This window comes from Legionella sp. PC1000 (assembly GCF_014109805.1).
Classification (GTDB): Bacteria; Pseudomonadota; Gammaproteobacteria; order Legionellales; family Legionellaceae; genus Legionella; species Legionella resiliens.
The window spans coordinates 1,664,115-1,721,785 of the sequence record NZ_CP059400.1; the positions used below are offsets into that span (position 1 = coordinate 1,664,115).

The window sequence follows — 57,671 nt, forward strand, 5'->3', positions numbered from 1 at the left end:
CTGGGAGTAAGTCATACTACAGCCGCGACTTGGGCATGTTCTGTGCGATCTGATTTAAATCAACAAAAAGGCTGGGAAGCTGTATTGAATCATATTGCAGATAAATTAACTATTTGTGATACACGCAGAATAGAAGAAGGTGGGGTTTATGCTTTTGTTGGTCCAACGGGCGTCGGGAAAACGACAACATTGGCCAAAATTGCAGCCCGGTTTACCTTGAGATTTGGAGCAGATAAGTTAGGCCTGGTTACTATGGATACCTATCGAATCGCGGCGCAAGAACAACTCATGATGTATGGGAAAATTTTAGGCGTTAAGGTATGTGTTGCTCAGGATGAAGTTTCTTTGGCGCGAGTATTACGGCAATTAAATGACAAAAAATTAATTTTGATTGATACCGCCGGAATGAATCCTGCGGATGAGCGAGTTGTAAAACAAATGCATGTTTTAGGTACATATTTATTGTCGATTTCCAATGTTTTGGTTTTACCTGCAACAAGTCATTATCAAGTATTAATTGATGCAATAAAACGTTATGAAGCAACTCAAATTGATCAGTGCATTTTGACCAAGCTGGATGAGTCATTGGCTGTAGGCGGAGCGTTGAGTGCACTTATCGAGTCGGGTTTAGGTGTGAGCTATCTAACACACGGGCAACGAGTACCTGAAGACATTAAAATGGCCACACGCCATCAGCTAATTGAGTTGTTTGCAGAGCAGGAAGCACAACTGTTTCAGGCAGACAATATTAGGAAAGCACAGCAAAGTGCCTGGAGAGAATATCATGTCTAAAGTGAATCAAAATATAAGCGATCAAGCTTCTGGTTTGAGAAATCTTTCACGTGCAAAACCAATTAAAGTAATTGCTGTTTCTGCTGGAAAGGGCGGTGTGGGCAAGAGCAACGTTTCTGTCAATTTGGCGGTTGGTTTGGCACAGCTTAATAAAAGAGTCATGCTTCTTGACGCCGATTTAGGATTGGCAAATATTGATATTATGTTGGGATTGCATACCAAATATAATTTATCTCATGTAATGCAGGGAATCTGTCATTTAAGTGACATTATTCTGTCAGGGCCTCATGGTGTCCTTGTCATTCCTGCAGCCTCTGGTACAGAGTTTATGACGCAACTCTCTTCTCCAGAGCTTGCTGGAATCATCGATTCATTTAATGAGCTTACCGATGATCTGGACTACATGATTATTGATACTGCTGCTGGAATTTCTGACACTGTTTTAAGTTTTACTCGTTCGTCGCAAGAATTAATTGTTGTTGTATGTGATGAACCTACCTCATTAACAGATGCATATGCTTTAATTAAAGTAATGAGTAAGCGTTATGAATGGACGCGTTTTCACATTTTGGCAAATATGGTGCGGAATGAACGAGAGGGACGTGAATTATTTAATAAATTATTCAAAGTTTCCGAGCAATTTCTCGAGGTTCAGCTAGACTATTTAGGAGCAGTACCATTTGATGAACACATACACAAGGCAGTGAAAATGCAAAAACCGGTATTGATTGCTTATCCTGATTCTGCTGCTGCTTTAGCACTGAGACAGTTAGCAGATGAAGTATCTGAGTGGCCTCCCAGCGCTTTATTGGGTGGTAATACCAGTTTCTTTTTAGAGCGTTTAGTAGCAGGTGAATTTTAAGGAGATCATTGTGGATGCTTTGGCTGCCTATAGCAAAGTTAACCAGCAAATTCAGGAAACGCTGGTAAAAACTCATGCCTTATTGGTTAAACGCATAGCACATCATTTATTGGGCCGCTTGCCGCAAAGCGTACAACTGGATGACTTAATACAAGCAGGAATGCTCGGATTACTGGAAGCAACACGACATTATGATTCTTCCAAAGGTGCTTCATTTGAAACCTATGCGGGGATTCGCATTAGAGGGTATATGCTTGATGAAGTAAGGCGTAATGATTGGGTGCCTCGCTCGGTACATCGCAATTCAAGAATGATTTCGGAAGCTGTTAAAAATCTCGAACATCGGTTAGGAAGAGAAGCTAAGGACTCTGAAATCGCAGCTGAACTTGAAATATCAATTGCTGAATACCATGAAATGTTGCAGGACTCCATAAGCAGTCATTTATATGGTTTTGACGATTTGGGCGTCACTGATGATGCCTTGCAGGTTGGGGAGGGATACGCTTCTACTGAACCGCATGTCAATGTATTACATAATGATTTGATGCATCGTTTATCCGAGGTAATTCGCGGATTGCCCCAGAAAGAACGAATGGTACTTTCTTTATATTATGAACAGGATTTGAATCTAAAAGAAATCGGAGAAGTTATTGGCGTTAGCGAATCACGCATTTCACAGATTCTTAGTCAGGCAATACATCGAATTAAATCACGCTTACCGGAATAAAAAGAATGGATGCTTTAACTTTAGCAGGGATACTCACTAGTTTTTTAGCGATTACACTTGGCCAGTTTTTTGAAGGTGGAAGTATACAGGGTTTAATGAATTTGTCTGCATTGTTGATCGTGCTCGGAGGAACAATTGGCGCGGTTATGGTGCAAACACCACTAAATACCTTTAAAAGAGCATTTAAAATTTTACCTTGGGTCATTACTCCCCCCAAACTTGATTTTGAACCTTGCCGCAACAAAATGTTTGATTTGGCCCGAAAAGCGCGTCAATTGGGGTTACTTTCTCTGGAAGAACATTTAGAGGTTGAAAAAAACCCGCTTATCAATAAGGGCTTGGAATTGTTGGTGATTGGCGTAGATAAACTCACTATAAGAAAAGTTCTGGAAGACGAAATTGAAAGAGTTGAAGATCATGATATCCATGCAGCACAAGTATTTGAAAGTATGGGGGGATACAGTCCAACCATAGGAATTTTGGGAGCAGTGCTGGGATTGATTCAAGTGATGCGTCATTTATCTGAACCAAATGAATTGGGATTAGGTATTGCGGTAGCTTTCGTAGCGACTATTTACGGGGTTGGAATGGCTAATCTTATTTTTTTACCTGTAGCAAATAAATTAAAAAGTTGCATTGCTCGTCGAGTGCATTATGACGAGATGATTGTAGAAGGTATAGTCACTATTGCTTCTGGGGAAAGTCCAGGAGTTTTGATGTTAAAACTCAATAATTTTGGCCAGCAAAAGAAAGATGAAAAAAAGAAAAAAAAGAAATGAGCAGCATAATGATCATCATCGCTGGGTTGTCTCATATGCAGATTTTATTACCTTGTTATTTGCATTTTTCGTAGTAATGTATGCTATTTCTTCCGTCAATATCTCAAAGTACAAATCGCTTTCAGAGGGAATGAAATCGGCGTTTAATAAAAAAGATGAGGCTCGGGCCCTTAAATCAACAAAAAGTATAAAAGACGGACCACAAACTACACAATTTCAAGGGCCTTTTCATGATGGGCTGGATGAATTAAATCAAGCACTCATAGAGCTGCAAGATGGAAATTATAAGATCAACCGGCAGAAGGGGTGGGTGGAGTTGGATATTAAATCAGGTGCATTATTTGATTCAGGTGATGCAGATTTAAAACCAGAAGCTTTTGTTAAATTAATGCAATTAGCCGCAAAAATTAAAAAATCATCCTCTATTGTTGCAATAGAAGGATATACAGATAATGTTCCTATAGAAACGCCACAATTTCCATCAAACTGGGAGCTTTCTGCGATGCGTGCAGCAGTTGTTGGACGTACTTTGAATTCATTTGGGATAACAACAGATCGTATTTTAGTAACGGGTTATGGGGAGCAATATCCAGTTGCCGATAATGTTACAGAACTAGGGAGGGCTGCAAATCGTAGGGTGACTATTATCATTGCATTGAATCGAAATGTTCTTCGACTTTTAAACCCTGCGTTAAGCGAACAAGCTCATGGCGTAGTTATTGGGGGCAAAAATATAAAATGATAACTTTTCTTTTAAGCGTAAATGTGGTTATTTTTTTATTCATAGTGAATTATTTATTGAATCAGCGGAAAAAACTAATTAGTTTTCGAGAGGAGTTGAATACACAGCAAAAATTAATTGATCAAATCACAAAAGATCATCCTGTGTTGATTCATGCTGATTTATTATTCTCCAAGCAGTTAAAGGAAATTAATACTCAATTGATTAGTATGGATAATCAAATACAGGATTTGGAAAATAAACGAGATAATGATGGCGGATATCGTCATGCTTTGCGTATTTTGGAAATGGGGGGTAATCGCGATGAAATTGTAGAAAGTTGCCATTTATCTCTCGCCGAAGCGGAATTATTGATGAATTTGCAAGCCTATCGAACCGCAATGAAGACTTCATAGCTGTTTTTTTGCCTGCTTTCACGGTAAAATCCCATACTAATTTTTTACAAAGTCATGCTGAATCATAATATTGCTTGTGCTTAGCGCAGTCTTGCCAGAGACTCCATTATGATAAGGTATCGGACGATTATTATTTTAAGAGACACTTATGTTAGAAGTAAACCAAATTAATCTTAATCTGGTGGAGCTTGAAAAGCGAGTAGAAGCGCTTAGGGGGTATCTTTGACTTTGACGCTAAGCGTGAGCGTTTAGAAGAGGTTGTTCGAGAACTGGAATCATCAACCGTTTGGAATAATCCTGAAATTGCTCAGGCACTAGGACGTGAAAGAACGCAGCTTGAAGCAGTTGTTTCAACTATAACCCAATTAGGTCAATCCATTACTGATTTGAGTGAATTGTTTGAGATTGCACGAGAGGAAGGTGACGAGCAAACGATTAATGAAATTGGCGAAGAATTACATTCCATTGAACACAAAGTTGCCGATTTGGAATTTCGCCGCATGTTTTCCGGAAAAATGGATGACTCGAATGCTTATTTGGATATTCAGTCGGGTTCGGGCGGTACGGAGGCACAGGACTGGGCGGAAATGTTATTGCGCATGTATTTGCGTTGGGGAGAGCAGCATGGATTCGAACCTGAACTTATCGAATGTTCTCCTGGAGATGTTGCAGGTATAAAAAGCGCTACGATTTACTTTAAAGGAGAGTACGCTTTTGGATGGTTGCGTACCGAAAGCGGAGTACATCGGTTAGTGCGAAAATCCCCTTTTGATTCAGGAAATAGACGGCATACCTCTTTTGCAGCAGTATTTGTTTCACCTGAGGTTGATGATGATATTGATATAGAAATTAATCCGGCAGATTTGCGTATTGATACATATCGAGCGTCTGGAGCTGGGGGGCAGCATGTTAACCGCACTGATTCGGCAGTACGTATTACTCATGAACCAACCGGGATTGTAGTACAATGTCAGAATGATCGAAGCCAGCATCGCAATAAAGATCAGGCAATGAAACAGCTGCGTGCCAAGTTATATGAATTGGAAATGCAAAAGAAAAATGCAGAGCAGCAAGCATTAGAAGCCAGTAAATCAGATATTGGTTGGGGATCCCAAATTCGTTCATACGTATTGGATCAATCTCGTATTAAAGATCTGCGCACCAATGTTGAAACGAGCAATACACAAGCGGTATTGGACGGGGCATTGGATCAGTTTATTGAAGCCAGTTTAAAGGCAGGAGTAGGGCAGCATGAGTGAAGAGCAAATTGAACATATTGATGAGAGTGAAGTTTATAGTATTCGTAAACAAAAATTAGCTGAATTACGTACAAAAGGTTTTAATTTCCCAAATCAGTTTCGTCGTGAAAGTTTAGCTCAGGAAATCATAAAGCATTATGATTCATTAGATAAGGAGACTTTAGGACAACAGCATATTAAGGTCAGTGTAGCCGGCCGTATTGTGTTGAGACGTATCATGGGAAAGGCCAGCTTTTTTCACATTCAAGATGTTTCTGGGCGGATTCAAGTATATATCCGAGCTAACGATCTTCCTGAGCAATATGAAGAGTTTAAGCATTGGGATTTAGGCGATATTGTTGGGGTTAAAGGTGAGTTATTTAAGACAAATACAGGTGAGCTTACAGTAAATGCAGAGCAAATTGAATTATTAACTAAGTCGTTGCGGCCTTTGCCTGATAAATTTCATGGTTTAGCTGATCAAGAGGTAAAATACCGTAAACGCTATGTGGATTTAATTGCCAATGATGAGAGTCGCCATACTTTTTTAATACGTTCGCGATTAATTCAAGCGTTTAGACAGTTTATGGATCAACACTATTTTCTAGAAGTAGAAACACCGATGATGCATCCTATCCCAGGTGGTGCTCTGGCTCGTCCTTTTGTTACGCATCATCATACTCTGGATATGACTATGTATTTGCGTATCGCTCCTGAACTTTATTTGAAACGACTCGTTGTGGGTGGATTTGAGCGTGTTTATGAAATTAATCGTAATTTCCGGAATGAAGGGATATCAACACGCCATAATCCAGAATTTACTATGATTGAATTTTATCAGGCCTATGCCGATTATAAGGATTTGATGGATTTTACCGAAAAATTACTGTGCTATCTATGTGATACTGTTTTGAAAAAACGTCAGGTTGAATACCAAGGCCAAATTATTGACTTTGACAAGCCATTTGCACGTATGACAGTGAAAGAAGCAATTTTACACTATCATCCAGAAATCAATGCGAAAGAACTTGAAAGTGTAGTGAGTTGTCGTGCAATTTTGCAGAGGAAAGGATTTCCTTTCAAAGAAACTGATGGTTTAGGCAAATTACAAATCATATTGTTTGAAGAAACTGTTGAGCATCAATTATTTCAACCTACTTTTATTACAGGTTATCCTACTGAAATATCACCTTTGGCTCGCCGTAGTGATAATAACCCTGAAGTGACTGATCGTTTTGAATTTTTTATTGCTGGCCGGGAAATTGCGAATGGATTTTCTGAATTAAATGATGCTGAAGATCAGTCAGAACGTTTTCGTAAGCAAGTTGAAGAAAAGGATGCCGGTGATTTAGAAGCCATGCATTTTGATAGTGATTATATCGAAGCTCTGGAATATGGATTGCCTCCTACGGCAGGAGAAGGTATAGGCATTGATCGGTTGGTCATGCTGTTTACCAATTCTCAGTCAATCCGGGATGTTATTTTATTTCCTCATTTACGGCAATAAATAGTGACTGGCAAGCAAGAATAATTTTTTATAGATTTGGTGTTTGTTAAAGATATTCTAACTGGTTTTTTTGAGAGAATAAAAATTCCCCTGCTAGGGCTTTCTTTAACCACTGCCGTCGAGTTAAAACTACGTTTTTTGCCTATGTCCCGCGGCTTGTCCGCGGGAAGTAAGGTCAAGAACCATTAAGTTAATGTATCTCTAGAATCAGACCATGTGATTATGAGTTCTTATTGAGCACGGTTTTCAAAATATAAGAAATAAAAAATCAAGGAATAATAATAATTTAACAGGTGACTTATGTTTGTTACTCACTTCCAGAGGGCAATTACATATCTTAGAGAAGCCCAGGAAATCGCATTATTCACTACGCTGGCTGATGCAAGATTATCTGCGATATTTCGTACATCACCTTTATTTTACATCACATTGCCTTTTATAGGTCTTTTACTGACTGTAAATGCTTTAATAAATGGCTATCGTCTTGCAAAAGCCAACAATCGCAATTTTGATCGCTGGTTTCTTTTTGGTACTTCTGCAGTTTGTGCGCTTTTAGCAAGTATAGCACTCTATGGGGCAGCAATATCCATGGCTCTGGGTTATAGTTTTGCTGCAGCTCCTTGGTTTTTTACCAGCAGTTTAATTGTGGCATGGGGGCATCAGCTCGTCATGTTTGGACTCAATTTATATAGAGCTTTAGAATCTCCTCCAAATAGTATTCATCGCATGCATTACATTCAAGCAGCATTGGGTAATTTGTTTGCTATGACACTTTTAACTTTTGCCTTAGGGGCGGTTGTTTTTACTCTGCTGTTCCCTATTGCTCCTGCTGTAGGTACTCTATTTGCACTGACTGCGGTCCTATTTACTGGCCTTGACATATTATGGAGTGTGGTTCCTCATGCTTTAAAACGAACAGTCAAAGGATGGTTTCATTTGAGCAAACCCGATGTGATTCAGGATGCAATTGCAAATCAGGAGGAAAACCTAAAAGTTAAAAATTTTAAAGAAGAGGAACCAAATCATCCGAAACATCATAGGATCTTTACATGTTGTGATTACAGTGCAGTAATTCGAACGATGGCTATAGATGCGATCAAACCGTATCTGCTAGGACTTATTCAGTGGAAATTGCAGATATTAAGACAAAAAGCCGATCTAGAAGATGAAAAAATTAAAGATAAAATTTCCTTATTAACAACACTATTAAACGTAATAGAAACTTCTCAAAAAATTTCTAAAAAGGATGTATTAGTAAAATATCCTTTAGCATTTCAAAGTTTTTGGTCTGAAAAAGGCGAGGTTGAGCAAATATTTGATGCGGTAATTGTTTCTAAGAATAGGAGTCAACCCTCAGAGATAGAGAATCTATCACCCGGAATAAGTGTGTAAAAACATATCAAATATATATAAAATAATATATAATGTTACAATTATTATCTTTTTGAATAAGAAATTTGTTGGTTGACTTTTCAAATTTCGCTTTGTCTTACTTGCTATGGTCTATATTAATAGTATGTTCTATCAAATGATCGAGCAGTAAAGGGAGTGCTTTATATGCCTTTTAATTATCGATCGATTACAGCAAATTGTGGCAATGACACCCTTGGTGAAGATGCCTCTCGCACAATTATTCAGTTGCTTCAAGAAGACGATGCAGCGTTCTTCGTCATTAATTGCCAAGAAGTTCATTTTGGAAAAACTCAGGAGCAGTTACAAAAATTACTTCCGGATGGCTATGAGGTAAAATGCCTGAGTCAGATGGCAACCCATACTAAATTGGATACGCAAATCCTTCCTACGACAGGAATGGCAACCTTTGTTATTCATAAGACGGGTTTGCAGGTAAGCGTCGAAGGTGAGCCAGTAGAAGCACGGCGAAGTAGCAGGAGGCTAAGTGGTGCAGCATATAATAAAGGAGGTTTGGTCACTCATTTTACTGTAACACGAAGCGAAGACATTGAAGAAGGTATTAGTGAAGAACGTATTAAAGTACAAACAGTTACTGGGCATTTGGATGCAGGTGATGTAGTAAAGCGAAATAAAGATTGGCAGAAGCTTTATAGAGGAACTGTAAAAGAGGTGATGAGCTGGGATGAGCTTGTTGATGCGTGTCCTGATTTATTGCTTTCGGGATATGATGCAAATACCCGAAACAAATTTGATAAGAAGCATAAGACTGAGACCAAGATTTGGGATAATCCTAATGAGCATCCTGAACTCCATGCACTGCATCTTGTTTCCATGGCAGCAGCCAAGTACAGCAAAGATGAAACCTATACTCATACAAAAATAGACCAAGAAACAGGTGAAGAATTAGTCGCCGATCCAAAACGTGAAGGTGATGCAGCGCGCGGTACACTGGATTTTGTGACAATTTATGATGGCAATATAGCTCAAAATGTATCCCGGGAAAAAATCGATAAGGGACTGACAGTAGTGCAAGTTGGACTAGAGCCTGATTCTGAGCGGGACCATCATGTGATTATCAGTCCTCCTCAAACATCTCTACCGCTTGACAAGTTTGACCGTGTTAAAAATCTAATGGTTGCCCGTTTAGTTGGTGTTGCTCCAGATATAGCTGCTAAAATTTTAGCAATAACCGAGGGTGATAATGAGGATGATAAAGCATGGGCTAGGATGCAATTAGTCGATTATTATAACCAGTATTTAGGTCCTGATGGGTTCTTAGATAAGGCGCTCGGTTTACATATACAAAAACTAGAATGTGTTCAACGGCTAATGGATGACCCGCAAAATCAATATTTAGAAAAAGTACTTAAAAAAATTTTTTTTGACGAACATGAATGGTGTGCAGGTGAGCAAGGGCAATTAAAAGCAAAACAAGAGTTAATGCAGACATTCCTGGATTCATTGGCTGAGTGTAAACATGCAGCAGGAGTCGAAGCGCGTATAACGTGTTATCTTGATCTGAAAGAGAAGATTGCCAGGAATGAAAAAGTAAATGCAGTTGATGCGTTTAAGGACTCAGCAGTTAAAGTCTATCAAAATCATTATGAAATCTTTGAAACATTTGCTAAAAAAACGGATGAGGACTCTAAGCTTCGAAAGGCAATGAATAACATATTAAAGCTACTTGATGCGATTGCCGATCATAATGATGAGGCTGCATTGAAAAATCTGGATCCGAAGAAATTGGATGCGCTTACACATATAGTTGCTCAGTGTCATAACAGTTTTATGCTGTTGCAAGCAGGTGAAACACACGAAATGGAAAAAATTAATGCGGAATTAATTAGCCTATCCGATGAGGCAATGGGAAGTTCCTCTTCAGTATGGCGCGCTTTGGCCGATGCTGTGAAGTTCTTTGTGTCTTTAATTTCTAAGATCTCCCCCAACTCAACGTTGACTGAGCAAGTAGGAATTGTTCAGGATAAAAAATTATCCGATTCTATAATAAAATATAATTCTGCTCTTTATAAATCTGCTCTTAAAGAAATAATTCCTCAAGAAGAGGAAGAAAGTGAGCATCTACTTGGTAATAACATTACTGGGAGTGGTTGAGGGAAATGCAATCAGATTTGGCAAGATATCAAAAAATCATATGGGAAAATAATGCAAGAATCTGAGAGTAAAGGCCTATTTACCCTTGCCCATGATAAAATTCGACACATAAATAATTATTTGCATTGAGCACCAAGAGTTCGGTGTTTAATGGAATTACCCCATATACTATTTCAATTTTAATAAAGATTAAATGATGAAAAAATCGAATAAAAATAAAGTTTATGAAGCTTATGATGAACTCATTGATTGGTTTGATGCGCATCGCAATAAAGAACTGCTTATGGAACAATTTTATTTGCAGCAAATAAAAAAACATTTTCCCCATGGTGGGAGTGTTTTGGATATTGGTTGTGGTACTGGAGAACCTATTGCAAAATTTCTTATTGAAGCAGGTTATGAGTTAACCGGTGTTGATGCCAGCAAAAAAATGATAGAGCGTTGTAAACACAATGTTCCAAATGCTCAATGGATTTTGGAAGATATGCGAACGATGAAATTTACTGTTCAGTTCGATATTGTTATAGCATGGCATAGTTTTTTTCATTTACCACAAGCGGATCAAAGAAGTACATTGAATTTATTTTCTTCCTTGGTTAAACCAAAGGGGTTATTACTTTTTACTTCGGGACCCGAGGCAGGGGAAGTTTGGGGTGAAAATGGCGGATATGATTTATATCATGCTTCATTGGATACTAAAGAATATGAAACTATTTTAAATAAGAATAACTTGCAGGTGTTGGTGCATAAGGTTAACGATCCAAATTGCGGGGGAGCAACCGTTTGGCTTGCTCAAAAAAAATAAATTTAGATGTTGCCTGGGGTGCAGCGCAGCGGAACCCGGGTTATGATGTCTGCTATCCTGGGTTCCGCTTCACCCAGGATACAAAACATTGAATTAATTTAATCGCCAGTTCTCTGCCTTCTGAGAGGGAAAAAAGGAATAGCTATCTGGTTTAAGGCCAAAGAAGACTTGGTTTGTTGCTGTAAGCAGTTCTTGCGATTGTGCCAGCTTTAACTTCTCAGCTTCCTCATTGATGCTTGAATCTTGAGGGGCTAATTTCCTTGCCTCACTGAGGGACTGTCCTGCCTGGTCCCAATTTTTTTCAAGCCGATAACAACAGGCTATGTTTAACCATGCATCCGCTTGATCTTGTGCGTCACTCGTTCGTTCAAGAATTGTAGTAAACTTTTTTCTTGCTTCCTGGTACATTCCTTGTTTGAATGCACACATGCCTATTTGATTGAGTGCTGGAATATGATTTTGATCCCCCTCGAGAACTAAGACATATAATTCCTGCGCTTTGTTATACTCTTCATTTTGGTACAGATGATGTCCAAATTGGGCATAACACTCAGTAAGATTTTCTGTAATTATATTTTATCAACATCAGATCATCTTTCTTACAATGTGCTAATGCTTCACGATAATAGTGAATGGAACACATAAAGTTCACGCTTATGTCCTCCTGAATCCTTTTGTCTTTAGATAATTTTTTAAGTAGATCGATATACTGCTCATGCCAGCTCGCAGCCGTATGTAATAACATAGGATTATCAGCACATAGTTCTAAAGCTGAAGAGAGCGCAATATGAGCATTTTTCAGTAAAGTAAAACAATTTTCTAAATGGGACTCGAGATAATCTTGAGCCAGTCTCATATAACTTAAGCCCAAATTGTGTCGTGCTGAAACACAACTAAGGTCATTTTCTATTGCAGCAAAGTAATATGTGACGGCTTCTTCATTTTTATTGTTAGCAGCATAGCATTGCCCTAGAAGGTCAAAGGCATGAGATCTATTTTCCTGCGTTGTTACATTCCTCGTTATTTCAATAAACTGATTTAGATAAAAAATTGCTTCCTCTTTTTCATCAGATAGAAAGCAGGTCTTCCCTAAGAAAAAATAGGTTTCTGGGACTTCAGGATTTTTGCTAATTGCTTGGAGAAACAGTGTTTTAGCTTGTACATATTCACTTTTTTTAAACGCCTCTACAGCTTGTAAGTGGAACGAATTAAACATATTTGCCATCCTATAGAGTAGTTAAATGTTTTTTTACGTCCTGTATGTCAAACCAACCTAGAATTTAGAATATAATAAGCAGGGGGATTTTAATAGTCATAGACACTAATGGAGTCGCTTTATGGCAACAATACTTGGCATTAGTGGTGTATCGGGTGCTGGGAAGTCAACGCTTGCTGCAACTCTTGCAAAGGAATTAGGTGCTGTACTCATTAGCTGGGATGAGTTTGATGAGATATCAATCGCTCCAGAAGACTACGTGGATTGGTATCAACGCGGACATGATTATCGCGAGTGGAATTACGGCGAGCTTGCTAAGATACTGCAGCTACTTAAGCTCGGACATTCAACATTACATCCGATAACACAGGAGGCCTTAAAACCAACTGAGTTCATTATTTTTGATGCCCCCCTTGGACGTTTACATCAACAGACAGGACAATATATTGATTTATGCATGCATATTGAAGTTCCTTTAGACATTTCCTTATGTAGAAGGATATTGCGTGATTTTAAAGAGGAAACAAGAGAAAAAAAGGAGCTTTTGGATGAGTTGATGTTTTACTTAGATGAAGCGAGACCTTTATTCTTTGATGAGCAGCTGAAGAAAAATGCGGATTTAATTCTTAATGGTGAGTATGCAACCGACCTTCAAGTACAATTAATCCTTCAATTTTTAAATCAAGGAAACAGGGAATGCAAACAAATCCTATTATTGAGCTAAGTCTTTGGTTAGCAAGTGAGCGAGAGACTGGAGCACCTAACCCGAATCACGCAGTTTTATCATCTACTTCATTGGATGGAGCGCCACATAGCCGTGTTGTCGCTATTCGTGATATTTCAGATGAGGGGATTTTATTTTTTACTCAAAAAAGTACTCGCAAAGTAAGCGAGTTAAAAAACAATCCTCAGGTAAGTCTCGTGTTTTGGCTAGAACTGTTACAACGAGAAGTGATTATTGAAGGTAAGGCTTTATTGCTAAAGCATGCTGAGAATCAATATTATTGGAGCAGCTATCCTCAATGGGCGCAAATTCGTTTTTTAAGTTATGCTCCCACGTCAATGCAGATTATTGAGAGTAAAGAAATTCTTGAGGATAAGCGGCAAAAGATTGAGGATTCATTTCTAAATAAACTAATCCCTGTAAGCCCGGAGTATTGTGGTTTCCGTATCCAACCTGAACGCATGGTATTCTATGCATACCGACAAGATGAACTGTCCGATGTTTGGGAATATGTCTTTAAGAATAATGAATGGCATTTGCAACGGTTATCGCCCTAAAGGATAACCGCATTAAAAAAATTACCGTAATAGAGTTTTTTTAATCATACTCAATCATAATCCACCCTCGATAAAGTAATGAATGAGAAAGCGCTGAGCTGTTCTTGATCTATTAATTCTTAATAAAGGGTGCTTATGTCTAGATTAACGCAAATACATAAAAAAATATTTACTAATTTTCATGCTTATTTAGCTAATAAAAAACAAAGTCTCATTAAGTTTGGTAAAACGGAGCAGCATAAATTCACTCGGAGCGCTCCGTTTTGTTCATGAGTTTTGTACTTTCACCGGTTTACATTCCAGAATAATTTGGTCCACCGCCTCCTTCTGGAGCATGCCACACTATATTTTGTCGGGGATCTTTGATGTCGCAGGTTTTACAATGAATGCAGTTCTGGGCATTAATTTGCAATCTAGGGCCTTTTTCTTCTTCAATTATTTCATACACGCCTGCAGGACAATATCGACCTTCTGGGAATGCATAAGTTTTTAAATTGATATCTATTGCCAGATCAGGTTTTTTCAATACGAGATGGCAGGGTTGATTTTCCTCATGATAGGTATTCGATAAAAAAACAGATGAAAGTCTATCAAAAGTAAGAACTCCATCGGGTTTAGGATAATTGATTTGCTTTGCTTTATTTGCCGGAATTAAAGTATCGTGATCTGCATGATTCGTTAAGGTCCATGGGGAGTGTCCACGTGTAATGTATGTTTCAAAAGCTGCATTGATTAAGCCTGGAATTAAGCCGTATTTAAATCCGGGTCTTATATTGCGTACGGCATAAAGTTCTTTATCCAGCCAGGAATTTTTGATTTTCTCTGGATAGCCCATTAATTCAAATGGGGCAGGGTTTTCTTGTTGCAGTGCTTCAAAGCAAGCTTCTGCTGCAAGCATGCCTGACTGCATTGCCATATGTATTCCTTTAATTTTAGGGACATTAAGAAAACCTGCAGCATCACCAATCAATGCACCGCCTGGAAAAGTGAGTTTTGGTAAGGATTGCCATCCCCCTTCATTAAGGGCCCGTGCGCCATAACCGATTCGTTCGCCGCCAGTTAAAACAGGTTGAACTAGTGGGTGTGTTTTAAAGCGCTGGAACTCCGCAAAAGGATTTAACCAGGGATTTTTATAATCCAGACCGACTACAAAACCAATAGCGACGCGTTGTTTTGATAGATGATATATAAATGAACCACCGTAAGTTATGTGATCCATTGGCCAGCCTACAGTATGAATGACGAGTCCGGGTTTATGTTGTTCTGCCTTGACTTGCCATATTTCCTTTATTCCTAGTCCATAAGTTTGTGGATTTGCTTTATCCCTTAAGTGGTAACGTGCCATTACACTTTGGCTAAGTTGTCCGCGACATCCTTCTGCAAATAAAGTCTGTTTGGCAAGAAGATGCATACCAGGTTGGTAATTATTTGTTTTCTCTTTATTTTTGTCGAGGCCCACATTCCCAGTTGCAACACCAATTACCTGATTGTGATCGTCATAAAGTGTGTGAGCTGCGGCAAAGCCAGGATAGATTTCACACCCCAGGGACTCCGCCTGTTGTGCAAGAAACATACAAAGCTCACCTAGACTGATAATATAATTTCCTTCGTTATGCATGGGCTTGGGGGTGGGGAGTTTATAGGAGTTTTTTGAGGTTAGAAAATAGAAACGATCTTCGCTTACTGCGGTATCGAGAGGCGCCTCTTGCCAGGTATTAGGAAGTAATTCTTTAAGGCTTCTAGGTTCTAGAACCGCTCCAGAGAGAATATGAGCTCCAACTTGGGCTCCTTTCTCTAAAATACAAACGGATAATTCTTTTTCTGCAGCTATGGCAAGCTGTTTCAATTTAATCGCGGCAGATAACCCCGCCGGCCCTGCACCGACGATGATTACATCAAATTCCATGGTTTCGTGTTCCACACGCGCTCCTAACTGTGATGATAAAAAGATGAAATAATCGCTTTTCTATGCTTTAAGATCAAGATTTATATTGAAAATTAATATGCTTTTTAGACCGCATGTAGCATACTGAATCTGCAACAATCTAGGCTTTATTATGCTTCATTCAGGCTATATAAATCTAATAATTAAATTGAATATTGATAATCATTTTCACAACATTCCGTTGTTGCAGAAATTACTGTGGCGGCTGAGCGAGTAAATAGCGAAACAATGCTGTGTGGAAAACTAAGAACTGTTAGCAATGCTCCTGCAACAGTTCCAAGAAGGGTTAAACCTATTAGCGCAAGGCTGTTGGCGACTCCTTCCAATGCTGTATTTCGATATTCAGCACTCATCATTATAATTGACAAAAGTCCAAGTAATGTGAATCCAACAAAGTAACACGCACCAATAAGTGCAGTAAATCCCATAAATGCTGTTCCAGTTGCAGATGCAGTAGGATACCAAATCGGCGCCAATAATCCGCCTGCAAATTCCTGGCCATCTTGATACGGAGTGAAAAAACCGGGACGATCTCGATATGTGCTTACTGCTCGTTCAATAATTCCTGAAAGATAATTCTCATCTTGTGCTTCATCGTTTAAATCTAATATTTCACTTATTTCATTCCAGCCAATTAAGTTTAACATAAAATCCTCTTAATGATTCAGCTTGGTGCAGGGTATCTAATTTAATAAATAGAGTCAAACAGTTAACTTTATTCTCAAATCAATTTCCAATTATGATTTTTTACCGAATATCTTTGAATTCCTTGAATAAGAGCACGATAAAAGAAGTAACAGAATTTAACAAAATAAGCTAAACTGATTGTAGATATCCAAAAGGAGTTTGTTAATGAAAACAGTATTTGGTTTCTTACTTCTTAATTTTTCCATGATGTGCTATGCAGATGCTAATTTAACCATGAATGTTAATGTGGATAAGCCAAGTTTTGTCGTTACTTTACCTGCAAATCCCACTACAGGATTTCAATGGTCGGTTGTGCGCTTTGATAAAAATTTATTAACGCTTCGAAGTAGTACTTATGAAAGACCGAAGACTGAGCTTATCGGTGCCGGTGGGCAAATGCATTTCACCTTTGGCTTACAGAAAAGTAAAAGCTATCCAGAAAATACGATAATCGTATTTAAATACGCCCGTTCCTGGGAACCTGATACTGCGACTCTGAAAAATATTAAAGTGAATTTCGTAAAAGCGGATAACAATTAAAATTAGTGCCTGAGTGCTCAACCGGGGGAACGGCCGTATTTGGCATCTTGCGAGAAAATTCTCCTAATCAATGCTTACATACTGATTTATGCTGCGCTTGCTTAGAAAAATTTTGCTCACAACCAGTGCTCAAATCCAACCGATCAAATAAGCATTCCTGTGGGGACTATACATTCATCATGATTTTTTAAATTTAAATGGTAAATATCTAGGTTCCCAAAACATGTCTTCTATCAATTTTCCTAAATCAGCATCCTGATTTTTTTGTGCAAGTCCTGAATCAATAGCGCAACGTGCTACAGCTACTGCAATTTCCTTGGCAACTGTTTGGGCATCATCCAAAGAAGGTAATAAGGGTAAGTAACTTTCTTTTTTACTGGGTGCGAACTGGCATAAAGCATGTGCTGCAGCCAGGATCATATCTTCAGTTAATTTTGTTGCGTTAACTGCGAGGACTCCAAGCCCTATTCCAGGAAAGACCAATGCGTTATTACACTGGGCAATTTGTACCATACGATTATGATATTCAACTGCTGGAAAGGCTGTACCTGTAGCAATTAAAGCTCTTCCCTGACTCCAAGTAAGGATGTCTGCCGGTTTTGCCTCGCATTTTTCATCTGGATTAGACAAGGGGAAAATAATAGGACGTTCACAATTAACAGACATGGTTTCAATGATGTCTTGGGAGAAAGCCCCTGGTTGAGCAGAACAACCTATAAGAACAGTAGGTTTAACATGTCTTACAGTATCAGTAAGTGAAGGATGTTGTTTTTCATTGATGGTCCATTTTTCTATTTCTTTGGGATCACGTGCATAAGGTTTTTGTGCTTCAGTAAGTTCCGGGTCTGTATTAAGTAACAAGCCTTGACGATCAATCAACCAAAAACGTTGATACGCTTCGGCGGGACTAATTCCTTCACGCACCATTGCATCAATAATTTGATCGCTAATACCAGTTCCTGCAGAACCTGCACCAAAAACAACAATTCGCTGTTCATGCAGTTTTGAACCGGTTACGTCACAAGCAGCTAATAAAGCCGACAAGGTCACAGCGCCAGTACCTTGAATGTCATCATTAAAGGTACATAATTGGTCTTGGAATTTTTCCAGAATGCGTCGCGCATTGCCTCGGCCAAAATCTTCCCAGTGCAAAAATGCATTGGGGAATTGTTTGTGAATTTCATGAACGAAAGTAGAAATAAATTCGTCATAGGCCGCTGGACTAATGCGTGGATGCCGACAACCTAAGTACATAGGATCATTAAGCAATTCTTGATTATTTGTGCCTACATCAAGAAATATTGGCAGGGTACGAGTTGGTTCAATACCTCCGCATAAACAATAAACCATTAATTTGGCAACAGGAATGTCCATTCCTCCGATTCCTTGATCGCCTATGCCCAATACTCCTTCTCCATCAGTAACAACAATCACATCGATTTCTGGATTAGAACGATTTTTTAATATTTCTTCTATTTGATTTTTATCTGTATGGGAAATATATAAGCCGCGAGGTTGTCTATACTCATGACTGAAACGTTTTACTGCAGTTCCTACTATAGGAGTATATATTGTAGGCAACATTTCACCTAAATGACGGTTGATTAATTTATAGAATAAAATTTGATTTTTATCGTGTAAATTATTTAAATAAATATTTTGTTGTAAGCGTGTTGTATAACTGGAGTATTGTAAATAAGCACGTTTGACTTGTTCATCTAATGTTTCAACGCGATGGGGAAGTTTTCCTAACAGACCAAACTCTTTTCTTTCTTCGTTTGTGAATGCTGTGCCTTTGTTCAATTGGGGAGTAGTTAGGAGTGGTTTACCGCAAAGAGAAGTTTCAATATATTGTTCTCCTGTTTGAGGATCACGTAGCAATTTAAAATCAAGCATAGTTATCTCATAAGATGGCGTTAGCGTTTGTCTAATGATAATATCGGTTTTTTGTAGTTTACGATAGGTTGAGTATGAATAAATCTTTGGCAGTATTATTTATAATTTTAGGGTTAACATCTTGCTCAGCAAAAAATGAACATTATTACAAATCGCATCCTAATGAATTGCAACAAGCGCTAAAAGCTTGTCCAAACAAACAACCAGCAGGTTTGACCTGCCAACAATTGGAATCTCTTGCCAATCGTATGAATAAACTTGCCTATCAATTACAACTCAGTCCCCAAGGTTTTGGAAAAAAAATTATGGCTTTGCAAGAGACAATTGTTAAAGAACAAGCCCAATTAAAAATTGAGAATAATAATACAACCTTACAAGCCAATTTAACTCAAAACAAACATGATTTAGCGGATCATTTAGCAGTGGTTAGATGGTTTGAATCACCTATGAGTTAAAAGATGAGAGTACTTATAAGTAATGATGACGGAGTTTTCGCACCTGGAATTAACCGATTAGCCAAGGAGTTATCCACTTTTGTAGATATTGAAGTCGTTGCTCCTGATAGGAATAGAAGTGGCTCAAGCAATTCCTTGACTTTGTCACGACCGCTAAAAGCCAAAAAATTGGATAATGGTTATTATAGTGTTGAAGGCACCCCAACAGACTGTGTGCATTTGGCAGTAACGGGTTTTTTAGATACCCAATTTGACATGGTTGTTTCTGGAATTAATGATGGCGCTAATTTAGGTGATGACATTCTTTATTCGGGTACTGTAGCTGCCGCAATGGAAGGACGTTATTTAGGATTGCCTGCCCTTGCATTTTCTATGGTAGGGGATAACATCCAGCATTATGACACAGCGGCAATTATTGCCAAGCATTTGGTGATGAAATTAGGCACACACCGCCTTCCTTCTCAAACTATCTTTAATATTAATGTTCCTGATATGCCCTTAGATAAAATAAAGGGGTTGCAAGTTACTCGCTTAGGTACTCGCCATGGTGCTGAGGCTGTAGTAAAAGATAAAGATCCTAGAGGACGGCCTATTTACTGGATTGGTTTGCCTGGAGCCGAGGCTGATGCAGGTCCCGGAACAGATTTTTATGCGATAAGTGAAGGGTATGTTTCAATCACACCTCTTCATCTGGATATGACAAATTACAAAATGTTCGATCAATTAGCCAATTGGCTCGATGGGATCCACATTCAATAAAACAATTTGTTTGAGGTTTAATAAATGATAGCCACCTTTTGCAAAAGATTTGTATGCCTTCTCCTCATTATAACCTTGGTTGGTTGTGGAAATAATTTAGCTCCTGTTACGGAGTTAAAATGGAATCCTTATTCGCGCTATCAGAAAGTCTATGTGGTAAAACGTGGAGACACGCTTTTTTCTATTGCATTTCGCTATGATACAAATTACAGAACTCTAGCTCGGTTAAATCATATTAATCCGCCTTATTCTCTAAGGGTGGGGCAAGTCATCAACTTGCGAGGGATTCCAAGACATAGACAAACAGTCCGTCCTGCCCCGATGCGACATTATTATGTTACTCCCCAAGCGAGACCTTCTGTAATTTATTCGCCCACAAATAGATATGCTCGTTCTGCTTCAGGATGGTTATGGCCTGTGAGTGGGCGAGTGACTACATCATTTATTCCGGAGCAAGGTAAAAAAGGAATAAACATTGCATGTAAAAAAGGGGAGAAGGTAATTGCGTCGGCAGATGGTATGGTTGCCTATGCTGGAAGTGGGTTAGCTGGTTATGGTAACTTGATTATTATTAAGCACAATCATGAATATTTAACTGCTTACGGCAATAACGCACAGATTATGGTTTCCGAAGGACAGCATGTAAAAGCAGGACAAGTCATTGCTAGAGCAGGTATTATCGATCGCAAGTATACAGGTGTTCATTTTGAAATCAGAAAGTCGGGCGTACCAGTCAATCCTTTGAATTATCTACAAAAAGGTTGACAGATAACTTGTAGTTATAGCAACAATAACCTTTTTATGAAGTATAATGTAGTTATGGAATAAATTTCGCAATATGACTAGAGTCTGCATGCATTTCGCTAACTTGAGCCAAACTGGCCTGATTTTCGAGTACCGAAGCGCAGCATACACGTAGTATGTGCGCATTGGAACATAGGAAGCCAGGCCAGTTTGGTCAAAATAGTAGAATTGTAGACAGGCTATAACACTATAGGTGAAAAACAATGCACGAAGACGATGAGTCAAGTAAAGAACCAGAACTTAAGGATGAAGATTGGTCTGAACCAGACAATGAATCACTCTTAATTGAGGAAGACATTGATTCCCTTCTTGAAAAAGATGAAGAAGATGAAGAGCCTGATCTTCCTGATTTTTCGGATGATAATGCATTTCCCTCATTTCGTGGTAAAAATGCACTAAAAATGATGGATGCGACTCAGCTCTATTTGAGTGAAATTGGATTTTCTCCTTTGCTCAGTGCTGAAGAAGAAGTGCATTATGCAACCCTTGCTTTGAAAGGGGATGTTGCTGCCCGTAAAAAGATGATTGAATCTAATTTACGTTTGGTGGTTAAAATTTCTCGTCGTTATCTTAATCGTGGTTTACCTCTTCTCGATTTAATCGAAGAAGGAAATTTAGGTTTAATGAAATCAGTTGAGAAATTTGATCCTAAACGTGGTTTTCGCTTTTCAACTTATGCCACCTGGTGGATTAGACAAACAATTGAACGTGCTATTATGAATCAAACACGAACCATTCGTTTACCTATCCATGTGGTTAAAGAACTGAATGTCTATCTCAGGGCTGCAAGGCAACTGACCCAAAAATTAGATCATGAGCCTTCACCCGAAGAAATTGCAGAAATGGTCGATAAACCTTTGGAAGATGTACAAAAGTTATTAGGCTTGAATGATAAGGTAGCCTCTGTTGATACACCCATTGGCTTTGATGAAAATAAATCATTATTAGACACTATAGCTGATGAAAACAGCGTTAATCCTGCAGAACTTTTAACTAATGAAAATTTGCGTTTACATATAGAATCTCTATTGGATAAATTGACCGAAAATCAACAGCAGGTTATTGCGAGAAGATTTGGTTTAAGAGGATTTGAAAAAGCAACGCTTGAGGATGTGGGTAAGGAAATTGATTTGACACGAGAACGGGTTCGTCAAATCCAGGTTGAAGCATTAAAAACATTGCGTGGTTTATTAGAAAAAATGGGCTTAACACAGGAAGATTTGTTTTAGTACTTTTCGCTGTATAAAAACATTATGCTGTAGTGTAGCCTGGATGAAACGTAGGAAATTTGAGATTTTCCAAAGTCGTACGTTTCATCCAGGCTATTTTTTATTGTTAATATCAAAAAGATAAGGGGCCGTTTTAATGAAGAGAATGATTTTATCCGCTTTATTTGCTTTATCATCAGTGGTTCATGCAGAACAATTAACAACATTTACGGATATGGCCGATGCAATATCACAAGGAAAAAAAATCACTTTGGTAATGAGTATTCAAGAGTGCAGCTCACAAAAAATGCCTTCAAGTTCCCTTATTGGAACAGCACAACCAGATGCTTTCCTTATTATTGATAACAACCGTATTACTACCTCAATAAACCATTTTACTTTGGATAGTTCTATTGCTCGCGGTAATCCTACCTTCGAATTTGTTAAGTATAGTATTAATGCAGATGGAAGTGTCTCTATAAAAAATACGATAATGAATGCTATTAATTATCAACAACTAGCAAGTCATCAAATTGATTGTACTTTAAATAAAGGATTTAAGGTTTTTGCTTGAGTCCTGTAGACAGGGTGAAAGCGCATTAGAATTCGGGATCTATCAGGTAAACCCATCTTTTCGTATAAAACAAAATACCCTACGTTTAAAAAAATACCCTACGTTCCGCGCTTCATGCGCGGAATCCAGATCATGTCTTCATATAGATCGATTAGATGCTGTTCATAAAGCACGGCAAGTAGGCAAAAAAGAACTTTTGTATTAAAAATAATACTAATTTGCCTTGAAGACTTATGGCATTAATTTTTCTTGTTGCACCTTCATCAAGATTACACTATGGACTTGTAAAATTCGCTTTCAGTCCTTGCCAGCAATCCGCATAATCTTTTTGTTTCTGTGGAATACGCATAGCCTGTTCGGTAACTTTCCATACATCTTTAGTTTCAAACATGAAGGCTAAAGTATTCGAATAAAGCTCAGGTTCTAGTTTTTGCGCTACCGCTTTTTCATAACTTATTTGATCAGGCCCATGTGCTGTCATGCAATTATGAATACTTACCCCACCAGGAGAAAATCCTTCTTTTTTAGCATCGTATTCACCGCGAACAAGGCCCATAAGTTCATTCATATAATTACGGTGGTAATAAGGGGGTCTAAATGTATGTTCTGCAACCATCCATCGAGGAGGAAAAATGACGAAGTCTAAATTGGCTACCCCCGGTGTATCGCTTTCTGAAGTTAACACAGTAAAAATACATGGATCAGGGTGATCAAAACTTACTGTATTAATTGTATTAAATAAACTTAAATCATAACAATAAGGAGCATAATTACCATGCCAAGCTACTACATTAAGTGGTGAGTGATTGCATTTTGCGGTCCATAATTTATTTTGATACTTGCATATAAGGGTCACTTGGGTAATCCCTTGCTCAAATGCAGCCGTAGGGTATTGAAAATGTCGTGGGTTAGCTAAACCATTAGCTCCGATAAGTCCTAAGGGAGGTAGAGTGAGGGGACTGCCACTGTTTTCACATAGATATCCTTTCGTTTCAGAACTAATGAGTTCCATCTTAAATTTAACGCCACGAGGAATAACCGCTATCATGCCTGGACATATATTTAATTTCCCAAACTCAGTATGTAAGTTCACTTCGCCCAAGTATGGAACAAAAAGCATTTCCCCATCATTATTGGCGAAGTATTTATCTTGCATGGATCGAGTACAATGATAAATATATGCATTTACATGTTGGCTTCCTGCAAGATGAAACATGCCTTCGACAAAGTCAAAATCTTCTTCTTTAAACAGGTCCAGAGGAGACCAACGCAGGGGATTGGGGGACTGTTCTGCATGATAGGGTTTGAACAGTTCCATCTCATAAACTTGATATGGGCCTTGAACTACAGAAGGCAGAATGCGATAAAGCCAGCTTCGTAAATTATTCTGTCTTGGACGAGTGAAGGCTGTCCCGCTTAATTGTTCGGCATAAAGACCTAAGTTACAGTGTTGTGGTGAATTCTGGCTACTTGGCAAAGCGCCTGGAACTGCTTCAGTTTGATGATGATTACCAAATCCCTGCAAATACACTGTTGATCTCCTCTAGTATTATGGATTCATTGAGTTACTCTGAGTGGAGAGCGAAATTCAAGTTAGCTGCATCTATTTCAATAGCCTCACCCAGGCAAATACTATTTGCACTAAATTAAAAACTTCATTCTGGCGCTACTATAGTCTAAAAAAGTTAAAAATGTCGAGTCCAAATACAAGTTAAGTTATTCTTTTTAACAAAAGAGCATGTATAATTTATACGAAATTAAATAAGGTTTTTTGAGGTAGTAGCATGGCTGGTCATAGTAAGTGGGCAAATATTAAATTCCGTAAAGGCGTTCAAGATGCAAAACGTGGAAAAATATTTACTAAATTGATTCGAGAGATTACTGTAGCTGCTCGAATGGGAGGAGGGGATGAATCTTCTAATCCAAGATTAAGGGACGCAGTAAAAAAAGCGCTTAGTGCGAATATGAAACGCGATACAATTGAGAATGCAATTAAGCGTGGAGTGGGGGGGCTTGACGGTGAAGTAATGATTGCTATGCGCTATGAGGGGTATGGACCTGGTGGTATTGCAGTTCTTGTAGATTGTTTATCGGATAATAAAAACCGAACTGTATCTGATGTGCGCCATGCCTTCACGAAGAATGGCGGGAATTTGGGAACAGACGGTTCAGTATCATATCTCTTTACCAATCAGGGCGAGATTCTTATGGCACCAGGACAATCCGAAGAGCAGGTTATGGAGATAGCTATAGATGCTGGAGCAAATGATGTTTCTGTAGATGAAGGTCAGGTTGAAGTGATTACTCCTGTCGAAGCATATCATAGCGTATTAAATGCGCTTACAGCGGCCGGTCTTGAAATCGAACAATCTCATTTAACCATGCGCGCACAAACTTTAGTCTCTATCGATGATGACTCGGCAGAAAGCCTCTTGAAGTTAATCGATATGCTGGAGGATTTGGATGATGTACAAGAGGTATACAGTAATGCGGAATTCTCGGAAAAACAATTAGAATCAATAAATTAATGGCCATAATTCTAGGGATAGATCCCGGTTCAAGGATTACAGGATACGGTTTGATTAAAGAGTCAGATCGTAAAATTGAATACATTGATAGTGGTTGCATTCGTACTGCTCTAGATGGTGAGTTAAGCCAAAAGTTATTGCAAATATATGATGGTATTTGTCAATTAATGGACCATTATTCGCCTACAGAAGTAGCGATTGAACAAATATTTATGCATGAAAATCCAAATTCAGCTTTAAAATTAGGTCATGCACGCGGTGTTGCTATGGTTGCTGCAGCATCGCATCGTGTTAAAGTAAGTGAATATTCTGCGCGAGAAATTAAGCAAATGGTAGTTGGGTATGGCGCTGCAGAAAAGGCTCAGGTAAGTCACATGGTCGTACACCTTCTTGCCCTGAATAAGGCGCCACAAAAAGATGCTGCAGATGCCTTGGCAATAGCAATCTGTCATAGTCATATGCGTCATAATTTATCATCAGTGATTGGTAGACGAGGATTAAGGAGAAGGAAAAGATGATTGGTTGGCTGGATGGGCAAATAATTGATAAACATCAACCAGGAAAATTGGTCCTTAATGTCCATGGGGTTGGATATGATGTGGAAACCTCATTAAATACCTTTTTTCAGCTTGATAACTTAAGTGCTTCAGTAGGGTTACATATACATACTATAGTCCGTGAAGATGCGTTGTTGCTCTATGGTTTTCTGGAGAGACAGGAAAGGGAGTTATTTAGAGCTTTGATTAAAGTGAATGGTATTGGTCCAAAACTTGCTATGTCAATTCTTTCCAGTATTACTCCAAACGAGTTTATTCAATGTATTCAACAAGAAAACGCTTCTTTTTTAATGAAATTACCTGGTATAGGTAAAAAAACAGCCGAGCGTTTAGTTGTTGAAATGCGTGACAGTATGAAGCAATTCGCTGTATCTGCTTCTGGCTCCTTAAATGACAAATCAATACCCATTATGAGTGGCCAGGATGAAGCAGTTAGCGCTTTGGAAGCACTGGGATATAAGCCCCAGGAAGCACTAAAGGCAGTCAATAAAGTAAATGATAATTTTAAAGGTTGCGAGCAGTTAATTCGTGACGCATTGCAAGTTTTAGCGGCCCGATAATTAAACTAGTAATAATTTTAGTCTGAGCAATGCGAGAAATACTTGCCTGTCTCTTGTGCGCAATTCACCGAAAAGTCAGATTTGAGTGGAGGCTGGGTGAAAATGATTCTAAAAACGCAGCATAGAGGGCTATGTGAGCAGTTCTTAGAATTATTTTAATTCAAGATGTGCCAAATATGACTTTCCCCTGGACTCTTAACTTGTGACTAAGAGCAAGATGTTTGATCCCAATCTCTACTTTGTCCAACTTATGACAAATAAAATAGAGGAGGTAAACTACTTTTCTTGAATAGGCAAAAAGAATCTTACGATTAAACCCGTGCCTTCTTTGGGTGTATCCAGCATTAGTCTTCCACCATGCAGCTCGGCGATTTGCTGAACTATTGCTAAGCCAAGACCGCTTCCAGGGCTTTTGTTTCCCAGAACACGGAAAAAACGCTCGAAAACCCGCATTTGTAATTCAGCCGGAATACCTGGTCCATTGTCACTCACTTCAAGCATTATTTCATTTTGCAGTTTAGCCAGACGCACTATAATCCTTCCATGTTCATTACAGTATCGTATCGAGTTATCTACAAGATTACGAATTAGTATTCCCAATGCAGTTGAATTACCATGAATAGTCAGATTTTCTACATCGCTTTCAAATTCTAGATCAATTTGCTTTTCCACAGCAGCGGGTGCAAGCATAGCAAGTATCTCGCGAGTTAATCGACTTAGATTGACCTCATCTTTTTCCTCCATATGAGCTGCTTCGGGTACAAGTCGGCTCATAGTAAGTAACTGCTGGACAATATGAGTGCTGCGATTAACACTTGCAATAAGCTTTTGTAATGCCTGATTTTTTTCTTCTATATCATTAGAGTGTAATGCAACTTGCGCTTGGGTTTTTAGTGCAGCGAGCGGTGTGCGCAGTTCATGCGCTGCATCAGCAGCAAAACGTTTTTCTCGTTCAAATCCTTCTTTGAGTCGAAAAAACAATTTATTCAATTCATCGATTACAGGTTTAATTTCCTCCGGAACCTCGTGTAAATCAACGGGTTCAAGATGGGTGGGAGCGCGGTTAGCTACCTCTTCAGCGACTTTATCTAGACTATCTAGACCGCGCCCAATAATAATCCATATGAGCAGACCCGATAATGGGAAAGTCAGAAGCATAATATAGAGATCATCTTGAGCAATTCTATGACCCAACTCATTCCTTGTGTCGTATCGCTCTGCTAAAACGGTGCGAATCCCGGCTTTATCATTGTAAGTTGTAAAGACTCGCCAATCTTGGGTGGATACTTTTTTATCACTAAATCCATCGACTTCCGAAGTTAAAGGAATCTTTGGTGCTGAAGATGAATGTAACAATAATTTGCCGCCATTGGTCCAAACCTGAAAATTAAATTTATTTAGATAATTTTCTGGAGGCTCTTCATTCAAAAATCTCTTCTGATAGTATGTATCAATTTTTTTAGGGATTGTTTCGAGTGCTTCTTGAATTTTTGCTAAAGGGCGTTGATGAAGATCATCACCTAGTAATGCTTGATAAGAAAGAGCAGAAACGGCCATTAAACTATCTAAGTGATCTTGAATGTCTTTTTGATCAAGATAATAGTTACCTATAGCAGTTAATGTGGTCGTTATAGTAATGGCCAGCAATAAATTTATGAGAAGAAATTTTCTTATAGAAGATTTCACGATACAGAAATACCATCATTTTTTTCTGCCATATATCCAACACCTCTAATCGTGCGAATGAAATTGGCATTAAGTTTCTTACGTAGGTTATGAATATGAACTTCGAGCGCGTTACTATCTACGTCTTCTTCCCATCCATAAATACTTTGCATGAGTTGTTCACGCGATAAAACCTGACCACTGTTTTCTAGAAGTTTCTGCAATAGCGCAAACTCTCGGCGTGGAACATTAACTAGCACATCATCAACAAATACAGAGTGAGCAGCTGGATCTAGAGTAATATTTCTATATTGCAGCACAGAATCAGCACGGCCTTGTGAGCGTCTGACCAGGGCTCTGATTCGGGCGCTTAGCTCATTAAGATCGAAAGGTTTTATCAAATAATCATCTGCCCCGCTATCTAAACCTTTTACACGATCTTCAACTGACTCCCGAGCTGTTAAAATAATAACAGGAGTTGGATTACCATCATGGCGTATACTTTGTAACAATGCGAGACCAGAAAGTTTAGGTAAACCCAAATCAAGAATAATTAGCTCAAATGATTCAGATTTTAACGCGGCTCGAGCAGCTTCACCATCTCTAAGCCAATCTACGATATAACCAAATTGGGTTAAGCCGGTTTTGACAGCATCACCAAGTAATTCGTCGTCTTCAACTAGCAATAGTCTCATTCTTGCTCCTATTGTTTTTCAAGGCCAGTTTCATCCATATGTTTGGTTAGGTAAAAAGCTTGAATTAATACAAAAAGCAGAGTAAAACCAACCCCACCAAATAGCTTAAAGTTAACCCATGCATCAGTATTAAAATTATAGGCAACATAAATATTTACCGCACCCATTAAAATAAAGAACAATACCCATGCCAAGTTCAATCTATGCCAGATTTTTCCAGGAAGAGTCACATTAGCTTCCATCATTTTCTGGATCAACGGTTTGCTACCTATATAACCTGAACTAAAAAAGGCTAGAGCAGAGAGCCAATAAATACCTGTTGGTTTCCATTTAATAAACCATGGATTATGGAAAAAGAGGGTGGCTCCTCCTAAGACCATAATTATTGCAAGGCTAATTAAATGCATTTTTTCATAATGCTGAAATTTTAATCGGTAAAAAGCGACTTGGCTTAAAGAGGCAATCATAGCTACAGCCGTCGCAGTATAGATACCAAAAAATTTGTATACTATAAAAAATAGAACTATAGGAAAAAAATCAAATAGTAATTTCATATATTTTAATACAGTAAAAATAAGTTACTTTGAGTATAACACAAGTTTTTGTGCTCTCCTCCTTGCTTTATACTAGAAATGAAAAATAATTGTTAATAATAAGCCACTATGTGTTCATTAAATCGATTGGTTCGGTTCTTGGGCAGAATAGAAAGGGAACTAAAATCTCGGCAGGCTATCTCCCTAGTAATTTGAATTTCTAACAGTAGATTAAATTAACCAACAAATATTTTTTGTCCCCTATGCAATGGATCATTTCGTTTAAGTCCTGGATTTAATGTAATAATACGCTCTATTTGCGTTTTATGTTGTCGTGCTATAGCACTGAGGCTGTCGCCTTTTTTTACAATATATTGAATGGGTTGATGTACTTTTTTCCAGATCACAAGTTGCTGACCTATTTGTAACGGTTGATTGCTTGCTAATTTATTCCATATTTGAATGTCTGTAGTACTAACCCCATAAGTTCTCATCAGTGTCTGATATGTCTCATTCTCTTGCACAATATGAATAACACGATGATTTTGTGGGATAGGTATTTGATGCTCTGGTAGGGCAGGTGCCGCGGGTTCTTTTTTAACAACGGCAGGAGCATTTCTGGTACTCGGAATTAAAAGGAATTGATTGGGCTCCACGCGATTAGTTGTGAGTTGATTTAACTGTTTTATTAAATTCACCGTGGTGTGGTATCTCACAGCAATACTATCCAGATTGTCGCCGGGTTGTACTATGTGCTTTTCCCAGCTAACCCGTTTTTCAGCAGGAAGGTTAGCAAGGTTTAAATTAAATTGATGTACTTTTTCAGCAGGAATAAGTAATTTTATGGGTTTATCGGGGGCGGTAGTCCAGCGATTAAAACCAGGATTTAATTTAATTAACTCTTTATAACTGATTCCTGCCATTTTGGCAGCATGGTTTAAATCAATTGGGGTTCCTATATTTACTTCTACAAAATAAGGAAGATAGGGTATTTCAGGTAGGGTTAATTTATATTGTGAAGGACTTTTAATAAGTTCTGCTAAGGCAAGCAGGCGAGGAACATAAATTTGAGTTTCTCTTGGTACAGTTAAATCCCAAAAACTTCGAGTGCGTCCACCTGTTGCCTTGATTGCTCGATCTATAGTTCCTTCCCCAGCATCATAAGCTCCTATGGCCAGAATCCAATTGCCATTAAAAAATTTATTGAGATAAAGAAGGTAGTTGAGCGCGGCATCGGTTGAGGAGCTGATGCTGCGTCGCGCATCAAACCACCAATCTTGTTTTAATCCTAAACCGGCACCTGTTTGTGGCATTAATTGCCATAATCCAGCGGCACCAGCTACAGAATAAGCAAAGGGATCATAAGCACTTTCAATCATAGGCAACAGGGCCAACTCACCAGGGAGGTTTCTTTTTTTTACTTCGCTAATGATATGATAAAGATAGGGTTCAGACTGATGGCATACTTTATTAAGAAAGCCTGGATGAGCGATAAACCAGCGGATTTGCTCCTGAACCTCAGGGCGCGATGTTTCATGGTTTAAAGTGAATTGAGCACGTAATACTTCCCATGCATCAGTAGCTGCATATACTAAAGTCTCATTAGTAATGCCCAAAAAAATGAGTAAACAGAATAAAAAAACTTTTATTTTGAAAAACTTAAATTTCAATGGTAATTACCTATGAATATAATTAACTCCCGAGTTTACTAAAAATAGTTATAGGATTAAACCTCGTTGCGCTTAATCGATCCATAAAGGTTCAAATTGAATCTCCATGGGTAATTATTTGAATGAATTTTTTTCTTCTCTTAAAACCCGAAATATTTCTAATGAATTATTTGATGTTGCTCCATGCTTTAATGCGTATTTTTGTACTTCGGGTTGATCGGTGCGTAAAAAAGGGTTAATTGATAATTCCAGTTCCAAAGTCGATGGGAGTGTGCAGAGACCATTTTTTGTGTGATGTATTTTTTGTAAGTAGTGTTGAACAGTAGGGTTATTAGGTTCTACTGTTTGTGCAAAGCGTAAGTTTTGCTGGGTATATTCATGAGCACAAAATATTTTTGTAGTGGGAGGTAACGTTTTGAAAAGAGATAACGATTGATGGAGCTGTTCCAGTGTTCCGTCAAAAACACGTCCGCAACCCGCAGAAAAAAGAGTATCGCCGCAGAACAATAATTCATACTGGGATTCATAATAACTAATATGACTTGAAGTATGTCCTGGGTTGAATAAGATTTTGAAAACACATTTCCCAACTTGAATGGTTTGATGTTCTTGTACCATGTTATTTACATTAGGAATGCGTGGATCATCTGGACCATATACAATGCACGAGGGATAGGCTTTGAGTAATTGACTCACTCCTCCAATATGATCCTGATGATGATGTGTTAATAAAATTGAACGTAATTTTAGTTGGTTTGAATGAGCAAATTGTACTACGGGCTCTGCGTCACCAGGGTCGACGCAATCAAATGCTACTGCAATTTTATCAATAATCGCCCAAATGTAATTATCTGAAAACGCAGGAATTGGAAAAATAGTCATGTATAGGCCTCAATAATATAAGAAGAAATGCCCGGATTAAAATAAGCTTTAAGTGCATTTAATACAGTTTTCATTTCCTCAGCTAAAGTAAATGGTGGATTAATTATCCATAAACCACAACCTGACATACCCTCCATTGGTGCTACTGTCAGGTTAAATTCAATATGCAAAGCATTTTTTGCCTGGATTTCTTTCATATTTCTATTGAGTTTATCAGTTAGTCTTTTATTGACCAGTGGATACCAAAGACAAAATACTCCTGTAGCAAAACGGGAATAGGCGTGTTTGATTGAAAGCGGAATTTCTTTATATTCTTCTTTTATTTCAAACGAAGGATCAATAAAAATGAGTCCTCTTTTTTCTGGCGGCGGAAGTAATGCGTTCATCGCTACAATACCGTCGGTATTGCTGAAATGTACTTTTTTATTCAAGCGAGGAAGTTGGTTCATCGCTTCAAACTCCCTTGGGTGAAGTTCGCAAAAATACATTCTATCTTGCATTCTTAGCATGTTGATCGCTAAAAATGGTGAGCCAGGATAATATCTTAGTGTACCAGGTGGATTGAGCAGATCAATTAGCTGAAGATAGTTTTGAAAAACAGAGGGTAAGGACTTTCTGTCAAGCCAAATTGGTTGAATGCCTTGTTTGTATTCTTGGGTTTTTTCAGCTTGTTTATTTTTTAAGTCATATAAGCCTTTGCCTGAATGGGTCTCAAGATAAAACATGGGTTTATCTTTAAGTTTTAGGTAGTTCAAAAGACGGGTTAAAGCAATATGTTTGATGACATCAGCAAAATTACCTGCATGATATCCGTGTTGATAGCTGAGCATGTTATTCCTAAAGCATTTTTATAAATGTCTACTATACTCTTTTTAAGAGAGTATAAAAGGGGAAAGCTATGGATCTTCACGAAGATTATGATGACCAATCATTCTCTGATTATAATTATGATGATGATATTGAGTCTACCGTTCATCGAAAAAACATTAGACGCTTGCTGGAGGAAAAGTTGGAGCGCAAACGTTTAAAAGAGGAATTTAAAGATGATTTTGATGAGTTGAGCGGAGATTTTGATTGGGATGTTATAGATAAGTAATTTTTTATATAGACTGGCTGCAAGCAACTGGATGTTCTATACATCGCTGGAAAACCAGTCCAGATCTACTCCGACTTCCCGTGGCTTGTCCGCGGGATCCAAGGAGATATGTGCTATAATGGGTCCCGCGGACAAGCCGTGGGGCGTAGACAGAGACAGTTGCAACCAACCAGGCTAATTTTTGCATTCTATTTCCCTAAAATCGCAGCTTTTAATGTATTCTCAAGCAACGTAACTATAGTCATCGGACCTACCCCTCCGGGTACAGGTGTAATCCATGAGACTTTGTTTACCGCTTTTTTAAAATCTATATCGCCCCTTATACTGCCATCGGCCAAACGATGGATACCCACATCGATAATTATCTGTTCTTTATTAAGCCACTCACTATTAATAACATCCATTTTACCTGTTGCAATGATCACAAGGTCAGCTATCTGTACTAATTTTTCTAATTGTTGCGTGAATTTATGCGCTATGGTGACTGTTGCCCCAGCAAGAAGTAATTCTAAACTCATAGGACGACCAACAATATTCGATGCACCAATAACAAGAGCATGCTTTCTTTTAACCTCGAGCTGATAGTGTTCTAGTAAATTCATTATGCCAAGAGGCGTACATGGGCGTAATAATGGATTGCGTTGAGCGAGTCTCCCCAAATTATAAGGATGAAAACCATCTACATCTTTTTCTGGTTTGATGCGTTCAATAATGACCCGTTCATTAATATGTTTGGGTAATGGTAATTGAATGAGAATTCCATCTATTTTATCTGAGGAATTCAACTCATCAATAAGCCTGATTAATTCATCCTGGGTTGTGTCTTCGGATAAGTCATAAGAATGAGAGATAATACCCACTTCAGCACATGCTTTACGTTTATTGGCTACATACACAGTAGAAGCAGGATCGTTGCCAATGAGAACCACAGCAAGGCCAGGGGCACGATGTTTCATTTGTATATAATCATGCACATGGTGTTTTAATTCTTCTCTACGAAGAGAGGCGACCGCCTTTCCGTCAATCAATGATGCTGACATAGTTAACCAGAAGAAATCAAAGGTTGTAATTATGAATTAGAGGTTGAGGTAATGCAATAGGATTAAGAGTTTAGAATTACCCAAAATTCTCGGTCTCTAAAAGCTATGTTCCATTTCTATTATCTTGGCCGAACTGCCCAGATTTTCTGCGTTTCGATGCTCACATACTCTGTGTATGCTGTGCTTCGGTACTTGAAAATCAGACCATTTTGACTCAAGCTGGCGAAATGGAAACAGACCTAGGTTAGATACTGATTTTATTATGGTTTATCTTTATCAACTAACGCCTTGTTGTTAAGCTGTTTATCCAGAAAATTGTAAGCCAAGGCAACGAGAGAGCTAGTAACGAAGGTACTAATAAATACGCCCGTTCCGCCGAGTAAACATTGGATAAAGGAAAGATCATAGTTAAAATATATTGTACCCATGATACCACTAAACGGTTTCCCTTTATTAAAAAGCAACAACATCAATCCCATAAAAAAAGTGGATATTCCTGAGAGGGCACCAAGAGATACACCTAAAGCAATTGGATCTATTTTGCCAAATTTCATGATAGTTATCCTATTGTTTTTCTATTGATTTACTGCATTATTCATCATTACGATAATCATGTGAAGTGTCTGTTTGTGTTTCTACTCTTATGGTCAAATTGTTCTGATTTTCTGCGTTATGATCTTCGCATACCTCGAGAATGGTTCGGTGCACAAAAATCAGGCTATCCTGGATCAAGCGAGCAAAATGGAAACAGACCTAAAATACGAGCAACCGCACTTAATGGAAATGCAGAATTAAATGAGCAAATAGTTTCGCTATAAAGTATGATTGACTCATACGCTTGCTATGTCTATACTGAAAAATCTTTGATTTTATGGTAAATATCGTGGATGAACTTACTGAATTACTTAGACCATCTTGGGGTGCTGAAAAATGGATTTTAGAAGGGTGGAACAAGATTACTGCAGATGAGAAACAACTCATAAAAAATAGATTAAATGAGTTATTTTGCGATGGTTTACCTTTTGAGCTTAAATCCGATAAACTTTTTTATATTTACACTTTTTCTCTTTTAGCCCAGCTTGAAGTATTAGCAGTTCAAATTCCTCTTAAATTTGAATCAAAAATGTCAACAGTTGAATACAGAAAGCGCATGCGCCAACAATTACTTGACGAAATATTTCATGGTTTAGTTTTCACTAAAATTGTTTATATGCTCTGTGCCCCTTATGCTTCCCCCCCTCCATACAGTCCTCATATTGAAATCATTTGTAACTTTATTCGTAATGAAAGTTGCCCCAAAGTAGCGATTATGTTGCTTAATCTTATAGGTGAAGGCTGGATTGAGGAGATTTTTGAGAGTTTACATCGCTATGGGGTCGCGCCGAGAGTATTTACAACAATTCTTGAGGACGAACATCGCCATGTATGTGAAGCAGATTTATATCGTGATATTGGCATGCCAAATGTTGATGAAATCAAACCGAAAATTGCCTATCTGGAAGAGCAGTTGATAACCAATATTTTTATGCAATATAAATATATGTCTTCAGTTTGTGCTTTATTGGGTGTTGAGGGGGTTATTCATTTTAAAGAATCGCTAAATAAAAAGCATACACAGCAACTCAGTAAAGTAAATCTCGAGCCCAGTGAGAATTGGAAAAATTTCATAGAATTTGCGGACGAAGTATTACCCAGAGTGCAGAATTATACTGAGTCAAATCGGGAAGTTGAAATGACACCGATTCGAAAAGTATTTATGACTCAGTGGGATGGGCCAAGTGATCCAACCATGACGGGGCAATTTAGTATCGATATCACTTGCCTTGATTTTTTTAATAAAAAATTTGCTTCAGAGACTTTGACTACTTTGATGTTGCAAGCTGTTAGTTCCTGGATGACAATATCCGATCATCACAGAAATTACTTAAGTTTTAGAAAAATCTTTCAAACCAAAGAAGCCTATGTTGGTCTGGTAGTCATGTTACCAGGATGTGGTGATCATTTAGGCACGATTGTTCTTGAAAACTGTCATAATCTTAGTTTTTATGAATTGTCTGCAAAAATTCGGACTATTGTAAATATGATGGTTTATTGTTACAAAAAACGTGAGCTACTGGAAAAAACACATCCACGTGTCCAACAACTCATGAAAGATATGGTTTATGAATATGCTTATAACACTTATCCTTATCCACTCGCAGGAACTCCTTATATCACACTAAGTAATATTGGTGTTTTTGGTTATACCCAATCCATGGCTCCTCTTCGCAAAACTGAGGCAATGAGATTTACTATAATGGAAGTGGAGCGAAAACCTGTTTGGCAAAAAGAAACAGATTCATTTGAGCCTAAAGATATGTTGCCGGTATCCATCAGTGCCGATCATCGTATTTTTGATGGTAATTCGACAGTACCTAGAATGGTAGAAGAACGATTTCATGCCATGTTTACCAAAATGGGTAAGGAAAAACCTAAATCAAAACCAGCATTGCATCAACATGAACATTTAGAATTAATCATAGAACAATTGCTCGCAACGAATATTGAAATGGGTTACAAGACTTTAATGTTACTGCAGACTTGTTGGTTTGACTTTATTTCTATTGAAGAATGTTATGCTGCGTCTAGTTATCATGGTGTTGCAAACCACGATACCCGGGAGCCAACACTTATCTAATGTAGTCAAGTAGAAAGTTATATATCCAAGCAGCGATATAACTACTAACAAAAGTATTCATAAGTACTATAGCTGCACCAAGACCTGCATTAGCCATAGAGGGATTATAGGAAAGATATATACTTCCAACCATGGCTACTATGGGTTTTCCGGTATAAAACACAAAAGCTGCTACACCCATAAAAAATGAAGCGAGTGCTGATAAAATACTAATAGATATTGCCAGAGCAAGCGGATTAATTTTGGTAAATTCCATGATTTTTATCCTGTTTTTTCAATAAATAATTAATTCTATTATTAATCATTCTTCCTGTGATGGGAAGCTCATTTTTGTTTGAAATTTTAGGGGTTTCGGGGTGAAATTTTAGTTGGTAAAAAACTGGAGAAAGCTCTTTTATGATTTATTTGAAATACTGGATATTGCAAGTGTAGTTATCAAAATTGTGCAATCTATTTAACAATAGAACTAACTTATTCTGTTTACCTTAAATATTCTGGATAAAATGCTTATAAAAGCTCTAATTGCTTGAATAGATAGATAAATAATGTTAGTTTTTTTAAGTTAACATGTCTTCATCATCATGAGGCATGGAGGAGCTCTGATTGAAAAAAACTGCTTTGTTTTCATCTCTATTTTCACTTTTTCCACTATGTGCATATGCACTTGGCTTAGGTGAAATGAAAGTGGAATCAGCCCTGAATCAACCTTTTCTTGCTGAAATTGAATTAATTGACGCACACGAAGTTTCTTTATCCAATATAAAAGTGGGACTTGCTGATACACAAAGTTATAAAAGTTTAGGTGTTGAACGCTCTGAAGCAATAAGTATTCTTTTTTTGGACATTAAAAAAAATAAACAAGGAAAATTCGTTTTGGAAGTTCATTCCAAAGAACGAATGACTGAGCCTTACATGCAGCTTATTGTTGATTTAACGTGGCCCAAAGGACAAATTTTTAAAGTTTATACGGTATTGTTGGATCCGCCTGGTTATAAATTAGCAAATACAATTGCACAAAGCGGCCTGACTTATCAGAGAAAATTTACTAATTATCAGCAAAAAACAACAGTTGCTCCCAAAAAACATGCTGAAGTAGGGCATTCTGGACAAAAGAAAAAAGCAGTATATGGACCTACAGCATCCAATGAAAATATATGGCAAATTGCCCAACGATATAAAACTGCTGAAGCTATTTTACCGCAAATTGTGCTTGCAATTGTGGGGGCAAATCCTGATGCATTTATTGATGGAAATTTGAATGGATTAAAAGCAGACGTTCGTCTTAAAATTCCTTCGGATAAAAAGTTCTTAGAGGTGCCTGCTGATTTAGCTACGGTTGAGGTAATGGCTCATGATAAGGCCTGGAATGAAAAAACATCGATTAACCATGTATTGGCTCCACCCTATATAACAGGCCAAGCATCCCACGCAACTCCTGTTGAGTATTCACAAATACCTCCAGCTCCTAAGTTTCCGGATACCGCAACCTCTATGCCAAACCAAAAACTCCCAGGATTTATACCGAGTTCAATACCCTTATTAGAAAAGCAAGTAAGCCCAGAACAAAGCAGGACACTCAAAGCTGAAATATCTATTACCACAGCTGCTGTAGATTCTTTACGGGAGTCGAATGCGCTATTAACAGAACAATTGAGTTTGTTACAGACACAAAATAAAAAGTTACAAAAACAATTGGATGTACGAGAGAAAGAACTTCAATTAATGCGTAATCAAATTCAAACTTTGATGAAAGAGCGCATGGCAATAGCAGGGCAAAGCAGCTCAACGAACATATCTAATAAATCGGATGTTTTTTGGATTTTATTCATACTGTTGCTACTTGCTGGAGGAGGTGGTGTCGCTGCATTTTACTATTTTAAACAGCGTGATCAAAGAAAAAAACAGGCACCTACGCCAACGGGATCTTCTACTCCAATAGTATCTCATCCTGCTTCGATTCAACCCATTACTAGTACAAAAGAAGAGTTAGTTAGGGATGAATTAGAAAAAGTTAAATCTGAATTAAAACCCGAACCTGAGTTAAAATCCGAACCTGAGTTAAAACCTGAACCTGAGTTAAAACCTGAACCTGAGTTAAAACCTGAACCTGAGTTAAAACCTGAACCTGAGTTAAAACCTGAACCTGAGTTAAAACCTGAACCTGAATTAAAACTTGAACCTGAATTAAAACCTGAGCCTAAGTTAAAATCTGAGGCTAAGCTAAAACCTGAGCCTAAGTTAAAATCTGAGGCTAGGTTAAAATCTGAGGCTAAGCTAAAACCTGAGCCTAAGTTAAAATCTGAGGCTAAGCTAAAACCTGAGCCTAAGTTAAAATCTGAGGCTAGGTTAAAATCTGAGTCCGAGTTTAAATCAGAGCCTAAGTTAAAATCTGAGGCGAAGCTAAAACCTGAGTCCAAGTTAAAACCTGAACCTGAGTTAAAGCCTGAACCTGAGTTAAAACGTGTGCCTAAGTTAAAAACTGAACCTGAGTTAAAAGCTGAACCTGAGTTAAAACCTGAGCTTAAATTAAAGTCTGAACCTAAGTTAAAGTCTGAGCCCGGGTTAAAGCCTGAACCTAATCTAGAATCTAAGTTTGAATTTAAGCCCGAACCCGGGGTAGATGTGGAATCAGAATTAAAACCCAAGTTAGCTATCTCTCCAGAAAAGATGAATATAGAGCCTGTTAATGATTCTACAGAAAATACTTCTGTTGAATTCACAACAATAGATGAAGAACCATTATTGGAAATAATACCGACTGAAGTGGAAAATGAACCCTCTTTTCAAACTAATGAGGAGCAAAACTCTTTAAGAGATAAACCAGGGGAAGATAATTTATTGGAGTTTGAATCGGGTCTACATCATTTACTTACAGAGAAGTCGACCACGAAAGAAAATAATGATCAAGAGCAAATAAGTGATGAGGGTCATGGTTTGGATTTTACTCCTTCTATGCCCGCTGACATAGGGCAAACACAGAAAGATGATCAAAGTAAAAAGCTTTCTAGCTTAAAGAACCCAAAAGCATTAGATACGCTTTTGGCTCTTGCTAAAACCTACATAGGAATGGAAGATATAGAGTCCGCACTCAATTCTTTAAATGAAGTCATGGAGCACGGAAGTAAATCACAAAAAGAAGAAGCACAACGCCTAATGGATGAGATTAACGGAAAGTCTTAATATTTGTCTCCAATATCTGCCTAGAAAACCTCATAGTATGTCTATGAAGTGTAATTCAATTACCCCTTATGTTTTACTTCCGAAAGGATTGATAGTTTGGTTTATAGAATCATTTTTAATTGTAAATATACTATAGTTTTAAAATCGCACTCATGGAGGTAATATCATGTTTTTATTCGGTTTTTAGAATAAGCATAGTACTAATTCAAAACTCATCGTCTGGAGGAGTTAATGCCAGAGCATCCTTTTATAAAATGCTCAATACTATGTACTGAAGAGCTCACTACGTCCAGACTGACTTAAAATATTTTTTTTTTATTTTCACTCATTGGTTTCTTTATTTTACAAAGCTTTTTTCTCTGCCGAACAGATAAGTTGCAGTGACTAAAACTTCATTTGAACGATAGGAACCAGGATTTAATGATTGCTCAGCCCATGTATCAACTCCATTACCTGAGGAAATTGGGCCTAAATCTTGATAAAGATAGCCCACTGAGAGAATCAATTGAGGAAGGATTTGCACATCAATTCCGGCACCCACATTGTAAGCAAATTCACTTGTATTGGAGTTTTTAAATCCTGGGCTAACTCGAGAGGTAACCCCTGAAAATGCCTCTTCTCTATAGTTAGATACATTATTGAAAGAGGTTCCTATTCCGCCATTAATGTAAGGGGAAAATAACCCATATTGAAACAAATTAATTTTTCCACTGGCTAATAAAAGATTAGAGACAAAGTCGAAATTGTAATTGTAATTGGCAAATTCAGGTAAGGAATATAGCGTTATTTCCCCGTTGATATGAGTTTTAAAAAAATACTGCCAGAAAATACTCAAAGAATAGGATGGAAGCCAGAAGTTATTATTTTGCCAACGCCGGCCTGCAGATGCTGCAATCACTCCTCCATTGTTATTTGTGATTGAATAATGATCTTGATCAAAAGGCTTTGGAAATCCTGAGCCATTATTTATTTTCATATGGGAATTTAAATCGGGAAATTGAGCACCTCCTCCAAGAGATATAAACCAATTACCTTGACTGTTGAAAATAGAGGGTGGTAATACATTTTGGGCATTTTTAATATTTTTAGAGAAAGACAGATTACAGACGGCAAGTAATAAAGTGAAAGTAGTTGAATAAAATAAATTCCATTTCATAATTAAGTCTCAAAATTTAATGATAACTATAGGGGCTGTTTACATTTCTGCTATCTTGATCCAAATTACCTGATTTTCTGTGCTTCGGTACACGAAAAGCAGGGATTTTGAACTCAATCTAGCGAAAATAAACAGACCCTAGAAAGATTTGCACAATTATTGACAATGATTTTATTGTGGCATGAAAAAGTATCATAATTAAATGAGCTAAATCAATAAGATGATTTTATAAAAGAAATTACATCTGCTGAGATACAAGAACTTAACAATCTTTGATTGCAGAATTTAGATCAAGAGAAATGACTAAATATTTAATAAACTTGAAAATCAATTATATTAGGGTATAGACAAAACATATACTGTATTATAAATTGACCCTTTTATCAGGAATAATCAATGCGTATTGCCTTGGTGCTTGAGTACGATGGTAGCCAGTATCATGGCTGGCAAGCACAAACAGGCTTGCATACTGTGCAACAAGCCGTAGAACATGCTTTATCAAAAGTAGCAGATTGCCCTATTTCCGTGGTTTGTGCAGGAAGAACAGATACAGGTGTACATGCTACAAATCAAGTAATTCATTTTGACTGCAATAAAGTGCGCAGCATTCGTGCCTGGATTCATGGGGTGAACTCTTTTCTACCTAAAGATATTTGCGTTAAATGGGGGCGAGATTTACCAGAAGAGTTTCATGCACGATACTCTGCTACTGCAAGAAGATATCGTTATATCATTTATAATAGTGCCATTCGTCCTGCTTTATTGCGAAGCAATGTAACATGGCAATACAGACAATTAGATCATCGTCTGATGCATCAAGCGGCACAGGTTTTACTGGGGGAGAATGATTTCACTTCATTCCGTTCTGTTGAGTGCCAATCGAACACGCCTATGCGAAATATCCACAATTTACAGGTTAATCGTATGGGTGATTTAGTAATGATTGATATTACTGCCAATGCGTTCTTGCATCATATGGTACGAAATATTGCTGGCGTGTTAATTGCGGTAGGATCAGGAAAACATCCTGTATCTTGGGTAGATGAAGTACTCAAAGCAAAAGACAGAAAATTAGGTGCTGAGACTGCACCTGCTTATGGATTATATTTAGTGCAAGTGACTTATCCGCAGGAATTTTCTATATTGCAGAGTAGTTTGGGGCCTTTTTTTCTTCCGGAGAAATAATGAAAACAGCACGTGTGCGAGTCAAGATGTGCGGTATGACGCGTAATGAAGATATCGCGTATGCCATAAAGCTGGGTGTAGATGCTATCGGTTTGATCTTTTATCCAAAAAGCGCACGTTGTGTTTCAATAGAGCAGGCAAAAGTTTTATTACACGATTTGCCTGCATTTGTAGATTCGGTTGCTGTTTTAGTTAATCCTGAGCGAGATTTTGTCCATAGAATAATAAAGGAATTGCCAATTCAATTATTGCAATTTCATGGAGAGGAATCAGCTGAGTTTTGCCAACAATTTAATAAACCTTTTATTAAAGCCATACATTGTGATTCAGCAGAGTATATTCACAAGACTGTACGAGACTTTATGACAGCACGGGCGTTATTGCTAGATACCCCTTCTGAGACGGCTAGAGGCGGAACCGGTTGTGCTTTTGACTGGACAATTATTCCAAAAAAGGCAGAAAAGCCTTTTATATTGGCTGGCGGATTGAATGAGTATAATGTACATGATGCAATTAAATTATGTCACCCTTATGCTGTTGACTTATGCAGTGGCATTGAGGCATCGCCTGGTATTAAGGATCATGGCAAAATGAGCCGTTTTATGCAGAAATTGTTAAATTAATAGTATATTGATAAGAAGTTAAATAAGGTAAATTAATGAACAAAAAAGAGCTTCCTGATGAGCGCGGACACTTCGGTCCTTATGGTGGTATTTTTGTAGCAGATACTTTGATGCATGCATTAAAGCAATTGGAAGAAGCTTATGCAAAATATCGAAAAGATCCTGATTTTTTAGCTGAGCTGAATGCTGAATTAAAAGATTATGTGGGGCGTCCTAATCCACTTTATCATGCGCGACGTTTAAGCGAAGAAATAGGTGGTGCACAAATCTACTTAAAGCGGGAAGATTTGAATCATACTGGGGCACACAAAATTAATAATACTGTAGGCCAGGCGCTGCTTGCCAAACGCATGGGAAAAACCCGGGTTATTGCCGAAACAGGTGCAGGTCAGCATGGAGTGGCTTCAGCAACGGTAGCTGCTAAATTAGGCTTGGAATGTGTGGTGTACATGGGTGTTGAAGATATAAAACGACAATCATCCAATGTTTACCGCATGAAACTGTTGGGTGCAACAGTTGTTCCAGTCACTTCGGGATCACGGACATTGAAAGATGCGTTAAATGAAGCAATGCGTGATTGGGTAAGTAATGTGGACAATACTTTTTATATTATTGGAACAGTTGCCGGCCCACATCCTTACCCTCAGATGGTTCGAGATTTTCAATCCGTTATTGGCATTGAAGCAAGGGCTCAATTTTTAGAAAAGACAGGACATCTTCCTGATGCACTGGTTGCTTGCGTGGGGGGTGGTTCTAACGCAATCGGCTTATTTTATCCTTTTCTGGATGATTCTACAGTTGCTATCTACGGTGTAGAGGCTGGAGGAAAAGGTTTGGAAAGTGGTGAACATTCTGCCTCGTTGATTGCTGGAACCCCTGGAGTTTTACATGGTAATCGAACTTATTTACTTTGCGATGAATACGGTCAAATTAAAGATACTCATTCCGTTTCAGCAGGTCTTGATTATCCTGGGGTAGGTCCAGAACACGCTTATTTAAAAGACACCGGACGTGTTGTTTATGAAGCAATTAATGATGATGAAGCATTGAATGCATTTCGTACCCTAACACGAGTAGAAGGAATTATTCCAGCCCTTGAATCAAGCCATGCAGTTGCTTATGCCATGAAGCTCGCTAAAAAAATGTCAGTGAAACAAAATATTATTGTGAATTTATCAGGTCGTGGTGATAAAGACATGCATACTGTGGCACAAATTGATGGGATTACTGTATGAACCGAATTGATAAAACTTTAATGCGTCTGAAAGCGGATGGCAAAAAAATGCTGAGTCCCTATATCACTGCTGGAGATCCTAATCCTGGGGTCACAGTCAAACTCATGCATGAATTAGTAAAAGCTGGAGCAGATATTTTAGAATTAGGTATCCCATTTTCTGATCCCATGGCGGAGGGGCCGGTTATCCAAAAAGCGATGGAGCGTGCGCTCGCTCAGAATGTGCATTGCCAAACTGTATTGAATATGGTGAAAGAGTTTCGCTTGCAGGATCAAGAGACTCCAGTGGTTATAATGGGTTACTTAAATCCCATTGAACATTTTGGTTATGAACTTTTTGCACAACACGCGGTAGAGGCGGGCGTGGATGGAACTATCTTGGTAGATTTACCCCCTGAAGAAAGTGAACAGGTAGTTAAAGTCTGGCAAAAATATGGTTTATACAGTATCTTTCTTTGTTCGCCTACGACCTCAGATGAGAGAATGGCATTAATTAACCAATTTGCCAAGGGATATTTGTACTATGTGTCTTTAAAAGGTGTTACCGGTTCTAATGCACTGGATGTTTCGTCTTTAAAATCACAATATCAACATCGAAAAGCACAAACTACACTTCCTTTAATGGTCGGTTTTGGTATAAAAACATCGGAAATGGCTGCGGAGGTTGCTCGTTTTGCAGATGGTGTGATTGTGGGAGCTGCTCTGATCACGCGAATTCTAGATGCTTACAATGCCAATAGTAATATGTTGCAAGCAGGAGCAGATTTAATGTACTCAATGCGACATGCTATGGATAATAATTTAAAATGATAAGCAACAGGTCATACTAATCTTCTGTATAAGTCATGGAAATTTTAGAATAAAGGGCCTGCTGCAAATAATGTGACGTTTTGGATAAAGCTAAAGACGGGGCCTAATAATTTGGCAAGTAAAATGAATTAACCAGGTCGCGTCTTTACCTTTACCCAGACATAGTAATAAACAGTGATGGAAAGATCGAATGATAGAATTAACTGAAAAACGAGCTCATTTTATAAGACAATTGATTACTGATGAATTGGCTAGCGGCAAACATAAGTCTGTAGTGACTCGTTTTCCTCCAGAACCTAATGGATATTTACATGTGGGGCATGCCAAGTCTATATGCTTGAACTTCGGTTTGGCGCAAGAGTTTAGCGGTATTTGTTATTTACGGTTTGATGATACAAATCCCATCAAGGAAGAGGAGGAATACGTCAACGCTATTATTGAAGACGTACGCTGGCTGGGTTTTGAATGGTATGAAATGACTCATTCTTCGGACTATTACCATGAGCTCTATGATTTTGCAGTATTGCTAATTAAAAAAGATCTGGCTTATATAGATAGTTTGAGCATGGAGGAAATTCGCGCTTATCGAGGAACTTTGCAAGAACCTGGAAAGGAAAGCCCTTACAGAAATAGGCCAATAGAAGAAAGTTTGGATTTATTTGCTCGCATGAAAGCGGGGGAGTTTCCTGATGGTGCTCATGTATTGCGGGCAAAAATTGACATGCAATCAGGTAATTTGAATATGCGGGATCCTGTAATCTATCGTATTCGACATGCATCTCACCAACGTACAGGGGATGAATGGTGTATTTATCCTATGTATGATTATGCACATCCTATTTCTGATGCGTTGGAAAAAATTACTCATTCTTTATGTACATTGGAATTTCAAGACCACCGACCTCTATATGACTGGTGTGTCGATAATTTACCTTTACCTGCAAAACCAATACAAACTGAATTTGCGCGATTAAATTTATCACACACAGTGACTTCAAAACGCAAATTGCGAACATTAGTTGAAAAAAAGGCGGTATCTGGATGGGATGATCCGCGAATGCCCACTTTACGTGGTATGCGTAAACGCGGTTATCCTCCTGCAGCGATTCGCCAGTTTTGTGAAGTAATAGGAATATCACGTAGTGATTCCGTGATTGATATGTCGGTATTAGAAGAATGTGTCCGTTCTGAGCTAAATAAAACAGCGAAACGTGCTTTATGTGTTATGGATCCATTAAAGGTAGTCATAGAAAATTACCCTGAAGGTAAAATAGAACTATTAAAACCTGCCTATAACCCACAAGATCCAGATTCAGCCACACGAGACTTACCATTTACTCGAGAACTCTTTATCGAGCGTTCTGATTTTATGGAAGAGCCGCCTAAAAAATATTTTCGTTTATCGCCTGGTGCGGAAGTACGTTTACGCCATTCTTATGTGATTAAATGTCACGATGTAGTCCATGATGAACAAGGCAATATCATTGAGTTGCGTTGTACCTATGATGAAAAAACTTTAGGTAAAAATCCTGAAGATAGAAAAGTTAAAGGAGTCATTCATTGGGTATCTTGTGAACAAGCCTATCCTGTGACAGTGTTGGAGTATGATCGTCTATTTAATGATCCTAATCCAGGCCGTGAAGATGATTTCTTCCAGTTTTTAAACCATAATTCATTGCAAATGAAGCAAGGATATTGTGAACCGGCTCTAGCAAGTCAACAGTTAGGCGAGGTGTTTCAGTTCGAGCGGTTGGGATATTATTGTGTGAATGAATTAAAAGATGGACATGTAAACGCATTTCATCGTGTAGTTGATTTGAAGGATACTTGGGGAAAACTCGGGGCCTAGGCTAAGGGGCAGATATGTTGCATTTATATAATTCTTTAACCAGGACAAAAGAACCATTTGTTTCCATTACACCAGGAAAAATTGGTATCTATGTTTGTGGTATTACCGTATATGATCATTGCCATATAGGCCATGCTCGCTCTATGGTATCTTTTGATGTTATTGTTCGTTACTTGCGCTCACAAGGTTATGATGTGAACTACGTACGTAATATTACCGATATTGATGACAAAATTATTGCGCGGGCACATGAGCGTGCAATACCTATAGATGAGTTGACTGCCCAGTATATTGCAGCAATGAATGAGGATACAAAAGCGTTAAATATTTTACCTCCGGATGTAGAGCCGCGGGCTACAGAACATATAAGCAGTATTATTCGGTTAATTGAGCGGCTGCTCGAAAAGGGGAATGCATACCTTAGTGAGAATGGTGATGTATGTTATCAAGTCGATTCTTTTGCTGAGTATGGTAAGTTATCACATAAAGATCTGGAAGGACTGGTCGCTGGCGCTCGAGTTGAAATTGTTAAAGAAAAGCGCTCCCCATTGGATTTTGTTTTATGGAAAAAGGCAAAACTTGGCGAGCCCAGTTGGCCTTCTCCTTGGGGCGAAGGACGTCCAGGCTGGCATATTGAATGCTCTGCCATGGCAATGAGTGAGTTAGGTGAGCAATTTGATATTCACGGGGGGGGATTGGATTTACAATTTCCCCATCATGAGAATGAGATCGCTCAGAGTGAGGCAGCAACTGAAAAACCTTTTGCAAATTATTGGTTGCATGTAGGAATGCTGCAAGTTAATAATGAAAAAATGTCAAAATCACTAGGTAATTTTTTTACTATTGCCGATGTTTTAGCCAAACATCATCACGAAGTTGTGCGTTATTTTCTTTTAAGCAGTCATTATCGTAGTTCATTAAATTATTCTGAAGAAAATTTAGCTAATGCTAAAAAAGCATTGACTCGTTTATATCAAACGATAAAAGACAACCATTCTTTTACGAATAATGAATTAGATAATCATTGGATTAATGAATTTAATCAAGCAATGAATGATGATTTTAATACTCCCATTGCATTATCTGTTCTATTTCAGCTTAGTCATGAAGTAAATAAAAAGAACTCCCCCATTTTAGTGAATACATTGAAGCACTTAGCTAACATCATGGGGTTATTGCAGGAAGATCCCGCATCCTTCTTACAATCGGGTTTTGCAGAAGAAGACAGAGTAGAAATAGAGCAATTAATTGCTAAGCGACTCCAAGCACGTGCTGATCGAAACTGGGAACATGCTGATCAGATAAGAGCAGATTTGTTAAGCCGAGGAATCGAGTTGGAAGATGGTGCAAACGGGACCACTTGGCGTAAAGTAGAATAATTATTTGTTTTTCTTATTTGTTTTAGCCCGGAGTTCAAGGCAGCGAACCCCGGGGTTTTTCTGCTTGGATATTTTTATACTTCATTCCAAAGATTTACATTCTTGAGTAGACAAGTGCTTATGTTTTTTTTTGCTAATAAGTTCTCGATTTCATCTATAACTTCGTTTAATTAAATCAATTGCAGTATACCGCAAGTATTATCTGCGGTTGTAACAAGGGAACACTCAAACTTCTTTAGTTTTGCCGCTGGATTTTGTAATACTGTTTTCAATTAACTCATGATTACTTTATAATTATGCCGAATATTTTTAATAACTGTTTATATAATGTAGCGTGAGACCTCTAATTTTTTTAATATTATTTTTTTCTGCTGTTGGTCATGCAGAAATGGCTGATTTGGTCTTAGATAACTATAAAGCAAATCTTGATAGATTGCCTTTAGTGAAACAAGAGCACTTTTCAATAAGAATGTACCGAATCACAGGCGATAAAGAACATTTGAATTCTGTAATGGATTATGTGTATTTTCTAAGCCATAAATATCAATATCTTTTTTCAAGTTTGGATCAACCAGAGCTCATCCTTAAAAAATCAAATAACTTATTATTAGATGCTAACCAAGATCCCTCACAAAAACACAAGTTACGTATCAAAAAAATATCACAATATGGTGATTTATTTTTTTATCTTTATTTATTAGAAATAACCAATAAAATTTTTTCCTATCATTTGGAGAATACTTCTCTATTTCCGCAAACCAATACTGTTATTGACGTATTAAAAACCCAAATTCCTCGGTTGGAAGAATTTATCTTAAGCGAGGAAAACATTAAGCTTTATGGTGCTCAATTAGTTAATTACGTTTATTATTTACATGATTTACACATTATTGATTTAAGAAAATCCTATACCAAACTATTTCAGCAAACTTTTCCAGACCATATGGATAGTCGACTATCAGAATTGGAGTATGAAGCAAAAATTTATGGTATGACTCATTTTATCACTGCCGCGAGTCATTATTATCAAAACTCGGTGAGTGACGAGACTTTTCTCTGGATAAGCGAATATTTTGAGCGCAATATGCAACAAATAATAGAGCGAGCTGAAAATGATGTTATTGCGGAGGTAGGGGTTTGCTTATTGTTATTAAATAAAAAAGATTCTCCAGCAATTAAAAAAATAAGAGATCATTTAGAAACCGCATACAGCACGCAGCATCAGATGATTCCTACTCGCACGAGTTCAGTAGATTTTATATTTGGTGAACATCGTAATACGCTTACCGTAATGCTTTTTAAATGGCCAGAAAAACTTATGGATGGTCCTTTCTTTACAGCAGAAACCGGGAAAATAAATATGGAGTTTGTATAGAATAAATTTTGAACCTACTCATGGGGAATGTAGGTATACCTAGGCTTCCACTTTAAGATCGTTGTTCTAAAATACCTTTATCTAATAGCGGACTCCCATCTTTTTTTCTTTGGCCTGGATTCTTTTTACTTCGGAATGGAAGAATAATGATTAAAAAAAACAGCATCGAGAGAGCCATCCAGCCCATAAGATAAAAGCAATCATCAAGTGCCAAAGCAATGGCTTGACGCGTCAGATATTCATTTAATTGAGCAAGTGCATGTTTCCCTTGAATATGCTGCAATTTCGCTCCCTCCAAAAATTGTTGGGTTTCATGAGAAAATGCAGTCAAACTACTTCCCAGGCGAAGATGAAAAAATACTTCTCGCCTATGCCATAAAATAAGAAATAAAGCCACTCCTAAACCACTGCCAAGCAAGCGCGAAACATGAAAAAAACAAATACATTCAGCAACCTTTGTTTCAGGAAAGGTTTGCACTGATAATTGAAAGAGGGGGGATAAAAACAATGCAAGACCTACACCGGCTAGTCCTCGTGAAAATGCAATTCGGTCAAAATTGATATCTACATTAAAGGAGCTGGTATAAAAACAGGAAATGGCAAAAAAAAGTAAGGCAATGAATAATGGATAAAATGGCTCATATTGCCTCTTGTTGATGAATACTGGAATCCATCCACAAAATGCCATGGTTCCTATAATGAGGGCAATCCAATCAGGGGTGTAATTAACATAGAGTTTTAGCCATAAAGCCAATAAGATTACCATGCCAAAATAGAGTGCAAAAAATAACGCGATGTAAATCATTGCAAGGGAAAAATAAAAATTTTTAAGTAATTTCAAATCAATAACTGGATACTGTGTAGCCCAACTGCGCAAAATAAAAAAAATAAGACTAATCACACCAGTAGTAAGCAAAAAAGTAATTAAGGAAGAACGAAACCAATCTAATTCCTGACCAGTAGTTAAAGCAGTTCCAATAAAAATCATGCTAATGCAATAGTAAAAATAACCAAGTTTATCGAAATATGCTTTGTTTACGGGCTCATGATATTTTCTGTACCCATAGCCAACATACACAATTAAAAAGATGCATAAAGGTATGTTAGAGAAAAAAAGGAATCGCCAATGGTAGCTGTAAGCAATCCAAGCACCATATGAAGCACCGATTACGGGAATAATTGAAAGACAAATCAACACTAAAGAAACAATATATACTTTATCTTTATTAGGAGAGAGCAAGGGAATAAGCGTACATGTAATAAGAAGAAACATTGGTCCTGAAGCAACACCTTCTAAAAACCTGAATAAGATAAACGTAAAGAAATCTCCAGCTGTAGCACATCCCCATGAACATAATGCGGTAAGGCTGAGGCAGACCACAAAAAGCTGAATAGGGCTTAATCGTGTTACTGAGGGTTTCCCTAACGGTACTCCTAAAAGGTTTCCAATACAAAAAAAACTGACCGTATATGAAGTCATATAGGGACTGCCACCCAGATCACTTACAATATACAGACCTGCCATAATAGGTAAGGTAAGATTGAAGATTACTGCAGCAAGTGATAAGAGTAAAATATAGAGAATCATTGTTTACTCATCTCATTTTGGGCGATTTTATTTAAAGTAAGGGGTGAGTTGGCATATTTCTGCAGATTAGGATCCAAATTACGCTTAATAATATCTGCTATAAGCTCCTCATCACCTATTTCTTCCTTTTGGAAAATATCGGTAACATAATGCGGTGAGTCAGAAGTTGTGGTGGGTACTAAGGGGCCGTTTTGATCGGACAGATCTGTAGTTACTTCTAAAGAAAGACCAATTCGCAGAGGATGCTTTTTTAATTCATCCTGTACTAGAGCAATCCGAACAGGCAATCTTTGAACGATTTTAATCCAGTTTCCTGAGAGATTTTCAGGCGGTAACAATGAAAAAACATTGCCTGCGCCTCCTGGTAACCCCACAATTTTGCCATGAAACACAACATCAGAACCATAAAGATCAGAAGTAAACTTAACACTTTGGCCAAGGCGCATTTTTTTTAGTTGGGTTTCTTTATAATTAGCATTTACCCATATTTGATCCAAAGGAATAATGGACATAAGTGGTTCTTTAGGAGAAAGCCACATGCCTACTTGAATTGTTCTTTGTGCTATCAGTCCGTCTACAGGTGCATAAATTTTACATCGATATAATTGTACCCATGCATCGCGTACTTCTTGCGCAGCTGCTTGTACCCAAGGATGTTCGGTAATGGACGTTCCTTGTACAAAAGCGAGCATTTTTTGATAATTGTTTTTAGTACTATTTAATGAAGCAATTGATGCTTTTAGATCATCTTGGGCATTTTGATAATCTTCTAAAGAAACTCCTTTCGCACTAATGACATCATAACGATGTTTCAGGTTTTGTTGTGCTTTTAAAAGTTGCGCTTTCTTCATTTCAATGTCTGCAGCCAGTATAAACACATCATGAAATGCCTGGCATACATCACGCACCGTACTGGCAAGTTTCTTTTTGGCTTTTTCCAGCGCAATAAGTGAATCTGTTTCATTTAATGTAACAAGGAGTTGTCCTTTTTTTACCAGAAAACTATCATCAGTATAGATACCTGTAACGAATCCTGGGCGCAAAGATTTGATGTAGACCTGATTCCCTTGTACATAGGCATCATTGGTATAAACTTGGTGGCTCCATACAAAAAGCCAATACAAAAAAAGGAAAATAAATAAAACAATAAGAACGACTGCGAAATAAAAAGAGGCGGATCTTTTTTTCATGAGTTTTTCACCAAGGGTATCGTATTTTGATGGTAACCTCCTCCTAACACTTTGGTTAATTTTATAGAGGCTAAATATTGGTTATAAAGTAGAATAACATCTACAAGTTCTTTTTGAATGACTTCTTCCTGTAAAAAATAAAGATCAAATAAACTGTCTAGGCCTTTTTGTTGACGCAAGTAACTTAATTGATAACGCTGTTTTGTATACTCCACCACTTTTTTTTGTTCTATCTTTTGCTGGTAGATATCCTCAGCAAAAGCTAACACATCAAGAACTTCTTGAGTACTGTATAAGAGCAAATTATTGTAAGCGTCAATTGCTGCATCAAATTGTGCCTTAGTTGCTTTAATATTAGCCCGTATTGCTCCTGCAGTGAAAATAGGTAATTGCAAGGCAGGTCTAATTGCCGCGGTACCACTTGATAAATCAAAAAGTTTTCTCCAACTTGTGCTTTCCAGACCAATCAGACCAACGAGGTTGAAATCAGGATAATATTCCGCCATTGCTGCTCCTGTTTTATAAGCTAAAGCTTTGGCACGCCAAATTTGTGCCATAAGATCAGGTCTGCGGGCTAAGAAATCCAATGGCAGTATTTGAGGAATATTCAGAGTTTTGGGTAGTGAGGGAAGTGTGGAATTAATCAATAAGGGATCATCTGCCCCACGTCCTGCTAAAGTATTAATCAAGTGTTTATTGACAGATAATTCATTTGTAATGCTTGATAGTAGTTTTTGGGATTCAAGTAATTTTTCTGAAGTTTCCAATGCGGGTAATTTAGAAGAAAGTCCCTTTTGTACCAATAATTTTTGTAATTTTGTAATTTTTTGTCGTACTTCAATTAACTGCTCATATAATTTTTTTCTTACAAGATTCGTTTTATAAGCAAAATAAGCTTGGGCAATTGCGGTGCTTGTAATCAACTCTACTTCTGCAGCTTCTGCTTCTTGAACTTTTGCTTCTCCTAAAGCGGCATAAAAAAGATTACGGTTTTTTCCCCAAAAATCAAATTCATAAGTAAAAGAAAGAGACAGATCCAAGAGTCTGGCATTTAAAGGAAAATTAGGGTTGAATGCGCGATATAAGCCGTTTTTGCTTACATATTGTCGATTTTCATGAGCATTAAAAAAAACTAAAGGGGCTAGTAGCGAGCGTGTGACAATAGCTCGCTGTTTAGCAACTTCAATGCGGCTTTTGATTTCATGAATTGAAGGATTATTAGCTAAAGCCTCTGTAACTAAAGTGTTGAGTTCAGGAGTGTTATAAGATAACCACCATTGCTTGTTTGGCCACTTGCCTTTAGAAAAAATCTCTTTCTTTTGTAAACTTTTTTTAATCGAATGCTCCATGTGTGGAACAGTTTTTATATTTTTAATCTGGCTTTGCTGAGGAAGAGAAACAGTACAGGATATTAATGTATAGAAACTAAAACAAATAAATCCTCTGATCCAAAACCGCATAACACTTCCTTTTTATTTGGCAACACACCCATCATTAAAATAGTTTCAATTCCACCATCAAAACTATCTTAATATAGTAACCATTAACATTTGATTTTCAAAGGTATTTTCTCTTGATGACTAGATAGCTACAAATTATTAAGGAATTCTCAAGTTTTGAGTTTTCTTTTGAGCAATGAGGGGGTGAAATATTACTCTAAGGAAACTCAAGCAAGTCTTTATAAGGCCTGCATTGATATATTACGGATGTTAATGCATCGAGACAAAAGCTTATAATTGGATTAGCATTTGCTACCGAGAGTTTAGATAAACATACGGCAGTCTTAAAGACGTTACTTACATTATTAAACCAAATATCTAAGGATTCTTCATTGTCTATCTTAGTTACTGGTATTATAAGAGCTTCCTTAAAATGGACAATAATGTTGTGTATTTACTTCAAGAGGCAGTGACTTGCAATCTGGCTTTCCGTTATCTTATGATGGTATCGCATTTTAAAGTGAGTTAACTTTTTGACTGTAGACCACATCACGCTTTCTAATGACTTAAATAAATCAGGAGTTATATAACATGGACAAAAAGGATTTTGCTGTAATTATTATCACAAGTAGTCTCATAGCAACCCCACTATTTGCTTCCAATTTTTTTCATCATTTAGCAGTAGATCCAACAAAAAAGATAAGTACAGCATTAAAAGAAAAGGCACAATCTAAATCAAAAAATGGAGTTAAACATTTTGTTGATTTTTCAGGAACATGGGTAGGAAATTGTACTGGTTATGAAGGAACAGATACTGTTGCTATAGAAAACTCAGATTCAGAATTTATAATTAATGATAAAATATATCATATTGGCTCATTAGAAACTGAATCCAGATCAAATAAAGAGGCTACATTTTTTTTCCACAACTTATTGGAATGGAATGCTGATTATTCTAACCTGATATTTAGTTTTTCCTCTACCGGACATTTCCATGGGCAAGATTTGAGTATGAAGAATTTTGGTTATGGGACTATGACAATTTCATTAAAAAATGATCAGTTAATTTTGGAAGGAAGTTCACAAAATTCAAATGCTGAGAATGACACCATTTTCTGTTCTTATAATAGACAATAAATCCTTTTTTTATCAAACATAACCTTAATGGAGCGAAAAGATATATCGTTGTATTAAGGTTTCCGCAGAATAGTTTCAGTTAACTTTGCGTTGTTACGCGAAGAATTTCAGCAAGTGATGTATCGCCGGCGAGCACCCTCTTAAATCCATCATCTCGAATACTGGGAGTAGTGGGGCGTAAATAACTTTCCATTGTTTGCAAATTTTCATGGCGATGAATCATTCCTCTTAGTTCTTCATCTACAGTAATCAGCTCATAAATGCCAGTTCGTCCTTTATAGCCTAGGTGATTACAGAAATCGCAACCTTTAGACTCAAAAACTTTAGATATATCTGCATCTTCTGTGAGTCCCATAAGTTCTTTTTCGTCGTCTCTTAATTGATGAGGTGTTTTGCATTGAGGACATAATTTTCTCACCAGGCGTTGTGCGATAAGTCCAACGATACTAGAAGATAAGAGAAAAGATTCAACGCCCATATCGCGTAAACGAGTGAGGGCGCCTAGTGCGCTGTTTGTGTGTAGGGTTGACAATACAAGGTGTCCTGTAAGACTGGCTTGAACTGCAATTTCAGCAGTTTCCAAATCACGAATTTCTCCTATCATGACCACGTCGGGATCTTGTCTGAGTATTGCCCTTAAGCCCTTGGCAAAGGTCATTTGTACTTTAGTATTAACCTGTGTTTGTCCAACTCCTTCAAGATCATATTCTATGGGATCTTCGATCGTTAGAATATTGCGCGTGACTTGATTTAATTCAGTTAACATGGCGTATAAAGAGGTAGTCTTCCCAGAACCTGTTGGTCCAGTGACCAAAATAATGCCATGCGGTTCTGCGATCATTTTTCGCATGGCTTTTACAGTAGGTTGAGGCATCCCCAATAGGTTTAAATCCAATTGTGCAGCTTGTTTGTCCAAAATCCTCAAAACGACACGTTCGCCATGGTTTGATGGGAGGGTTGAAACCCGAACGTCAATATTATGCCCACCAATACGTAGTGAAATACGACCGTCTTGCGGAATGCGCTTTTCTGCAATATCCAGCTTGGCCATAACTTTGACTCTAGAAATAACTAAGGGGGCTATAGCACGTTGAATTTCTAAAACCTCATGTAAAACACCGTCAATACGATTACGTACTAATACTCTATCTTCATAAGTTTCAATATGAATATCAGATGCTTTTTGTTTTATTGCTTGGGTAAATAATGCATTCAATAAGCGGATTATCGGCGCATCATCTTGATTTTCTAATAAGTCTTCACTTACTGGTAATTGACTTGCCAGCAATGAGAGATCCATATCCTCTTCCATGCCTCCAGCAGCTTCTAATATTGATGATTTAGATTGATACACGTGTGCTAAATGTTGTTGAAACGCTGATTCATCAACTTGTTTCAGAGTAAAGTCGCATTGTAATAAACGTTTTATTTCCGCAAGAGCTTGTAATGGGGTATTAGGTAAATGATAAACAAGAGCATGGTTATCGCTCATTTCATTCGCAACAACAATCCCATGGTTTTTTGCAAAACTGTATGGGATTTTCAGTGATTTCTCTTCATTTTCCATAGCTTACTTCGTTACTAGCAAAGGTGGGCGATGAAACGGTTTGGGCAATTCAGCGCGTTTCAAAGCAGGCAATACGGTTGAGTTATTGCTTTGTACAAATGCATCTTGTGATCTTAGCCAATCCAGTTGGTACTGACGAACATGGTTGTACTTTTCACTTGTCATATGCATATTATCGCGTTCATTACGTAAAATAAGGGGTTTAATAAAGACCATAAGCACCCTTTTTTCACGAGAATTTATTTTCCGTTTGAATATACGACCCATACCAGGTATATCTCCTAAAATGGGTAAACGATTATTGTCATTATTTAGACTGTCTTGTGTTAAACCGCCTAAAACAACTGCATCACCGCTCTCAACATGAACTGAGGTGACGATACTGCTAATTCGAAATGTTGGAGTAGTCACGTTTGGAGCAACAACGGGTGGATCCAGGGTGTCATTACCTTGGTCAATTTGCATTTGAATTCCATTCCCGCGCGTGATTTGTGGGCGGACATAGAGATGCAATGCGACGTTTACTCGATCGAAAGTGGTAAATGGAACACCACCATTTGTTGTCCCTCCTGCATTAGCAGGTTGAGTTGTTGATGCAATCGAAACCTGTTTACCTACCAATATTTTGGCTTGGCGATTATCAAGAACTACAACGGAAGGCGTTGATAAAATATTCGCTTTGTTCTCTCTAGCCAAAGCATATATTTGTGCTTGTAAGTCATCAAGTCGGGTTCCACTATTAATTATAGCAAATCCTGGTCTAAAATCTTGTGGTCTCCCCGTTAGTTGATTACTTCCCCATTCAATACCCAAATCATTAATATCTGATTGGTTTATTTCTGCGACCATTGCCTCTATAAGTAATTGTGCTGGTTTAATATCCAGTTGAACAATTACTCTTTTCAAAATACGTATCACCGACGCGGGTGCATTAAGAATAATAGAGTTTGTGTTAGGCTCAGCAATAATTTGCACTGAAGGTTTGGTTGTGCCCTCATTTTGCGTTGTTGCCGTTGTAGTATTTGCAGTAGCTCCTGATGCAGTAAGGGGGGACGGGCCGCTACCTGATCCTGATGAATAAAGAGAAGAAGAGGTGGGACTGGAGCTTTGTATATTTGAGTTACTGGTAAGATTGGAGGCAGGGTTTGTACTGTCCAAGATAGGACGAGTAATCGTACCAATGGTTGTTCCAACATTACCACTGAAATTTGCCTGCGCAATACCTGCAAGAATGGGGACCAAGTCTTCTGCTCTGAGGTAATTGAGATAAACAACTTGCGTATTACTGTTTTGACCTTCTGAGCTTTCTTTATCTAACT

At 37.8% G+C, this 57,671-nt stretch carries 54 protein-coding genes (2 of these 54 cut by a window edge); 33 read left to right on the forward strand and 21 right to left on the reverse strand.

From position 1 onward, the window contains the following. The 11 genes from flhF to FOLKNPGA_RS07300 all read left to right on the forward strand — a co-directional run. A protein-coding gene (flhF, locus tag FOLKNPGA_RS07250) for a flagellar biosynthesis protein FlhF (RefSeq protein ID WP_182352403.1) crosses the window boundary here: on the forward strand, positions 1-792 show its 3' portion. Its footprint begins 339 nt before the window's first position; only the last 792 of its 1,131 coding nucleotides appear in the window; its start codon lies off the left edge, out of view; the stop codon is at positions 790-792. Further along, positions 785-1,654 (forward strand): MinD/ParA family protein, encoded by an 870-nt coding sequence (locus tag FOLKNPGA_RS07255; protein WP_182352404.1) that lies wholly within the window; start codon positions 785-787, stop codon positions 1,652-1,654. The genes flhF and FOLKNPGA_RS07255 overlap by 8 nt, the downstream gene beginning before the upstream one ends. Positions 1,655-1,664: 10 nt before the next feature. Next, on the forward strand, positions 1,665-2,381 hold the full coding sequence (locus tag FOLKNPGA_RS07260; protein WP_182352405.1) for an RNA polymerase sigma factor FliA: 717 nt from the start codon (positions 1,665-1,667) through the stop codon (positions 2,379-2,381). Positions 2,382-2,386: 5 nt separating this feature from the next. Further along, a complete protein-coding gene (locus tag FOLKNPGA_RS07265; protein WP_182352406.1) occupies positions 2,387-3,160 on the forward strand; it encodes a flagellar motor protein in 774 nt (257 codons plus the stop codon). After that, positions 3,135-3,902 carry a flagellar motor protein MotB gene (locus FOLKNPGA_RS07270; protein WP_182352407.1) on the forward strand — a complete coding sequence of 256 codons (768 nt, stop codon included), beginning with the start codon at positions 3,135-3,137 and terminating at the stop codon, positions 3,900-3,902. Before FOLKNPGA_RS07265 ends, FOLKNPGA_RS07270 begins: the two co-directional genes overlap by 26 nt. Beyond that, complete coding sequence (locus tag FOLKNPGA_RS07275; protein ID WP_182352408.1) at positions 3,899-4,297, forward strand: DUF2802 domain-containing protein; 399 nt, start codon at positions 3,899-3,901, stop codon at positions 4,295-4,297. Before FOLKNPGA_RS07270 ends, FOLKNPGA_RS07275 begins: the two co-directional genes overlap by 4 nt. 148 nt (positions 4,298-4,445) lie before the next feature. Beyond that, a protein-coding gene (gene prfB / locus FOLKNPGA_RS07280; protein WP_182352409.1) for a peptide chain release factor 2 occupies positions 4,446-5,556 on the forward strand; the annotation gives its coding sequence in 2 pieces (ribosomal slippage) (positions 4,446-4,520 and positions 4,522-5,556; 1,110 coding nt in all). Next, on the forward strand, positions 5,549-7,042 hold the full coding sequence (lysS, locus tag FOLKNPGA_RS07285) for a lysine--tRNA ligase (RefSeq protein ID WP_182352410.1): 1,494 nt from the start codon (positions 5,549-5,551) through the stop codon (positions 7,040-7,042). Before prfB ends, lysS begins: the two co-directional genes overlap by 8 nt. A 300-nt stretch (positions 7,043-7,342) precedes the next feature. Further along, positions 7,343-8,434, forward strand: a complete 1,092-nt coding sequence (locus FOLKNPGA_RS07290) for a hypothetical protein (protein ID WP_182352411.1) — start codon at positions 7,343-7,345, stop codon at positions 8,432-8,434. Positions 8,435-8,599: 165 nt separating this feature from the next. After that, positions 8,600-10,567, forward strand: a complete 1,968-nt coding sequence (locus FOLKNPGA_RS07295) for a hypothetical protein (RefSeq protein WP_182352412.1) — start codon at positions 8,600-8,602, stop codon at positions 10,565-10,567. Between the two features lie 196 nt (positions 10,568-10,763). Then, positions 10,764-11,372, forward strand: a complete 609-nt coding sequence (locus tag FOLKNPGA_RS07300; protein ID WP_182352795.1) for a class I SAM-dependent methyltransferase — start codon at positions 10,764-10,766, stop codon at positions 11,370-11,372. 93 nt (positions 11,373-11,465) lie between these two features. Here FOLKNPGA_RS07300 and FOLKNPGA_RS07305 read toward each other — a convergent pair whose 3' ends face one another. Both FOLKNPGA_RS07305 and FOLKNPGA_RS07310 read right to left on the reverse strand, forming a co-directional pair. Continuing rightward, a complete protein-coding gene (locus FOLKNPGA_RS07305; protein ID WP_182352413.1) occupies positions 11,466-11,801 on the reverse strand; it encodes a tol-pal system YbgF family protein in 336 nt (111 codons plus the stop codon). 121 nt (positions 11,802-11,922) lie between these two features. Continuing rightward, positions 11,923-12,588, reverse strand: coding sequence for a hypothetical protein (locus tag FOLKNPGA_RS07310; protein ID WP_182352414.1), 666 nt, complete (start codon positions 12,586-12,588; stop codon positions 11,923-11,925). A 121-nt stretch (positions 12,589-12,709) separates the two neighbouring features. Between FOLKNPGA_RS07310 and FOLKNPGA_RS07315 the strand changes: the two genes are divergently transcribed. After that, complete coding sequence (locus tag FOLKNPGA_RS07315) at positions 12,710-13,312, forward strand: AAA family ATPase (RefSeq protein WP_182352415.1); 603 nt, start codon at positions 12,710-12,712, stop codon at positions 13,310-13,312. Then, on the forward strand, positions 13,285-13,869 hold the full coding sequence (locus tag FOLKNPGA_RS07320; RefSeq protein WP_182352416.1) for a pyridoxal 5'-phosphate synthase: 585 nt from the start codon (positions 13,285-13,287) through the stop codon (positions 13,867-13,869). The genes FOLKNPGA_RS07315 and FOLKNPGA_RS07320 overlap by 28 nt, the downstream gene beginning before the upstream one ends. A 292-nt stretch (positions 13,870-14,161) precedes the next feature. Here the strand turns inward: FOLKNPGA_RS07320 and FOLKNPGA_RS07325 are convergent, their stop codons facing one another. Both FOLKNPGA_RS07325 and FOLKNPGA_RS07330 read right to left on the reverse strand, forming a co-directional pair. Then, on the reverse strand, positions 14,162-15,790 hold the full coding sequence (locus FOLKNPGA_RS07325; RefSeq protein WP_182352417.1) for an electron transfer flavoprotein-ubiquinone oxidoreductase: 1,629 nt from the start codon (positions 15,788-15,790) through the stop codon (positions 14,162-14,164). A 167-nt stretch (positions 15,791-15,957) separates the two neighbouring features. Next, entirely contained in the window at positions 15,958-16,461 is a 504-nt protein-coding gene (locus tag FOLKNPGA_RS07330) for a hypothetical protein (protein WP_182352418.1), read from the reverse strand. Positions 16,462-16,666: 205 nt separating this feature from the next. Here FOLKNPGA_RS07330 and FOLKNPGA_RS07335 point away from each other — a divergent pair, with 205 nt between their 5' ends. Further along, positions 16,667-17,041 (forward strand): protease inhibitor I42 family protein, encoded by a 375-nt coding sequence (locus FOLKNPGA_RS07335; RefSeq protein ID WP_182352419.1) that lies wholly within the window; start codon positions 16,667-16,669, stop codon positions 17,039-17,041. Between the two features lie 177 nt (positions 17,042-17,218). Here FOLKNPGA_RS07335 and FOLKNPGA_RS07340 read toward each other — a convergent pair whose 3' ends face one another. Then, a complete protein-coding gene (locus FOLKNPGA_RS07340; protein ID WP_182352420.1) occupies positions 17,219-18,937 on the reverse strand; it encodes an NAD-dependent malic enzyme in 1,719 nt (572 codons plus the stop codon). 74 nt (positions 18,938-19,011) lie between these two features. On the opposite strand from FOLKNPGA_RS07340, the gene FOLKNPGA_RS07345 reads away from it, so the two are divergent. The 5 genes from FOLKNPGA_RS07345 to FOLKNPGA_RS07365 all read left to right on the forward strand — a co-directional run bounded on the left by FOLKNPGA_RS07345 (position 19,012) and on the right by FOLKNPGA_RS07365 (position 22,737). Then, the gene (locus tag FOLKNPGA_RS07345; RefSeq protein WP_182352421.1) at positions 19,012-19,392 is read left to right on the forward strand and encodes a hypothetical protein; all 381 of its coding nucleotides are present in this window, start codon (positions 19,012-19,014) and stop codon (positions 19,390-19,392) included. Positions 19,393-19,395: 3 nt separating this feature from the next. Next, entirely contained in the window at positions 19,396-20,151 is a 756-nt protein-coding gene (gene surE, locus FOLKNPGA_RS07350; RefSeq protein ID WP_182352422.1) for a 5'/3'-nucleotidase SurE, read from the forward strand. Positions 20,152-20,175: 24 nt separating this feature from the next. Next, positions 20,176-20,916, forward strand: a complete 741-nt coding sequence (locus tag FOLKNPGA_RS07355) for a peptidoglycan DD-metalloendopeptidase family protein (RefSeq protein ID WP_182352423.1) — start codon at positions 20,176-20,178, stop codon at positions 20,914-20,916. A 242-nt stretch (positions 20,917-21,158) separates the two neighbouring features. Beyond that, positions 21,159-22,184, forward strand: coding sequence for an RNA polymerase sigma factor RpoS (gene rpoS, locus FOLKNPGA_RS07360; RefSeq protein ID WP_182352424.1), 1,026 nt, complete (start codon positions 21,159-21,161; stop codon positions 22,182-22,184). 136 nt (positions 22,185-22,320) lie between these two features. Continuing rightward, entirely contained in the window at positions 22,321-22,737 is a 417-nt protein-coding gene (locus FOLKNPGA_RS07365; RefSeq protein ID WP_182352425.1) for a VirK family protein, read from the forward strand. A 274-nt stretch (positions 22,738-23,011) separates the two neighbouring features. Here FOLKNPGA_RS07365 and hmgA read toward each other — a convergent pair whose 3' ends face one another. Continuing rightward, positions 23,012-24,268, reverse strand: a complete 1,257-nt coding sequence (gene hmgA, locus FOLKNPGA_RS07370; protein WP_182352426.1) for a homogentisate 1,2-dioxygenase — start codon at positions 24,266-24,268, stop codon at positions 23,012-23,014. Positions 24,269-24,521: 253 nt separating this feature from the next. On the opposite strand from hmgA, the gene FOLKNPGA_RS07375 reads away from it, so the two are divergent. The 3 genes from FOLKNPGA_RS07375 to ruvA are packed head-to-tail and all read left to right on the forward strand — an operon-like array spanning position 24,522 to position 26,382. After that, entirely contained in the window at positions 24,522-25,265 is a 744-nt protein-coding gene (locus tag FOLKNPGA_RS07375; protein ID WP_182352427.1) for a YebC/PmpR family DNA-binding transcriptional regulator, read from the forward strand. Beyond that, complete coding sequence (ruvC, locus tag FOLKNPGA_RS07380; protein ID WP_182352428.1) at positions 25,265-25,783, forward strand: crossover junction endodeoxyribonuclease RuvC; 519 nt, start codon at positions 25,265-25,267, stop codon at positions 25,781-25,783. Before FOLKNPGA_RS07375 ends, ruvC begins: the two co-directional genes overlap by 1 nt. Continuing rightward, positions 25,780-26,382 carry a Holliday junction branch migration protein RuvA gene (gene ruvA / locus FOLKNPGA_RS07385; protein WP_182352429.1) on the forward strand — a complete coding sequence of 201 codons (603 nt, stop codon included), beginning with the start codon at positions 25,780-25,782 and terminating at the stop codon, positions 26,380-26,382. Before ruvC ends, ruvA begins: the two co-directional genes overlap by 4 nt. A gap of 276 nt (positions 26,383-26,658) precedes the next feature. On the opposite strand, the gene FOLKNPGA_RS07390 is transcribed toward ruvA, so the two are convergent. The 6 genes from FOLKNPGA_RS07390 to FOLKNPGA_RS07415 form a co-directional block, all read right to left on the reverse strand. After that, a complete protein-coding gene (locus FOLKNPGA_RS07390; RefSeq protein WP_182352430.1) occupies positions 26,659-28,068 on the reverse strand; it encodes an ATP-binding protein in 1,410 nt (469 codons plus the stop codon). Continuing rightward, on the reverse strand, positions 28,065-28,742 hold the full coding sequence (locus tag FOLKNPGA_RS07395) for a response regulator (RefSeq protein WP_019233175.1): 678 nt from the start codon (positions 28,740-28,742) through the stop codon (positions 28,065-28,067). The genes FOLKNPGA_RS07390 and FOLKNPGA_RS07395 overlap by 4 nt, the downstream gene beginning before the upstream one ends. Positions 28,743-28,750: 8 nt before the next feature. Then, a complete protein-coding gene (locus tag FOLKNPGA_RS07400; RefSeq protein ID WP_182352431.1) occupies positions 28,751-29,296 on the reverse strand; it encodes a septation protein A in 546 nt (181 codons plus the stop codon). Between the two features lie 215 nt (positions 29,297-29,511). Then, positions 29,512-30,945, reverse strand: coding sequence for a LysM peptidoglycan-binding domain-containing protein (locus FOLKNPGA_RS07405; RefSeq protein WP_182352432.1), 1,434 nt, complete (start codon positions 30,943-30,945; stop codon positions 29,512-29,514). Positions 30,946-31,059: 114 nt separating this feature from the next. Then, entirely contained in the window at positions 31,060-31,827 is a 768-nt protein-coding gene (gene gloB, locus FOLKNPGA_RS07410; protein ID WP_182352433.1) for a hydroxyacylglutathione hydrolase, read from the reverse strand. Continuing rightward, on the reverse strand, positions 31,824-32,657 hold the full coding sequence (locus FOLKNPGA_RS07415) for a 23S rRNA (adenine(2030)-N(6))-methyltransferase RlmJ (RefSeq protein WP_182352434.1): 834 nt from the start codon (positions 32,655-32,657) through the stop codon (positions 31,824-31,826). Before FOLKNPGA_RS07415 ends, gloB begins: the two co-directional genes overlap by 4 nt. A 68-nt stretch (positions 32,658-32,725) precedes the next feature. Between FOLKNPGA_RS07415 and FOLKNPGA_RS07420 the strand changes: the two genes are divergently transcribed. Beyond that, complete coding sequence (locus FOLKNPGA_RS07420; RefSeq protein WP_182352435.1) at positions 32,726-32,923, forward strand: hypothetical protein; 198 nt, start codon at positions 32,726-32,728, stop codon at positions 32,921-32,923. 188 nt (positions 32,924-33,111) lie between these two features. Here FOLKNPGA_RS07420 and folD read toward each other — a convergent pair whose 3' ends face one another. Both folD and FOLKNPGA_RS07430 read right to left on the reverse strand, forming a co-directional pair. Then, the gene (gene folD, locus FOLKNPGA_RS07425) at positions 33,112-33,963 is read right to left on the reverse strand and encodes a bifunctional methylenetetrahydrofolate dehydrogenase/methenyltetrahydrofolate cyclohydrolase FolD (RefSeq protein ID WP_182352436.1); all 852 of its coding nucleotides are present in this window, start codon (positions 33,961-33,963) and stop codon (positions 33,112-33,114) included. Between the two features lie 260 nt (positions 33,964-34,223). Then, positions 34,224-34,517 (reverse strand): hypothetical protein, encoded by a 294-nt coding sequence (locus FOLKNPGA_RS07430; protein WP_182352437.1) that lies wholly within the window; start codon positions 34,515-34,517, stop codon positions 34,224-34,226. A 329-nt stretch (positions 34,518-34,846) separates the two neighbouring features. Between FOLKNPGA_RS07430 and FOLKNPGA_RS07440 the strand changes: the two genes are divergently transcribed. Beyond that, entirely contained in the window at positions 34,847-36,640 is a 1,794-nt protein-coding gene (locus FOLKNPGA_RS07440; protein ID WP_182352439.1) for a 2-oxo acid dehydrogenase subunit E2, read from the forward strand. Here FOLKNPGA_RS07440 and FOLKNPGA_RS07445 read toward each other — a convergent pair. Then, positions 36,633-36,896, reverse strand: coding sequence for a hypothetical protein (locus FOLKNPGA_RS07445; RefSeq protein WP_182352440.1), 264 nt, complete (start codon positions 36,894-36,896; stop codon positions 36,633-36,635). The genes FOLKNPGA_RS07440 and FOLKNPGA_RS07445 overlap by 8 nt on opposite strands. A 347-nt stretch (positions 36,897-37,243) precedes the next feature. Between FOLKNPGA_RS07445 and FOLKNPGA_RS07450 the strand changes: the two genes are divergently transcribed. Beyond that, entirely contained in the window at positions 37,244-39,820 is a 2,577-nt protein-coding gene (locus FOLKNPGA_RS07450; protein WP_182352441.1) for a FimV/HubP family polar landmark protein, read from the forward strand. A 337-nt stretch (positions 39,821-40,157) separates the two neighbouring features. Here FOLKNPGA_RS07450 and FOLKNPGA_RS07455 read toward each other — a convergent pair whose 3' ends face one another. Then, entirely contained in the window at positions 40,158-40,976 is an 819-nt protein-coding gene (locus tag FOLKNPGA_RS07455; RefSeq protein WP_182352442.1) for an outer membrane protein, read from the reverse strand. Positions 40,977-41,372: 396 nt separating this feature from the next. Here FOLKNPGA_RS07455 and truA point away from each other — a divergent pair, with 396 nt between their 5' ends. The 7 genes from truA to FOLKNPGA_RS07490 all read left to right on the forward strand — a co-directional run bounded on the left by truA (position 41,373) and on the right by FOLKNPGA_RS07490 (position 49,431). Next, on the forward strand, positions 41,373-42,161 hold the full coding sequence (gene truA / locus FOLKNPGA_RS07460) for a tRNA pseudouridine(38-40) synthase TruA (RefSeq protein ID WP_182352443.1): 789 nt from the start codon (positions 41,373-41,375) through the stop codon (positions 42,159-42,161). Beyond that, positions 42,161-42,784 carry a phosphoribosylanthranilate isomerase gene (locus FOLKNPGA_RS07465; RefSeq protein WP_182352444.1) on the forward strand — a complete coding sequence of 208 codons (624 nt, stop codon included), beginning with the start codon at positions 42,161-42,163 and terminating at the stop codon, positions 42,782-42,784. The genes truA and FOLKNPGA_RS07465 overlap by 1 nt, the downstream gene beginning before the upstream one ends. A gap of 35 nt (positions 42,785-42,819) precedes the next feature. Continuing rightward, positions 42,820-44,019, forward strand: a complete 1,200-nt coding sequence (trpB, locus tag FOLKNPGA_RS07470; protein WP_182352445.1) for a tryptophan synthase subunit beta — start codon at positions 42,820-42,822, stop codon at positions 44,017-44,019. Beyond that, positions 44,016-44,828, forward strand: a complete 813-nt coding sequence (trpA, locus tag FOLKNPGA_RS07475; RefSeq protein ID WP_182352446.1) for a tryptophan synthase subunit alpha — start codon at positions 44,016-44,018, stop codon at positions 44,826-44,828. The genes trpB and trpA overlap by 4 nt, the downstream gene beginning before the upstream one ends. A 190-nt stretch (positions 44,829-45,018) precedes the next feature. Beyond that, a complete protein-coding gene (locus tag FOLKNPGA_RS07480) occupies positions 45,019-46,677 on the forward strand; it encodes a glutamine--tRNA ligase/YqeY domain fusion protein (RefSeq protein WP_182352447.1) in 1,659 nt (552 codons plus the stop codon). Between the two features lie 14 nt (positions 46,678-46,691). Next, a complete protein-coding gene (gene cysS / locus FOLKNPGA_RS07485) occupies positions 46,692-48,056 on the forward strand; it encodes a cysteine--tRNA ligase (protein ID WP_182352448.1) in 1,365 nt (454 codons plus the stop codon). A 334-nt stretch (positions 48,057-48,390) separates the two neighbouring features. Continuing rightward, complete coding sequence (locus FOLKNPGA_RS07490; RefSeq protein WP_182352449.1) at positions 48,391-49,431, forward strand: DUF3541 domain-containing protein; 1,041 nt, start codon at positions 48,391-48,393, stop codon at positions 49,429-49,431. Between the two features lie 52 nt (positions 49,432-49,483). On the opposite strand, the gene FOLKNPGA_RS07495 is transcribed toward FOLKNPGA_RS07490, so the two are convergent. From FOLKNPGA_RS07495 to FOLKNPGA_RS07505, 3 genes are read right to left on the reverse strand one after another with little or no spacing between them, the layout of a single operon-like run. Then, positions 49,484-51,019 carry an MFS transporter gene (locus tag FOLKNPGA_RS07495; RefSeq protein ID WP_182352450.1) on the reverse strand — a complete coding sequence of 512 codons (1,536 nt, stop codon included), beginning with the start codon at positions 51,017-51,019 and terminating at the stop codon, positions 49,484-49,486. After that, complete coding sequence (locus tag FOLKNPGA_RS07500; RefSeq protein WP_182352451.1) at positions 51,016-52,209, reverse strand: efflux RND transporter periplasmic adaptor subunit; 1,194 nt, start codon at positions 52,207-52,209, stop codon at positions 51,016-51,018. The genes FOLKNPGA_RS07495 and FOLKNPGA_RS07500 overlap by 4 nt, the downstream gene beginning before the upstream one ends. Next, complete coding sequence (locus tag FOLKNPGA_RS07505; protein ID WP_182352452.1) at positions 52,206-53,669, reverse strand: efflux transporter outer membrane subunit; 1,464 nt, start codon at positions 53,667-53,669, stop codon at positions 52,206-52,208. Before FOLKNPGA_RS07505 ends, FOLKNPGA_RS07500 begins: the two co-directional genes overlap by 4 nt. A gap of 570 nt (positions 53,670-54,239) precedes the next feature. Between FOLKNPGA_RS07505 and FOLKNPGA_RS07510 the strand changes: the two genes are divergently transcribed. After that, on the forward strand, positions 54,240-54,785 hold the full coding sequence (locus FOLKNPGA_RS07510; protein WP_182352453.1) for a hypothetical protein: 546 nt from the start codon (positions 54,240-54,242) through the stop codon (positions 54,783-54,785). A gap of 79 nt (positions 54,786-54,864) precedes the next feature. Here the strand turns inward: FOLKNPGA_RS07510 and lspE are convergent, their stop codons facing one another. Together lspE and lspD are read right to left on the reverse strand one after the other, a co-directional pair. After that, positions 54,865-56,352, reverse strand: a complete 1,488-nt coding sequence (gene lspE / locus FOLKNPGA_RS07515) for a GspE family T2SS ATPase variant LspE (protein WP_182352454.1) — start codon at positions 56,350-56,352, stop codon at positions 54,865-54,867. A 3-nt stretch (positions 56,353-56,355) separates the two neighbouring features. Further along, a protein-coding gene (lspD, locus tag FOLKNPGA_RS07520; RefSeq protein WP_182352455.1) for a GspD family T2SS secretin variant LspD crosses the window boundary here: on the reverse strand, positions 56,356-57,671 show its 3' portion. It continues 1,081 nt past the right edge of the window; only the last 1,316 of its 2,397 coding nucleotides appear in the window; its start codon lies beyond the right edge, outside the window; its stop codon occupies positions 56,356-56,358.

Bases quoted from the DNA above. Each gene is read 5' to 3' on its own strand.
- trpA (WP_182352446.1), top strand. From the start codon at position 44,016: ATGAACCGAATTGATAAAACTTTAATGCGTCTGAAAGCGGATGGCAAA.
- FOLKNPGA_RS07505 (WP_182352452.1), bottom strand. From the start codon at position 53,669: ATGCGGTTTTGGATCAGAGGATTTATTTGTTTTAGTTTCTATACATTA.
- lspE (WP_182352454.1), bottom strand. From the start codon at position 56,352: ATGGAAAATGAAGAGAAATCACTGAAAATCCCATACAGTTTTGCAAAA.
- FOLKNPGA_RS07415 (WP_182352434.1), bottom strand. From the start codon at position 32,657: ATGCTCAGCTATCAACACGGATATCATGCAGGTAATTTTGCTGATGTC.
- FOLKNPGA_RS07495 (WP_182352450.1), bottom strand. From the start codon at position 51,019: ATGATTCTCTATATTTTACTCTTATCACTTGCTGCAGTAATCTTCAAT.
- FOLKNPGA_RS07375 (WP_182352427.1), top strand. From the start codon at position 24,522: ATGGCTGGTCATAGTAAGTGGGCAAATATTAAATTCCGTAAAGGCGTT.
- FOLKNPGA_RS07480 (WP_182352447.1), top strand. From the start codon at position 45,019: ATGATAGAATTAACTGAAAAACGAGCTCATTTTATAAGACAATTGATT.
- FOLKNPGA_RS07510 (WP_182352453.1), top strand. From the start codon at position 54,240: ATGGACAAAAAGGATTTTGCTGTAATTATTATCACAAGTAGTCTCATA.
- FOLKNPGA_RS07305 (WP_182352413.1), bottom strand. From the start codon at position 11,801: ATGTGTGCATTCAAACAAGGAATGTACCAGGAAGCAAGAAAAAAGTTT.
- rpoS (WP_182352424.1), top strand. From the start codon at position 21,159: ATGCACGAAGACGATGAGTCAAGTAAAGAACCAGAACTTAAGGATGAA.
- FOLKNPGA_RS07270 (WP_182352407.1), top strand. From the start codon at position 3,135: ATGAAAAAAAGAAAAAAAAGAAATGAGCAGCATAATGATCATCATCGC.
- FOLKNPGA_RS07355 (WP_182352423.1), top strand. From the start codon at position 20,176: ATGATAGCCACCTTTTGCAAAAGATTTGTATGCCTTCTCCTCATTATA.
- FOLKNPGA_RS07500 (WP_182352451.1), bottom strand. From the start codon at position 52,209: ATGAAAAAAAGATCCGCCTCTTTTTATTTCGCAGTCGTTCTTATTGTT.
- FOLKNPGA_RS07300 (WP_182352795.1), top strand. From the start codon at position 10,764: ATGAAAAAATCGAATAAAAATAAAGTTTATGAAGCTTATGATGAACTC.
- FOLKNPGA_RS07465 (WP_182352444.1), top strand. From the start codon at position 42,161: ATGAAAACAGCACGTGTGCGAGTCAAGATGTGCGGTATGACGCGTAAT.
- trpB (WP_182352445.1), top strand. From the start codon at position 42,820: ATGAACAAAAAAGAGCTTCCTGATGAGCGCGGACACTTCGGTCCTTAT.
- FOLKNPGA_RS07295 (WP_182352412.1), top strand. From the start codon at position 8,600: ATGCCTTTTAATTATCGATCGATTACAGCAAATTGTGGCAATGACACC.
- FOLKNPGA_RS07400 (WP_182352431.1), bottom strand. From the start codon at position 29,296: ATGAAATTACTATTTGATTTTTTTCCTATAGTTCTATTTTTTATAGTA.
- gloB (WP_182352433.1), bottom strand. From the start codon at position 31,827: ATGACTATTTTTCCAATTCCTGCGTTTTCAGATAATTACATTTGGGCG.
- FOLKNPGA_RS07315 (WP_182352415.1), top strand. From the start codon at position 12,710: ATGGCAACAATACTTGGCATTAGTGGTGTATCGGGTGCTGGGAAGTCA.
- FOLKNPGA_RS07275 (WP_182352408.1), top strand. From the start codon at position 3,899: ATGATAACTTTTCTTTTAAGCGTAAATGTGGTTATTTTTTTATTCATA.
- FOLKNPGA_RS07320 (WP_182352416.1), top strand. From the start codon at position 13,285: ATGCAAACAAATCCTATTATTGAGCTAAGTCTTTGGTTAGCAAGTGAG.
- FOLKNPGA_RS07340 (WP_182352420.1), bottom strand. From the start codon at position 18,937: ATGCTTGATTTTAAATTGCTACGTGATCCTCAAACAGGAGAACAATAT.
- FOLKNPGA_RS07420 (WP_182352435.1), top strand. From the start codon at position 32,726: ATGGATCTTCACGAAGATTATGATGACCAATCATTCTCTGATTATAAT.
- cysS (WP_182352448.1), top strand. From the start codon at position 46,692: ATGTTGCATTTATATAATTCTTTAACCAGGACAAAAGAACCATTTGTT.
- ruvC (WP_182352428.1), top strand. From the start codon at position 25,265: ATGGCCATAATTCTAGGGATAGATCCCGGTTCAAGGATTACAGGATAC.
- FOLKNPGA_RS07330 (WP_182352418.1), bottom strand. From the start codon at position 16,461: ATGTTAAACTTAATTGGCTGGAATGAAATAAGTGAAATATTAGATTTA.
- FOLKNPGA_RS07455 (WP_182352442.1), bottom strand. From the start codon at position 40,976: ATGAAATGGAATTTATTTTATTCAACTACTTTCACTTTATTACTTGCC.
- ruvA (WP_182352429.1), top strand. From the start codon at position 25,780: ATGATTGGTTGGCTGGATGGGCAAATAATTGATAAACATCAACCAGGA.
- FOLKNPGA_RS07395 (WP_019233175.1), bottom strand. From the start codon at position 28,742: ATGAGACTATTGCTAGTTGAAGACGACGAATTACTTGGTGATGCTGTC.
- folD (WP_182352436.1), bottom strand. From the start codon at position 33,963: ATGTCAGCATCATTGATTGACGGAAAGGCGGTCGCCTCTCTTCGTAGA.
- FOLKNPGA_RS07445 (WP_182352440.1), bottom strand. From the start codon at position 36,896: ATGGAATTTACCAAAATTAATCCGCTTGCTCTGGCAATATCTATTAGT.
- FOLKNPGA_RS07335 (WP_182352419.1), top strand. From the start codon at position 16,667: ATGAAAACAGTATTTGGTTTCTTACTTCTTAATTTTTCCATGATGTGC.
- FOLKNPGA_RS07430 (WP_182352437.1), bottom strand. From the start codon at position 34,517: ATGAAATTTGGCAAAATAGATCCAATTGCTTTAGGTGTATCTCTTGGT.
- FOLKNPGA_RS07345 (WP_182352421.1), top strand. From the start codon at position 19,012: ATGAATAAATCTTTGGCAGTATTATTTATAATTTTAGGGTTAACATCT.
- FOLKNPGA_RS07310 (WP_182352414.1), bottom strand. From the start codon at position 12,588: ATGTTTAATTCGTTCCACTTACAAGCTGTAGAGGCGTTTAAAAAAAGT.
- surE (WP_182352422.1), top strand. From the start codon at position 19,396: ATGAGAGTACTTATAAGTAATGATGACGGAGTTTTCGCACCTGGAATT.
- lysS (WP_182352410.1), top strand. From the start codon at position 5,549: ATGAGTGAAGAGCAAATTGAACATATTGATGAGAGTGAAGTTTATAGT.
- FOLKNPGA_RS07255 (WP_182352404.1), top strand. From the start codon at position 785: ATGTCTAAAGTGAATCAAAATATAAGCGATCAAGCTTCTGGTTTGAGA.
- FOLKNPGA_RS07365 (WP_182352425.1), top strand. From the start codon at position 22,321: ATGAAGAGAATGATTTTATCCGCTTTATTTGCTTTATCATCAGTGGTT.
- FOLKNPGA_RS07290 (WP_182352411.1), top strand. From the start codon at position 7,343: ATGTTTGTTACTCACTTCCAGAGGGCAATTACATATCTTAGAGAAGCC.
- FOLKNPGA_RS07265 (WP_182352406.1), top strand. From the start codon at position 2,387: ATGGATGCTTTAACTTTAGCAGGGATACTCACTAGTTTTTTAGCGATT.
- truA (WP_182352443.1), top strand. From the start codon at position 41,373: ATGCGTATTGCCTTGGTGCTTGAGTACGATGGTAGCCAGTATCATGGC.